The organism is Undibacterium sp. Di26W (assembly GCF_049340265.1).
Classification (GTDB): domain Bacteria; phylum Pseudomonadota; class Gammaproteobacteria; order Burkholderiales; family Burkholderiaceae_D; genus Undibacterium.
This window is the reverse complement of sequence record NZ_JBMPOR010000014.1, coordinates 57,672-115,342: the sequence shown is the minus strand read 5'-3', so window position 1 is coordinate 115,342 and position 57,671 is coordinate 57,672. Positions and strand designations below refer to the sequence as shown.

The 57,671-nt window shown below is 52.1% G+C and carries 43 protein-coding genes (2 of these 43 cut by a window edge); 22 read left to right on the top strand and 21 right to left on the bottom strand.

Going from position 1 to position 57,671, the window contains the following annotated elements; genetic code table 11:
- The 3 genes from ACO0LM_RS17060 to ACO0LM_RS17050 all read left to right on the top strand — a co-directional run.
- Positions 1-764: the 3' end of an alkyl/aryl-sulfatase gene (locus ACO0LM_RS17060; protein WP_423038444.1), read on the top strand. It extends 1,249 nt beyond the left edge of the window; only the last 764 of its 2,013 coding nucleotides appear in the window; its start codon lies off the left edge, out of view; its stop codon occupies positions 762-764.
- Positions 765-903: 139 nt separating this feature from the next.
- Entirely contained in the window at positions 904-1,335 is a 432-nt protein-coding gene (locus ACO0LM_RS17055) for an Ig-like domain-containing protein (protein ID WP_423038443.1), read from the top strand.
- A gap of 346 nt (positions 1,336-1,681) precedes the next feature.
- A complete protein-coding gene (locus ACO0LM_RS17050) occupies positions 1,682-2,839 on the top strand; it encodes an MFS transporter (RefSeq protein ID WP_423038442.1) in 1,158 nt (385 codons plus the stop codon).
- 225 nt (positions 2,840-3,064) lie between these two features.
- On the opposite strand, the gene ACO0LM_RS17045 is transcribed toward ACO0LM_RS17050, so the two are convergent.
- The 3 genes from ACO0LM_RS17045 to ACO0LM_RS17035 all read right to left on the bottom strand — a co-directional run bounded on the left by ACO0LM_RS17045 (position 3,065) and on the right by ACO0LM_RS17035 (position 7,902).
- Positions 3,065-3,940 carry a DNA adenine methylase gene (locus ACO0LM_RS17045; protein WP_423038475.1) on the bottom strand — a complete coding sequence of 292 codons (876 nt, stop codon included), beginning with the start codon at positions 3,938-3,940 and terminating at the stop codon, positions 3,065-3,067.
- A 38-nt stretch (positions 3,941-3,978) separates the two neighbouring features.
- On the bottom strand, positions 3,979-5,712 hold the full coding sequence (locus ACO0LM_RS17040; RefSeq protein WP_423038441.1) for an ATP-binding protein: 1,734 nt from the start codon (positions 5,710-5,712) through the stop codon (positions 3,979-3,981).
- A gap of 216 nt (positions 5,713-5,928) precedes the next feature.
- Entirely contained in the window at positions 5,929-7,902 is a 1,974-nt protein-coding gene (locus ACO0LM_RS17035) for a peptidase U32 family protein (protein ID WP_423038440.1), read from the bottom strand.
- Between the two features lie 256 nt (positions 7,903-8,158).
- Here ACO0LM_RS17035 and dacB point away from each other — a divergent pair, with 256 nt between their 5' ends.
- A complete protein-coding gene (gene dacB, locus ACO0LM_RS17030; protein ID WP_423038439.1) occupies positions 8,159-9,697 on the top strand; it encodes a D-alanyl-D-alanine carboxypeptidase/D-alanyl-D-alanine endopeptidase in 1,539 nt (512 codons plus the stop codon).
- A gap of 33 nt (positions 9,698-9,730) precedes the next feature.
- Here dacB and ACO0LM_RS17025 read toward each other — a convergent pair whose 3' ends face one another.
- The 6 genes from ACO0LM_RS17025 to ACO0LM_RS17000 all read right to left on the bottom strand — a co-directional run bounded on the left by ACO0LM_RS17025 (position 9,731) and on the right by ACO0LM_RS17000 (position 17,996).
- Entirely contained in the window at positions 9,731-10,681 is a 951-nt protein-coding gene (locus tag ACO0LM_RS17025; RefSeq protein WP_423038438.1) for a hypothetical protein, read from the bottom strand.
- 146 nt (positions 10,682-10,827) lie between these two features.
- On the bottom strand, positions 10,828-11,934 hold the full coding sequence (locus tag ACO0LM_RS17020; protein ID WP_423038437.1) for a tryptophan 7-halogenase: 1,107 nt from the start codon (positions 11,932-11,934) through the stop codon (positions 10,828-10,830).
- 53 nt (positions 11,935-11,987) lie between these two features.
- Positions 11,988-14,951: a LodA/GoxA family CTQ-dependent oxidase gene (locus ACO0LM_RS17015; protein ID WP_423038436.1), complete on the bottom strand. Its 2,964-nt coding sequence runs from the start codon at positions 14,949-14,951 to the stop codon at positions 11,988-11,990.
- 171 nt (positions 14,952-15,122) lie between these two features.
- Positions 15,123-16,238, bottom strand: a complete 1,116-nt coding sequence (locus tag ACO0LM_RS17010) for a hypothetical protein (protein ID WP_423038435.1) — start codon at positions 16,236-16,238, stop codon at positions 15,123-15,125.
- A gap of 80 nt (positions 16,239-16,318) precedes the next feature.
- Complete coding sequence (locus tag ACO0LM_RS17005) at positions 16,319-17,146, bottom strand: sugar phosphate isomerase/epimerase family protein (protein WP_423038434.1); 828 nt, start codon at positions 17,144-17,146, stop codon at positions 16,319-16,321.
- A gap of 10 nt (positions 17,147-17,156) precedes the next feature.
- The gene (locus tag ACO0LM_RS17000) at positions 17,157-17,996 is read right to left on the bottom strand and encodes a phytanoyl-CoA dioxygenase family protein (RefSeq protein WP_423038433.1); all 840 of its coding nucleotides are present in this window, start codon (positions 17,994-17,996) and stop codon (positions 17,157-17,159) included.
- A gap of 155 nt (positions 17,997-18,151) precedes the next feature.
- Between ACO0LM_RS17000 and ACO0LM_RS16995 the strand changes: the two genes are divergently transcribed.
- Entirely contained in the window at positions 18,152-19,081 is a 930-nt protein-coding gene (locus ACO0LM_RS16995; protein WP_423038432.1) for a LysR substrate-binding domain-containing protein, read from the top strand.
- Positions 19,082-19,240: 159 nt separating this feature from the next.
- On the opposite strand, the gene ACO0LM_RS16990 is transcribed toward ACO0LM_RS16995, so the two are convergent.
- Positions 19,241-20,683: a PLP-dependent aminotransferase family protein gene (locus ACO0LM_RS16990; protein ID WP_423038431.1), complete on the bottom strand. Its 1,443-nt coding sequence runs from the start codon at positions 20,681-20,683 to the stop codon at positions 19,241-19,243.
- Between the two features lie 119 nt (positions 20,684-20,802).
- Between ACO0LM_RS16990 and ACO0LM_RS16985 the strand changes: the two genes are divergently transcribed.
- Complete coding sequence (locus ACO0LM_RS16985) at positions 20,803-22,131, top strand: benzoate/H(+) symporter BenE family transporter (protein WP_423038430.1); 1,329 nt, start codon at positions 20,803-20,805, stop codon at positions 22,129-22,131.
- 1 nt (position 22,132) lies between these two features.
- On the opposite strand, the gene ACO0LM_RS16980 is transcribed toward ACO0LM_RS16985, so the two are convergent.
- Genes ACO0LM_RS16980 through ACO0LM_RS16970 form a run of 3 tightly spaced genes read right to left on the bottom strand, consistent with a single transcriptional unit; the run spans position 22,133 to position 27,029 of the window.
- The gene (locus ACO0LM_RS16980) at positions 22,133-24,397 is read right to left on the bottom strand and encodes a CHASE2 domain-containing protein (RefSeq protein ID WP_423038429.1); all 2,265 of its coding nucleotides are present in this window, start codon (positions 24,395-24,397) and stop codon (positions 22,133-22,135) included.
- A gap of 38 nt (positions 24,398-24,435) precedes the next feature.
- Positions 24,436-26,076, bottom strand: coding sequence for a GAF and HD-GYP domain-containing protein (locus ACO0LM_RS16975; protein ID WP_423038428.1), 1,641 nt, complete (start codon positions 26,074-26,076; stop codon positions 24,436-24,438).
- A gap of 53 nt (positions 26,077-26,129) precedes the next feature.
- Positions 26,130-27,029 carry a 3',5'-cyclic-nucleotide phosphodiesterase gene (locus ACO0LM_RS16970; RefSeq protein WP_423038427.1) on the bottom strand — a complete coding sequence of 300 codons (900 nt, stop codon included), beginning with the start codon at positions 27,027-27,029 and terminating at the stop codon, positions 26,130-26,132.
- A 473-nt stretch (positions 27,030-27,502) separates the two neighbouring features.
- On the opposite strand from ACO0LM_RS16970, the gene ACO0LM_RS16965 reads away from it, so the two are divergent.
- A complete protein-coding gene (locus tag ACO0LM_RS16965; RefSeq protein ID WP_422988603.1) occupies positions 27,503-29,878 on the top strand; it encodes an ATPase, T2SS/T4P/T4SS family in 2,376 nt (791 codons plus the stop codon).
- A gap of 130 nt (positions 29,879-30,008) precedes the next feature.
- Positions 30,009-30,428: a VOC family protein gene (locus tag ACO0LM_RS16960; protein ID WP_423038426.1), complete on the top strand. Its 420-nt coding sequence runs from the start codon at positions 30,009-30,011 to the stop codon at positions 30,426-30,428.
- Positions 30,429-30,760: 332 nt separating this feature from the next.
- Here the strand turns inward: ACO0LM_RS16960 and pgi are convergent, their stop codons facing one another.
- Positions 30,761-32,407, bottom strand: a complete 1,647-nt coding sequence (pgi, locus tag ACO0LM_RS16955; protein WP_423038425.1) for a glucose-6-phosphate isomerase — start codon at positions 32,405-32,407, stop codon at positions 30,761-30,763.
- Between the two features lie 242 nt (positions 32,408-32,649).
- On the opposite strand from pgi, the gene ACO0LM_RS16950 reads away from it, so the two are divergent.
- Positions 32,650-33,087 carry a response regulator gene (locus tag ACO0LM_RS16950; RefSeq protein ID WP_422988609.1) on the top strand — a complete coding sequence of 146 codons (438 nt, stop codon included), beginning with the start codon at positions 32,650-32,652 and terminating at the stop codon, positions 33,085-33,087.
- 58 nt (positions 33,088-33,145) lie between these two features.
- On the opposite strand, the gene rsmA is transcribed toward ACO0LM_RS16950, so the two are convergent.
- The 4 genes from rsmA to ACO0LM_RS16930 all read right to left on the bottom strand — a co-directional run bounded on the left by rsmA (position 33,146) and on the right by ACO0LM_RS16930 (position 38,849).
- Positions 33,146-33,925 carry a 16S rRNA (adenine(1518)-N(6)/adenine(1519)-N(6))-dimethyltransferase RsmA gene (gene rsmA, locus ACO0LM_RS16945; RefSeq protein WP_423038424.1) on the bottom strand — a complete coding sequence of 260 codons (780 nt, stop codon included), beginning with the start codon at positions 33,923-33,925 and terminating at the stop codon, positions 33,146-33,148.
- A gap of 68 nt (positions 33,926-33,993) precedes the next feature.
- Positions 33,994-35,028 carry a 4-hydroxythreonine-4-phosphate dehydrogenase PdxA gene (gene pdxA / locus ACO0LM_RS16940; protein WP_423038423.1) on the bottom strand — a complete coding sequence of 345 codons (1,035 nt, stop codon included), beginning with the start codon at positions 35,026-35,028 and terminating at the stop codon, positions 33,994-33,996.
- Positions 35,028-36,407, bottom strand: coding sequence for a peptidylprolyl isomerase (locus ACO0LM_RS16935; RefSeq protein WP_423038422.1), 1,380 nt, complete (start codon positions 36,405-36,407; stop codon positions 35,028-35,030). Before ACO0LM_RS16935 ends, pdxA begins: the two co-directional genes overlap by 1 nt.
- Positions 36,408-36,578: 171 nt before the next feature.
- On the bottom strand, positions 36,579-38,849 hold the full coding sequence (locus tag ACO0LM_RS16930; RefSeq protein ID WP_423038421.1) for an LPS-assembly protein LptD: 2,271 nt from the start codon (positions 38,847-38,849) through the stop codon (positions 36,579-36,581).
- A 147-nt stretch (positions 38,850-38,996) separates the two neighbouring features.
- Between ACO0LM_RS16930 and ACO0LM_RS16925 the strand changes: the two genes are divergently transcribed.
- The 7 genes from ACO0LM_RS16925 (at position 38,997) to ACO0LM_RS16895 (ending at position 47,241) form a co-directional block, all read left to right on the top strand.
- The gene (locus tag ACO0LM_RS16925; protein ID WP_423038420.1) at positions 38,997-40,061 is read left to right on the top strand and encodes an aminoglycoside phosphotransferase family protein; all 1,065 of its coding nucleotides are present in this window, start codon (positions 38,997-38,999) and stop codon (positions 40,059-40,061) included.
- Positions 40,062-40,070: 9 nt separating this feature from the next.
- Entirely contained in the window at positions 40,071-40,790 is a 720-nt protein-coding gene (gene murU, locus ACO0LM_RS16920) for an N-acetylmuramate alpha-1-phosphate uridylyltransferase MurU (RefSeq protein ID WP_423038419.1), read from the top strand.
- On the top strand, positions 40,787-42,145 hold the full coding sequence (locus ACO0LM_RS16915) for an aminopeptidase P N-terminal domain-containing protein (protein ID WP_423038418.1): 1,359 nt from the start codon (positions 40,787-40,789) through the stop codon (positions 42,143-42,145). The genes murU and ACO0LM_RS16915 overlap by 4 nt, the downstream gene beginning before the upstream one ends.
- 5 nt (positions 42,146-42,150) lie before the next feature.
- Complete coding sequence (locus ACO0LM_RS16910; RefSeq protein WP_423038417.1) at positions 42,151-43,323, top strand: FAD-dependent monooxygenase; 1,173 nt, start codon at positions 42,151-42,153, stop codon at positions 43,321-43,323.
- A 96-nt stretch (positions 43,324-43,419) separates the two neighbouring features.
- Complete coding sequence (locus tag ACO0LM_RS16905; RefSeq protein ID WP_422988627.1) at positions 43,420-43,632, top strand: hypothetical protein; 213 nt, start codon at positions 43,420-43,422, stop codon at positions 43,630-43,632.
- A gap of 359 nt (positions 43,633-43,991) precedes the next feature.
- Positions 43,992-45,638, top strand: a complete 1,647-nt coding sequence (locus ACO0LM_RS16900; RefSeq protein WP_423038416.1) for an S-layer protein — start codon at positions 43,992-43,994, stop codon at positions 45,636-45,638.
- A 490-nt stretch (positions 45,639-46,128) separates the two neighbouring features.
- Complete coding sequence (locus ACO0LM_RS16895; protein ID WP_423038415.1) at positions 46,129-47,241, top strand: HD-GYP domain-containing protein; 1,113 nt, start codon at positions 46,129-46,131, stop codon at positions 47,239-47,241.
- A 43-nt stretch (positions 47,242-47,284) separates the two neighbouring features.
- Here ACO0LM_RS16895 and ACO0LM_RS16890 read toward each other — a convergent pair whose 3' ends face one another.
- A complete protein-coding gene (locus ACO0LM_RS16890; RefSeq protein ID WP_422988633.1) occupies positions 47,285-47,740 on the bottom strand; it encodes an Lrp/AsnC family transcriptional regulator in 456 nt (151 codons plus the stop codon).
- A gap of 425 nt (positions 47,741-48,165) precedes the next feature.
- Here ACO0LM_RS16890 and ACO0LM_RS16885 point away from each other — a divergent pair, with 425 nt between their 5' ends.
- The 6 genes from ACO0LM_RS16885 (at position 48,166) to ACO0LM_RS16860 (ending at position 56,817) form a co-directional block, all read left to right on the top strand.
- The gene (locus tag ACO0LM_RS16885; protein WP_423038414.1) at positions 48,166-49,239 is read left to right on the top strand and encodes an ornithine cyclodeaminase; all 1,074 of its coding nucleotides are present in this window, start codon (positions 48,166-48,168) and stop codon (positions 49,237-49,239) included.
- Between the two features lie 32 nt (positions 49,240-49,271).
- Entirely contained in the window at positions 49,272-50,183 is a 912-nt protein-coding gene (gene rocF, locus ACO0LM_RS16880; protein ID WP_422988637.1) for an arginase, read from the top strand.
- Between the two features lie 120 nt (positions 50,184-50,303).
- Positions 50,304-50,717, top strand: a complete 414-nt coding sequence (locus ACO0LM_RS16875; RefSeq protein WP_423038413.1) for a hypothetical protein — start codon at positions 50,304-50,306, stop codon at positions 50,715-50,717.
- A gap of 72 nt (positions 50,718-50,789) precedes the next feature.
- Positions 50,790-52,094, top strand: a complete 1,305-nt coding sequence (locus ACO0LM_RS16870) for a TolC family protein (protein ID WP_423038412.1) — start codon at positions 50,790-50,792, stop codon at positions 52,092-52,094.
- Positions 52,091-53,647 carry an efflux RND transporter periplasmic adaptor subunit gene (locus tag ACO0LM_RS16865; RefSeq protein WP_423038411.1) on the top strand — a complete coding sequence of 519 codons (1,557 nt, stop codon included), beginning with the start codon at positions 52,091-52,093 and terminating at the stop codon, positions 53,645-53,647. The genes ACO0LM_RS16870 and ACO0LM_RS16865 overlap by 4 nt, the downstream gene beginning before the upstream one ends.
- Positions 53,644-56,817: an efflux RND transporter permease subunit gene (locus ACO0LM_RS16860; RefSeq protein ID WP_423038410.1), complete on the top strand. Its 3,174-nt coding sequence runs from the start codon at positions 53,644-53,646 to the stop codon at positions 56,815-56,817. Before ACO0LM_RS16865 ends, ACO0LM_RS16860 begins: the two co-directional genes overlap by 4 nt.
- 163 nt (positions 56,818-56,980) lie before the next feature.
- Here the strand turns inward: ACO0LM_RS16860 and ACO0LM_RS16855 are convergent, their stop codons facing one another.
- Both ACO0LM_RS16855 and ACO0LM_RS16850 read right to left on the bottom strand, forming a co-directional pair.
- Positions 56,981-57,289: an AtuA-related protein gene (locus ACO0LM_RS16855; RefSeq protein WP_423038409.1), complete on the bottom strand. Its 309-nt coding sequence runs from the start codon at positions 57,287-57,289 to the stop codon at positions 56,981-56,983.
- Position 57,290: 1 nt separating this feature from the next.
- On the bottom strand, positions 57,291-57,671 hold the 3' end of the coding sequence (locus ACO0LM_RS16850) for an acyclic terpene utilization AtuA family protein (protein WP_423038408.1). The gene runs 960 nt beyond the window's last position; the window shows 381 of its 1,341 coding nt (coding positions 961-1,341); the start codon falls outside the window, past its right edge — the gene reads right to left on this strand; its stop codon occupies positions 57,291-57,293.

Below are 57,671 nucleotides of genomic sequence, written 5' to 3'. Positions count from 1 at the left end.
ATTTCGGTGCACGCGGCTACTATGGCGACCTGCGCCATAACGTCAAGGCCGTGTATCAGTTTTATATCGGCGCGTATGACGGCAACCCGGCCAACCTGAACCGCCTGCCACCACAAGAATCGGCCAAGCACTATGTTGAACTGGCAGGCGGTGCAGACAAAGCCACTGCAGCAGCCCAAACCGCCTTCGACAAGGGCGACTATCGCTGGGCGGCAGAACTGCTGAACCATATCGTTTTCGCCGATAGCAATAACAAGACCGCCAAGGAATTGCTGGCCCGTACCTACGAACAAATGGGCTACATGGCCGAAGCATCCACCTGGCGCAACAGCTACCTGACTGCAGCCAATGAATTGCGCAATGGCCCACCCGCCAAAGGCGTGAACCGCGCCGCCATGATAGACATGCTGGCCCACACCCCGATAGAACGCTTCCTGGATGCCATGGCCGCCGGCCTGAATGGCCCGGATGCCGAAGGCAAAGACTTCAAAGTCAACCTGGTGCTGACCGACACCAAAGAGTCTTATGTACTATGGATAGAAAACGCCGTCCTGCATCACAAGAAGACCGAACCGGCCAAAGACGCGAATGCCACCCTGACCCTGACCAAACCCATCTTCATCAAGATGATGGCAGGCACAGCAGGTGTCAAAGACACGCTGTTCAGCGATGATTTGAAAGTCGACGGCAGCAAGATAGATCTGGTGCGCTTCTTCGGGCTGATAGACAAGGCGCCGGGGACGTTTGCGATTGTGACGAAGTAAAATCTTTCACCTAACTTGAAAGCTATCTCTCAAGTAGCTTTTGGGAGGATATTGTTATTCCAAAGTACAACGTACTCGCAACTATGCAGGGAGAATCGTACCTCTGTGTGTTAAATTTCCGAATCCAAGGAGAGAAAAAATGATCTTAGTCGACATGCAATATGATCCAATTCAGCAATTCCAAAGATCAGAAATAGTTGCAAGTGTCAAAGAAAGTAGCAAAGTTAAAAAAACTTTATGGACTGGAGGTTACGTTCTCCTAGATTCAATGGAAAAAAGCATTAAGTGGAATCCTGCGACGGAAGCTTGCGACGAGCTGCGCTCTATGGGTTGGTTTCGTGAAGAGAGATTTAAATTACAGATACCAAACTGCAAAGTAATCAGAGTAGAGAAATTACCCAAACACGGGAAAATTGAGCAACTTCCCGATGGTAGCTTCAAATATATTCCTAACGATGGTTATCTTGGTAGGGATGAGATGCAACTTATTGTAGATGCAGAAGGAAAAAAAATCCGCATTATGTGGTCAACTTCAGTACTTGGCAATGAACCTAAAAACGAAAATTCGTAGGTCTGATTATCCCCTTTTTGCAATTGCATTTATATTAGTTACCGAAATTTAGGCAGTTGAAAATCAATATTGTATCGCCAAAGATCATGCGGGTTAATGACCAGGAGATGTGTCGAGCGTAATTTTGAGATAACTAGACCAAATAAATAACACGTCAAATTTCAGAATGTAACGACCGCACCCCTAACCATGTCTTCTGCGATAGCATAGCGCTATCCTGTTGAGGCAGCAGGAGTACCCTTAGTTATGAAGACATGGAAACAACGCACTCAGAAGCAACTCATTTTTCGGCATCCTTTGCCCTGTTAAAAACGCGGCGCTTTGGTACTTTCTGTTTGCCAGTTTATTGTCCAATATAGGTACGTGGGCGCAACAGGTAGCACAGCCATGGCTCTTGCTAAGTCTTGGCGCTTCCTCATTCATGATAGGGTTGGATGCTTTTGCACTGGGTGCTCCGGCATTTTTTCTGACCCTGTTTGGTGGTGTACTGGCTGATCGTGCAGACCGGCGTCGCATCACCAGCATCTTCCAGTCGATACAGATGCTGTGCCCGACCCTGCTGGTCGTGTTGCTGCTCACTGGCATGGTGCATCCCTGGATCATCATCTGCCTGTCGCTGGTGGTGGGCGTGACGGATGCGCTGTCCATGCCATCCTTCCAGTCCATTGTACCGAGTCTGGTCGAACGTTCACAAATCGCTCAGGGACTGGCACTGAATTCGATACAGTTCAACCTGTCGCGCATTTTGGGTCCATCTATCGCAGGCGTCCTGCTGGTGAGCATGGGTGCAGCCGGATGCTTTGCCAGCAGTGCCGTATCGTATCTTCCATTCATTGCAGTAGCCTTGTGGATACTTCCACGCGGAAAAGCTACGGCAGATGCCGGTGCTGCGACAAATAGCCAGGGTCTGTTTTCCGGTGCACGCGATATCGTCGCAGACCCCAATTTACGCGGTGCCCTGATCACGGTACTGACCACCAGTTTTTTATGTAGCCCCCTGATCACCTTCACGCCGGTTCTGGTCAAAGAATCGTTGCATGGCGATGCCAGCCATTTCAGTATAGGCATGGCTTCATTTGGCGTTGGTGGCATGTTGGGCGCATTCAGCTTGCTCTTGATAAGCAGACATATTGATTTGCGCAGCTTTAGTTCAAAACTGGCCGCGCTGTATGGTTTAACGCTGGAGCTCGCCGGATTGAATACGTGGAATTGGGGCCTGCCTGTCTTGCTGGTCTTTGCCGGACTATGCATGACAGCCAGTAACACCGCAGCCAATTCGCTGTTACAGGCCAGCGCCAGTCCACAACTGCGCGGCCAGACAGTCAGCCTCTACATGCTGGCCATGCGCGGCGGCCTGTCCGCAGGCAGCCTGCTCACCGGCATATCGGTGCATCTCACAGGCGTTCGCACCGCGTTGATCATCAATGGATGCCTGGCTGTGGCTATACATCTGTACACCGGTTGGGTATGGCAACGGGCGAACAAGGTAGTCATAACTTCGTGAAAATTCAAGATGTGTCACAGAAACTGTAACCGTATCAGGTACTATGCTCATGCATACATCGTATTTTCCTTACGACGCTGCAGTCTCAAATGATTTCACCAGCTATCAATATGAATTTTCGCTCTCAGATCAATTTGGTCATCTTGTTGCCTGCAGTTTCTGGGCACCAAAGATCAAAAATTGTAACCAAAGCTACCAGTGTATCTGTTAGTGGAAATTTACTTGCTAAGCTACTAAAGCTGTCTTCGGCAAACCATCTTCAGGCATTTGCAAACCACGACTAATAAACATAACCTCCGAACCAACATAGCGTGTTTGCGCGGTATAGTTAAGGCCATAGTGCAACGAATGAGCAACAATATACATTTCTTTAATCTCGTCTACATTATCATAAGAGACGAGCCAATTCCGAGCAAATTTTCGACTCTGCAGTAATTTCGCAATATTTTCATGGTCTCTTTTTTCATAAAAATTTCGGTATAACCCTTGTCCTTTGATGAAATATGGAGGATCTAAATAGATTAATGATTGTGCCGGTAAAAATGCAGAACAACGCGTCAAAAGAGACAATGCATCTTCACAATAGACAGAAATACCACTAGTGTTCAACGCGATTTTTTCGATTCGACTAGATAACACTTTTTTGTTAAATCTCGCGTCCAACTTGTAATCGCCCGACTGCGATTTCCCACCTATGACACCCGCTTTCAGAATACCTGATCGATTAGTTCTATTTAAAAATAAGGTGGCAAAACCTCTTTCAACCTGACCGACGTCTAGCTCTTCCCTCAATACATCACGCCAGTAAAACCACTGTTCCATTGTGACAGGGGTATCGCGTAAGAGCTTCAAAAAAGGCTCTGGATGCTGCGTGACACTAATCCAAAAATCATAAATTGCAGAATCGTAGTCATTGATATGCACATGCTTAGCTATACCGTGGAAAAGCAGTTCCAAGGCAACAGCGGCACCGCCGGCATAAGGCTCTAGGTAATGCCCGCCAACCAGATCATTTTTTTCCATTAAGTTGGCTACAAAAGGTGCAAATGCCGATTTGCCTCCTGGATAACGTAATGGTGAATACAGTCTATTTGAATACATGATAAACAATTAAATAACGACTTCTAACGATGACTAGCCTAGCTTTGTAAGTTCGTTTCATTCTTAACGAATTCAACTGCCTCAATTACTTTAGCAATAAATACATTTACAGCCTCTTCATTGTCAACCACCCAACCTTCAATCAACTTTAATTCCTGAATTTGAGTAAGCCTTCGATTAAACCAATTTTTTGCATGTTCTCGATCATCCGCAACACTCTTAGACGGTGTTGATTCATCTCCTTGAAGATCCAAAATATGTGATTGAATATAGTCTGTTGAATACCCAGCTTTTTTTAATAACTTACGTGTTTCAGGATACTCATCGTCACTGTCGACAAGGAGTTTACTCATTGCTTCAATTATTGGCTCTGGTGCTTGCTTGACATGAATTCGCGAATCAGTAGGCAGGCGAATAATGTTTTTGACCTTTGGAATTCCTCGTGCAGAAGTATCCCCATCTACGATGACAATGACCGTTTTAAAATAATTGTCTGCTTTATGAAGTGCCATTAAATTTGTACACCCGAGGTGACATGTCAGTACTTCAATTTTCTTACCGGTCTCCTCTTCAATTAATTTACTATGCTTTCTTGAAATAATTCTTTTTAAAAAAAGTGCAGCTTCAGCATCCTCAACGTACACCTTTATGGTATTTTGAATTCGTTTATTCTTTAAATTCAAAAACATATCGTCATGAATTGCTTCAAAGTTCGATGCATCCATTAGCTGTACAGGATTACCACCTTGCAGATAAACAATAGAATCCTGCTGCACGTTATTGGCGGGGATTTTTGCGATTTCTTGGTGGGCTTCGGATAACATCGTTAGCGAATGTGTTGTTGCAATTATTTGCAAGCGCAGTCTTCGTGCTTCACTTTTTAACTCTTGAAATAATTTCTTTTGAGCCTGAGGGTGAAAACCTGCATCAATCTCGTCAATAACGAGCAAGCCACCTGGATATTCCGTGCCCATCGTTTCTTTGATTTTTTGAAATGAAGCCAAAGCAGTCGCGATGGAACTTAGCGAATCTTGCCCTAACGATACGGCTTTACTGTCATAGCCCTTATAAGGGGGATGCAACGACCTCTTCTTTGTGTCTTTAACTGCTTGGTATGTAATGTTCGGTTGCTGTTTTAAAGCTGAAGAAACACCTGTAGAGATTATCCTATTTGTAAATTCCTCTATGAAGACAGCATCACTATGGCTTGCAATAGTATAACTATTGCTTTCAAGTGTCCCCGGCTCCACTTCACCAATTGGCATCATACGAATCATGCCTAAATAGATAGTCGGCAAAGGTATTTTGCCGTCAGCTTTAATAGTAATATTTCCAACAGATACAGGTTCCTTTGGTTCGTTCCTTGGAACCACTCTTAAACCAAATCCTTTACGAAGGGTAATATTGCATTTTTTTAATATTTCCTTGCTATTTACGTTGTAAGACAAGTAAACATTTGGTTTTTCTGTTTCGGACTCAACGAAATCCTTATCCATCGAAAGTTGAATTATCTCGTGAATATTACCTTGGGGCAGCCGTCCAAAATAGGTTAAATTTTTACCTCGAGTGATTCCAGAAGCGTTGGCAATAAGACCCAATAAAGTGGATTTCCCAACTCCATTGCGACCAGCAATCAACGTAAAGCGAGGAGCAATGTTAATTATTATATTACCGAGCCTTCTAAAGGGTATCTCGGAAAATTTAACAGAAGTAATTTGAATTCGACTTGGTTCATGAGACTCAATTGACTCAGCCATATTATTTTTACCCATTTTGACTATGTCTCAATATTCAAGTTTTGCTCAAATAAAATTGCAAAATAAACATCCCCGCCACTTGCAGGATAAGTCTATCGGGTAAAGCGAGTCAAGTATTTCTCTTACAGAAATCAAATTCAAAGACTTTATGCTGTCGAAATTTTTTGTATAACTAGTATCAAATACCATTTATCTATGTTCCGACTACATAGTCAGAAAAGTTAATCGTGCTTAGCTCATCAGCGGTCTGGTCTTATGAAAGGTCACCGGGCTATACGGTACCGATGATGGCGGCGGTGCCTGCAGGATATGTTTTTTCATCGCGCCTATGATGTGCATTTCGCAGGGCTTGCAGTCGAATTTCAGCGTGTATTTTTCTTCGCCTGTGACCAGGGTCATGGGTTCGGCTTTTACCTGGCCTTGCACGCCTTGCACTCCCTTGGCTTGTTTGGGGCAGAGGTTGAAGGAAAAGCGCAGGCAGTGCTTGGTGATCATCAGCGATACTTCGCCCGCTTCTTCGTGGGATTCGTAGGCGGCGGCGATCAGTTGTACGGCGTGTCTTTCATAAAAGCTGCGGGCCTTGTGGTTGTACACATTGGCGAGGTAGCTGAGTGTGGTTTCCGGATACGCCACTGGTGGCTCGACTGCTGGCGTACGTTGCGGACGCCGCCATGCGGCCAGGCGGGCTAGCTCGTGCGCGGCAACGGCATCGCGGCGCAGGGCGTTGATGACGGAAGATGGCACGAACCATGGCTGCTGCAAATCAAGGTTGACCTGGACGGCTTCAAACATGGTGTTGCCGAGCTTGGCGAGGTTGTCGCGCAGGCCTGCTTCTGCCTTGTCGCGATTTTGCGCTGGTTCCAGCGCCAGTTGGGTGCTGACCGCAGATGTTACGCCGTCTTCATCCGTGATCTTCAGACGCAGGCCGTCTGCCTGTTCGCTGAGAGTCAGCCAGACCGGGATGCGGCGCTCGGCGGATTTTTTGGTCAGCGCATGTTCCCAGCGATGGTCACGGTTGCGGTTGACCAGGGTGCCTACTTTAAGACCTGTCAGCTCAGCCATTTTTTCATTCGGGAAGACGCGCCAGATTTCACCGTTGTCTGATGCGCCTACGCGCTCTACGGTGTTGGCTTGTATGCCAGCGACGTCGCGTTTGACCATGTAGTTGAGGCCATCGCCATTCGACATGGGTTCATTGGCTTCAATCTCAAAGAAATTGGCTGCCAGGCGGGTCACATAACCGAGGTGCAGGCCGACATATTTGGGTGAATCGAAAGCGCCTATGTCTTCAAGGCGGCCATTGGCAAAATAATCGGTATGGCCACGATGAAAGTTCTTATCCACATTGGGTGTAAATGCCACCTGGCTATGGCCACTGGAAGCACGGCTAAATTCTGGCCTGCGCTCTAAAATTTCATCCAGCAGCAAGCGGTAATGGGCGGTGATATTTTTGACATAGCCCATGTCCTTGTAGCGGCCTTCTATCTTCAATGACTGTACACCGGCATCGAGCAAGGCTTCAAGATTGCGGCTCTGGTCATTGTCTTTCATTGACAGCAGATGTTTTTCATAGGCGACTACCCGGCCCTCACCATCGCTCAATGTATAAGGCAGGCGACAGGCTTGCGAGCAATCGCCACGGTTAGCGCTGCGGCCATTGTCAGCATGCGAGATATAGCATTGGCCAGAGAAGGCCACGCACAGTGCACCGTGGACAAAATATTCCAGCGGTGTGGCGACTTCTGCCTTGATGGCCTGTATCTGTTTGATCGTCAGTTCACGCGCCAGCACCAATTGCGAAAAACCGACATCGCCAAGAAATTTGGCTTTTTCCACACCACGGATATCGCACTGGGTACTGGCATGCAGCTGGATGGGCGGGATATCCAGTTCCAAAATGCCCATGTCTTGCACGATCAGGGCATCGACGCCGGCATCGTACAGTTGATGTATCTGCTTGCGTGCCGGTTCCAGTTCTGAATCATGTAGGATGGTGTTCATAGTCACGAAGATGCGCGCATGGTAGCGGTGTGCAAATGCCACCAGGGCAGCAATCTCGCTGACTTCATTACTGGCATTGTGACGTGCGCCAAACGAAGGACCGCCGATATACACGGCATCTGCGCCATGCAAGATCGCTTCACGGCCAATTTCTACAGTTTTGGCAGGCGATAAAAGTTCAGTCTGGTTGGCAAGCAAGGTCATGGTGTACACCGGTGACATGGGAAGGCCGAAATTATAACGAAATCAAGGGCTTATGTCTTATTTGTATTCGCTATCAAGACATAAAACGATGCCATTTGATGAAAGTCTGGCCGATTCATTTACGGATAGTAAGTTTCAGGCAACATTTGCCGTAGCTGGCGGCTTTTGTTCATTGATTCATCCCACAGTGTAGCCAAGTCTGCACAGATAACCAGAAGATATGCCGTACTGACAAAATTTCATTGATAAAAGAAACATGCAGACGTTTCCAGGGTCTTGCCTGCTCTACAATGCCTGCTATACCGACTTGAGCCAAATACACGCACCTATGCGCCTATCTTACGCCCGCCCGCTGTTACCAAAGTCTTTGATCTTACTTGGCTTACTTGGCTCTTTACTGCCAGCACTGGCAAGTGCCGAGGGCAATCTGCCACCGGCGGTGGAAGCCGTGTTCAACCAGACCGGGGTGCCGCAACAGGCCATGAGTGCGATAGTGATACCTGCCAGTGGTGGCCAGCCGGTGCTGGCACATCTGTCGGAAAGGCCGATGAATCCTGCATCGACCATGAAGTTGCTGACGACCCTGATTGCGCTGGAAGAACTGGGGCCGACCTTTCGCTGGAAAACCCAGATACTGATCGATAAGACAGTCAAGAAGGATAGCTATACCGGTACCCTGTACCTGCGTGGCGGTGGCGACCCCAACCTGAATCTGGAAAAACTGGGCAGCATGCTGCGTGCCTTGCGTCAGCAGGGCTTTCGTAAAATCCGTGGCGATATCATTATCGACCGCAGCTACCTGCAACCAGAACGCCCGGATGTCGGTGCCCCACCTTTTGATGAATATCCGGATGCGTATTACAACGTGATACCGGATGCCATGCTGGTCAACAATAATTTGATAAGCCTGAGTATTGATGCCGGCACCGACAAAATTGGTGTGCGCCTGGGCACACCGCTGGATAAACTGAAAGTCACCAGCCACCTGCATTTCAATGAACTGCCCTGCTCCACCTGGGAAAAAGAATGGCTACCGCCCGTGATCGACTATGCGACCACACCGGCCGGCATGACCGAAGTGACGCTGAACGGTGGTTTCCCGCGTCGCTGCAAGATCAATAGCAGCATCAATGTGCTTGACCGCAATCACTACATCACGCATGTACTGCGGGCCTTGTGGCAAGAGATGGGTGGCAGTTGGCAAGGTGAAGTACATGACGGCAAAGTGCCGGCCAATGCTGTCGTAGTGGTAGAACGCACATCGGAAACGCTGGCAGACATTATCCGCATCATCAACAAGCAGTCTGACAATACCATGGCACGCATGTTGTTCATGACACTGGGCAGTGAATCAACCAACAAGCCCGTCGACAATAGCCTTGAAGCCGCGAATATCCGCGTAAGGCAATGGCTGGGCAAACAGAATATCAATGATGCTGGCCTGGTGCTGGAAAACGGTTCCGGTCTGTCACGCATAGAGCGCATCAGCCCGCAGCAAATGGCTGCTATTTTGCAAGTGGGTGCACGCAGCAACTGGAATGCAGAATTTTCCAGCAGCATGCCGGTGGCCTCGCTTGATGGCACCATGCGCCGCCGCCTGAAAGGCAGCCCGGCAGAATTACGTGCGCGCATCAAGACCGGTACGTTGAAAGATGTGGTTGCCATCGCTGGTTATGTCAGGGATATCAATGATCAGCAATGGATCGTCGTGGCCACCATCAATCATGAAGACAGCATCAAAGCCAAGCCTGCACTGGATGAATTGATTAGCTGGGTTGCTGCTGGCAGGCGCTGAAATGTAGTAATTGCGACCCGAACAGGCTGGCACTTATTTTTTCTGTTTTGGTTTGTCAGGAACGATCACATATTTTTGTTGCTCAGCATTGAAGCGAAACAGCTTCTTGCCTTTTTGCGCGCTGACCTGCAATTCATAGCTTGATGTGCGTTCACCGTCATTGTCCACGGTGTGGGCAATTTCCTGATAACGGTAGTGTTTATCCGCAAAATTAAGTGTGATGTCACCCGGCGTATTACCACCCATGGCGATGTCCCATTTGGCGAGATAATCGTAACAATGCGGCGGTTCTGCCTCAGTTTCACGCAAACGCAGGCGTATGTGCTTGCCCTTGGTATGGGCGCTGCTGGCATTACCGGTATTTCGTATGATGTTCACGCATTCCGGCCCGCTTTCTTCATGTACAGTCAAGTCCGGTTCACTCCCCTTTTCCAACAAGGGCACAAGGTTGTCGGCATCAAGACGAAACAACAGCAAACGGGTACGTGCTAACCCCTGCTTCAGTGGGCTGTGTTCCAGCGCCAGCGCGAACTGACCGGGGAACAATTCAACGATGCGGGTATTGCCTATGGCAGAATCGCGACCGGCACTATCCAGCCATTCAATCACATCCTGCCGGCTGACCAGTGACCAGGCTTCGCCACGGCGACGAAACCAGTAAGCCGCCAGCAGCGTTGGCATACCGGCGTCCAATGCATCGCCCTTGACCAGCAAGACGGCACTGTCTTCATTCAATCGCTGTACCTGCAAGGCATCCATGCGCAGACCAGTCTGTGAATCAGCGGGAACAGACACGGGAAATTCTGCCTTCAACTGCGGTGGCCTGACGATGGCATTTTGCTCGCCATCCCAACCCTTAAACACCAGGCGCATCAAATCCCGCCGTTCCAGCGTCTGCACGGATTCTGTCCGCCCACATGCCGCCAACACAAGCAGGCACAGCAGCGAACCCAGGGATTTGATGAAGGACAGACGAAATTGCACGAGGGAAATTTTCTTGATGGAGTAACAGAGATTTTAACTGATCGCTGTTGGTCCCCATGGTTTTGCTCATGGATATTCGTGCAGCTCACATTCAATTCTGCAACAGCTTTGAAGCGATTACTCCGTTTTTTCAACAGGGCAAGTGTTCAAGGGATGTGCCGCCGTTGCCAAAAAACCCGATCCGGCCAGCGTTGTTCCTGTTGATACCAGACCTTGAGATGGTTCAGGTAGGCATTCTGAATGGAGGCCAGCTCGGCCACATAGGCGGCTTGTGCCACGTCGTCATAATTCGACACTGCTTCTGCTGCAGCCAGCCCGGTATAGAGTGCATTGAACATACCCTGCGAGGATAGTGGGTCAAAACTCAGTGCGGCATCACCGACTGCCAGCCAGTTTGGCCCGGCGACCGTATCAAGTATGGCGCTATGGGCAACACAATAGCCGTGATGGCTGCCAGGCGTAAAACTGCTTTCCTGCAAATGTGCAGATAACTGGGTATTGCTGGCAGCACGTTGCAGTAAGCCTGCTTGCTGGCTGCATGCTGTTGCTTCAGGCAAATCGGCATCGGTATAAAAAGCAATTATACGTCCGCCACCCGGCAAGGATGAGGTGTACCACCAGCCGCCAGCTTCGGCGATGATCAGACTGCTGGCTGCTGCATTGTGGTTCTGGCTGTGGCCATGGTCCTGTCCGACTGTCCAGCTACACACCAGTTTGTCCAGGGCTTTGCGGGCGATACCCTGGCGTTTGGCCAGCAGGGATTTTCTGCCACTGGCGTCGATCAGCATTTTTGCGTGTACCTGCAAGGGCTTGCCCTGCACATCAAGTTGTATATCCCAATGTCTGGGATAGTCCTGGGCTGGCTGGAAAGACTGTAGCCTGGTCTGCTTCAATAAGCCGGCACCGCGCTGTTGCGCCACGTCTTGCAGCCAGGTATCAAAACGATGCCGGTCCAGATACCAGCCATGACCGTCGAGATTGCGCATGGCATCCTGCTCAACCAGACTGGCATCACCCCAACTGCTGACATGCAAGTGAGCGGGCTGGTGTGGTTCTTGCAAAAAATCTTCATACAAGCCCATGTCAGCCAGCAATCTGCCCGCTGCTGCGGGCAGGGATTCGCCTATGCGCAGGCTTGCCTGCGGCTGCGCTTCTATCATCAGCACTTTTTGAAACGGTGCCAGGTTCAACGCAAAAGCAGAGCCTGCCGGCCCCGCCCCTGCCACGAGAACATCCACGTACAACTTGCGCATGCTGGTGGTTTCTATAAGCGATTCATATTAACAATGGATATTAACGATACCTATTAACGATGCAGCCCGCGCGGGAAGCGTCGTACTTTTTCTATCGTCATCAAATCCAAAGAATCGGCATTCACCACTTCAGCCGCACCTACCCTGGCATGCTGGCCATCATGATGTGCCTCATGTTGGGCATTCGGCGCTGGCATGTTGGCTATTGGTATATGCTGGTCTTCTACTTCAAACTCTGCCGGGAAGTGGGTATCATCCGTCGGGCCGGGATGCACTTCCACCACGCCCAGATGATCAAAATGGTGAATCATGTTGTTGATCTGGTCGGTGTAGCTGGTACTACCCAAAGGGTTGATCCAGGAAGCGCGGTTGGCAAATGCCGCCAGCCTTTCACCCAGCGGCTTTTTATCATCCATGACGACGGCATAGTTTTGCTTGGTCATGACCTGATTCGGCACACGTGCTGGCCAGAAACTGGGTACATAGGGGTCGTAGGATTTGTCATAGCCAGAGCGGCAGCTTGCAGTATCGGTTTGCCATGGCACCGCCATCCAGCGCGTAATACCACCTGCCTGCTGGCCATACAAGGGGCCATTCGGTATGGTGACGCCATCGCTGGTCAGCACTTCACCCAGGCCAGGGGCAATCCAGCCATCCAGTGCATGGGCGAAGCGGAAAGGGGCCATATACATGGTGCTGGCACGTACCGGCCAGGTCATTTCGCAACCGGGGTGGAAGGCATCGGCCAGACAAAAATCCAGCGCAGCTTGCGTCAGGGTATCGCCCTGCTGTTCCAGCGGCACCTGGTCTATGCTGCTTGCATGCTTGCGTTCCGGGTCATAATCTTCCACAAAATTACCTTCGGCCCATTCCATCAGCATGGCCAACTGTGTCGCCGTCAATGAGGCATTTTGCCTGGGTGTCTGCGCAGCCGGTATGGCCATGGCATCGCCATACAACCAGGGCCAGGGCTTGGGTGACCATGAATCAACTTTATAATTACGGAATTGATTGGCGATAGTACGGCGCAATTCCACATAGGCGGTGTTATTGCTGGCCAGGCGCGACAAGGCATCGGCACTGGTCAGATCAATTGCCCCTTTCCAGCCAAAACCGGCAAAGAAACCGGCATTCACCCATTGCAGGCCATTCAGGCGTTCAAACAGGGGCAAGATATCGAAGGTGAAACTGGGGCGCCTGGGTCTGGGTAAGGTGCCAGCCGTAATGGCGACATCGCGCATCAAATCCCACATGGTGCGCACGGATTTTCTTTGTGGCGCATAGTTGGGTGGTGCGACGACCACCCAGGCCGGTTCCACCATCAGTTCCAGCCCTTCATAAACGACCTTGGCATTGATGGGGCCGTCTGAGGTGTCATCATACCAGCCTTCATTGTTGGCAAAGGTGATGGCGCGGCTATTGTCATAAGAAGCAGACACGCCATGCCCACCCAGCACGATAAGGTGCCCTTGCTCATCGGTGAAAGCCTCACCCAGGTACACAGGCTTGCCCATGAACTTGCCGTCATCAAAGCGCTGGGCTTTGGCTTTTTTACCGCTGACTTTTCTTTGCTTGGGCGTGATCGATAGCATGTCCCGGTCTGAGACGACGGCATTACGCAAGGTGGTCGGTGGTGCTGACGCCGCTTCGGGAATATCCAGCGCCAGTTGGAAGCCGTACCAGGCTGATTTGGTGTTGGCCAGTTGCACCTGCCATTCTATCTTGGCATTGTCGGCATTCAGTTCCTTGACGATATTCCCCTTGGCGTTGACACCATACACGCGGAACCTGGCACCCTGACGTTTGAGTTTTTTGTGGGCATCGCGGTAATAGCCTGGTGCTTCCGGTTTGGGGTAAGGCACTTCCGGCCCCAGAAGCCATTCTTTCTCACTGGTGCCGACACGTGCCACGCCTATGGCCGGATAAATCACGGCCTTGACGATGCAGGTGTCTTTGACGGGTTTTTCTGCTTCAGCTTTTGCTACCCCTGCTGCATGAAAGGGACAGCCCGCAGGTGCCGGGCGCGGCGCACGCGGGTCTTGCAGGCCCTGGCCATTCGCTTCATGCCTGGCATCAGCGCCAGCGGCATACACGATCTTGCGGGCTTCAGCGATGGAACCTGCCGGTGCCTGCGCTGGCGGTACGCGCCAGATATTGAAGGCCAGACCCTGGCCATAGTCAGACTGGCCGCGCACGCTGATGTCTTGTTGCGGCAAGATCAAAGTTGCTACATGGACGAAGGGGCTTTCTGTTTCTGGCCATTCCACCGTTGCCTCATCCAGTGGCATGGTCTTAGGATTGGTCCTTAATTGCACCATGAAGCGGAACTGGTATTCACGCCTGGCCAGGCGGTTACACATGTCCACGGCCAGATAATCCCTTTCATTATTCGGCACGTTTTCTGGCGGTGTCACTGGTTCCAGGCGATATTTGACATAGTTCTTTTCGCCGGCATGAAAAGGCAGGATGGCCCAGTATGTCGTGGTCAATGTGCTGCCTTCGACCTTTTCCATCTGGTCGAGTATTTTTGCCGTCTTGGGATGTTTTTTCAGATAGCCGGGATAATCCTGCGCGACCACGCCTGCATAGGTAAATTCCACCATCTCCTTGGCATTATCGACAAAGAAGACCGGGAAGTTTTGCATGATGAAGTCGGCGGTATCACCGTCGTCACCCAGTGCCTTGGGCCCAGGTACACCAAACAGTTTGATACCTATACCCAAAGTGGAATACAGGTCGGGTGAAGTCGGTGTGGTGTCGCTGGAAAACCTGACCCAGGCATCCAGGCTGTCATGACTGAAGACGCCCACTTTGAGTTTGGCCGGGATATTCTTTTCCATCACCAGCCTGGCGCTGGCCACCCCATGCAATTTGCGGAAGACTGCCCGTTCGGCGGGACGTTGACCCAGTTTGATGCGGCCTTCCTGGGCGATGCCGACAAACATCTCGGTCAAACGTTCGGGTGCCTGGTTGGCCTGGTCAAAACAGGGTGGTATCGGGTCGGTGTCTTTGCTCATACTATCTCCCTTTGATTATTCTTGGACTGACAAATTGCATAGGCAAGGATTTGCCGTGCCCGGCCAAAAGGCGGAAGCAGGCAAATATGAAAATTCAGGAATGCAGAATGATTATTTGACAATATTAAACTTTAGTCAAGTTTAATATTGTCAAATTGCGCTGAGAAACGTCTAATGAAGTTGACGGTAGTCGCGAATGGCGTTGCGCTGTTCCCTGAGATCAACCTGGTACAAGCCAAACAAACCTTTACGCACTTTGACGATCACTACGTCATCAACAGTCTTGCTGCACCAGTAGGCTCTGGCGAGATTGGTGTATTCAATGACGGGCAGGCTTTTGTCTTCAGGCACCAAGGCACTGCAGGGTATGTTCCTGTGATAGTGGGCTTCCAGCATGGGGCCGCCCAGCGCCTGGTTAATGCGTATGCCTCCGACATAACTGGTGGCGGCAAACATTGCCCCACCCAGGACGGCCAGGCCTAAAATAATACGCACAGGCACAACGGGGTCACGTCCGGCCTGGTACAAACCAAAAGCCAGCAACAGACTGGCAAAGACGCCTGCCAGCACATGCGGCATGCCATAGTCCGGGTTAATGAAAACCCAGGATTCATTTTGCAGCATAAAGTCCACAAAACTATAGGTAAGCAACAGCGCCATGCCTATCAGGGCGGTCTTGGTGGCAGGATGCTTCGTCAAATCAAACATTGCCGCATCCAGTTTACTGTCCGTGGGGAAGCTGTCGAACACACCGTGTTCGCGGAATAAGCGTATCAGCACATGTTCGGCATCGTTGTCTGCTGCAGGCACAGCATCGGCATTTTGCAACTGCCAGTCTTTAATGCGTATGCCCCATGGCAGCCACTGCTTATGCGAGCGCAGTTGCAACACGCCAAACCGTGGAATGAAAGATACATTCTTCAGATCAACCCAGCGCATTTCTCTTTCATAGAAAGTCAGATGGGCCAGCAAAGAGGTGGAAGTTTGTTCCAGACGTAAGCCATCAGCATTAACGATGAGTCTGGCGGAACGGTAAGACCATTGCATCACCAATTGCACCAGCACAAACGCCATACCAAAAACCAGGCTCACCCACCGGTCTACATTGCGGAGCGAAAACAGACCCTTCAACTTTTCCAGACTCAGCACGCTCAGCATGTTCAAATGCATGAACCAGAAAAAGGTTCCCACCACACTGATGGCCAGCGCCAGATAAGCCAGCTTTTCTATCATGAGCAGCTGGCGTTTTATCCGTGTAAACACATAACTTGTACGCATATCCTGCATAAGGCCTTTCCATCTGCGCGGCAGTAGTCGAAGTAGTCGATATTGCAATCAATGTGCATGATGTCATGAAAAACCTTGCGCTACAATTTTTCCTTCTGGTAGCGTGCACGCAGCAACTGCATCATTGCCACATTCAGTTCCCATGCATCTGAAACCATCTGATTGGTATAAGGCAAGGTCTGGGTGTAGGGCGAAGGACCGAATTCTGGCGTCAGTGTAATTTGCTTTTTGCCGGACGCACGCTGCTGGTTGATGATGGCATCCCACCACGACAAATGCTGTTGCAGCGCTGCCGCATGTTCAGGCGCACGGAAATCATTCACCTGTGGCCCCTGGCTGTGGCCGACACGCGCATGGATATGCTGTACATGCGGGTATACCTTTTGCAGTATATGGGCTTGATCTTCCAGTAGCGATTCGCAGGCGCAGCACCAGTGTGACAGATCGGCATTCAATGCCAGTTGCGGACGCTGTTCCAGGTAAGGCAACAAGAGCATGGGGTGGCCGCTGAAGCGGCTGCGATGAATTTCATGCACGATGGCGATGCCGGTTTCGGCAGCAATGGCATCGGCCAGATCCAGCAGTTCTGAATTTTGCGCGTGGCTGTAAAAGTCTTTGCCGGTATGGGTATTCACAAACAAGGGCTTGGCGGCACAGGCATTGCGCAACAAGTCTGCCAGCGCCTGTCTGTGGGCAACGAAGTCACTATGGAATACGGTTTCCCACTGCTGGGCGATCAAGTGCAAGCCGGCATCAGCGATGGCCCGCGTCCAGGCATCTCGTTCATTGGTATCCAGTGGTAGGGACATTTCCACGCCATCAAAACCGGCTTCCTGCACACGGGCGATAAAGCTGTCACGGCTCAGGTGGGCGCTGCCCCAGTGTGGCGCAAAAATCAATATGCTCATTACTGGCCTTTCAGACAAAGCCACGCACAGGGAAACTGGCGTCACGCTGTATCCAGTTGAGTGGTGAATAATGCGTACTGCCATCAGTCACGTGCAGGGTATACGCATGGCGCGAAATCGGCGAGCGATTGGGTGCACTGTAATGCGGCAACAGACCATGGAAGCACACCAGGCTACCGGCTTTCACTTCCAGCGGAATGGCCGTACTGTCGTCGGGCCAGGGCATGGCATCGAGTTTTTCTACGCGTACCTGATCACCTTCACGCACAAAGCGTTCACGCATGGGGCTGCGATGCCCGCCTGGTTCAGCCCACATGCAGCCGTTTTCCAGCGTGGCATCTTCGAGCGCAAACCAGAAAGTAGTGACACTGACCGGATCGGTTTCAAAGTATGTCGCATCCTGATGCCAGCGTACTTCCCCGCCTATCCCAGGCTGTTTGAAGATGTACATGGATTGCCATATCTGTGGCTGCTGCAAGCCCAGTTGCTCTGCCACTTTGGCTAAGGCCGGGCCGCGAGAAAAAGCGCTGAATACCGGATCATGGTCATGCATGGCATGGCCTATCTTGTTGATGGACAGGGCTTTGGCCTGGCGCAGCTTGCCTTGTTCATCAAAGGCTTCTTCTTCAAAGAAACAACTGATGTTATTGGCCGAATTCAGGAAATAATGATCAATCTTCTTTTCCTGTTCTTTGGTCGTGAAGATGGACCGGGATGATGCAGGATCAAAATCATCCACAATTTTGGCGGCGCGTTCACGCAGGGCAGCGATGTCGGCCTTGTTTTTAAAATCTGGCACGACGATATAACCGTCCTGATGAAACTGCTTGATCTGTTCGGCATTCAGCATGGTAACTCCTGTGGGTGTATGGCTGGATTGGGTGCTGCAGACTGACCGGTATTGACGCAGCACCTTGACATGTATCAAGTGTAGCGAATATCGCTTGTCTCTTACAACATCAACAATGGTTGACAGATTGTCTCCAATATATAGACAATCACTGCATGGACCAATTAAAAGCAATGGAAATCTTTGTCGAGGTGGCGCGCCAGCGCAGCTTCAGTGCGGCTGGACGCCATCTGGGCATCAGCCGCGCCATGGTCAGCAAGCACATCATGCAGCTGGAAGCAGAGCTGTGCGCACGCCTGCTGCACCGCTCCACCCGTGAAGTCAGCCTGACCGAACTGGGCCAGGCCTATCTGGAGCCATGCAGCGCCAGCGTCGAACAGGCGCGCCAGGCACGTCTGGTGATCAGCCAGGCCGGTCATGAACTGGCGGGTGGCCTGCGCATACAGGCACCCAGCAGTTTTGGCAGTGAATGGCTGGCCGATGCCCTGGCCCGCTTTGCCTTGTTGCACCCCAGGCTGCAGCCCACCTTGCATGTAGATGACAATTTGCTGGACCCGTTCAAGCACGGCTTTGACCTGAGCATCCGGGTCGGCGGCATACCGGACAGCCGTGGCCTGCATATGCGCCGGCTGGCACCTTGCCGTGGCATTCTGTGCGCCAGCCCGGCTTATCTGGCAGACCATGGCATGCCAGCGCATCCAGAACAATTGCTGCAACACCGTTGCCTGCATTTCAGCCACCTTACCCAGGGCAATACCTGGCATTTTGAACAGGCAGGCCAGCATCTGGCCATCGACATCACGCCGGGCTTTTCGTCCAATAATGGCAAGGTTTTACATCAGGCTGCGCTGCGTGGCCTGGGCATCGTCTACGACACGACCTTCCTGTCATGGCGTGATTTGCTGGAAGGTCGTCTGGTCCCCGTGTTGGCAGACTGGGCATTACCGCTGAACGACTTTACCGCCCTGTATCCGGCTACCCACAAAGTGGCACCGAAAGTCAGGGCCCTGATCGATTTTTTGGTGGAAGAATACCAGCCGGTACCGGAATGGGATAAGGAGCTGATAGACGCCGGGCTGATCTGAGAACCTTTGTTTACGATCTTACTGCGCGTGCGCAATCGGAGTCCACGCGGGGCTCATGCGCTGCTCAAAATGCTCATGTACTAGAGTACATTCCGCTTTTTGTGCTGCTCTTCACTCCCGCTGACGCTCGCTCGCTACAGATCGTAAACAGGTTCTGAATCAGGTGACATCCTGCGCCAGCCTGCCCAGCGTTTTCATCCCCTGTTCCATCTCGCGCCCCCAGGGGCGACCTATATTCAGGCGCAGGAAATTCGCATATTTACCCGAGCCGGAAAACAGGCTGCCCGGGGTAAACGCAATACCGACGCCGACTGCCTGGCGTAACAGCACCAGGGTATCAATATGATCAGGCAATTCCAGCCACAACCACCATCCGCCTGCGGGGCTGATAACCTGCGTCCCGGTCGGAAAATAGCGATGTATCGCCGCCGTCGCCAGCGGTATGGTTGCCGCCAGTCGTTCACGCAATTTGCGCAAATGTGAGGGCAAGGCACCCGACTGTATGAATTCTGCCAGTACCGCCTGTTCAAACAGCGGTGTGATGAGGGAGGTACTGAGTTTCAGCGAATTGATGCGGGACTGGTAACGTCCTCCAGCGATCCAGCCGATGCGGAAAGCCGGTGCCAGGCTCTTGCTGCATGAACCGCAATAGATCACTCTGCCCTGCTTGTCCCAGGCTTTGATGGCTTGTGGCCTATGCTGCAAATGCGACAGGTCACCAAATACATCATCTTCTATCAAAGCCAGGTCGTGCTGTTCTATCAGTCGCAGCAGGCGCTTCTTGTTTTTTTCGGACATGCTGCAACCGAGCGGGTTCTGGAAGCTGGGCATGGCCACCACAGCGCGCACGCCGGTCTGGTGTTCCAGTGCATATTCCAGGGCTTCCAGGCTGATACCCTGGCCAGGAACACAGGGTATTTCTATCGCCTTGATGCCAAGGTTTTCCAGCATTTGCAGCAAGCCAAAATATACCGGCGATTCAACAATCACGGCATCGCCCGCCTGCGCCACTGCCCGCAGGGCCACGCTCAGGGCTTCGGTACTGCCATTGGTGATCAACAGGTCTGGCGCTTCCAGGTCAACGCCAGCAATTTTCAGCCATTGTATCAATGCTGTTTTCAATGCGGGCAAGCCGGTGCCGCCTGGGTATACGCCGATGAGCATGGGGTCTTGCCTGAGCAGGCGCTGGGCGATTTTTGACAAGGCGTCGCAGGGATACCATTCAGGCGCGGCACTGGCCAGATGCAAGCCCAGTTGCAGGGGTTGCGCCGTCAGCGAATACAGTTCTGTCATTCGGTGCTGCAGCGACACCAGTTTGTCATATTCAACCGCTGGCGGTGCCTGTTTTGCCTTTGACGTGACTGTCCTGGCCTGGTCCCCGGCACGTATTTTCCAGTCGGCCACATACATGCCAGACTTGTTGCGCGCCTCTACCAGCCCCTGGGTTTCAAGATAGCGATAACAGCGTATCACGGTGGAAACGCTAAGCTGCTTCAAGCTGGCAAATTCACGTACTGAAGGCAAACGTTCACCCACCTGATAGCGGCCAGCCCGGATATCGCTGCCTAAAGCCTGGGCAAGTTGCATATAACTGTGCTGCATAACAGATACCTTTATAGTGAATCTGTACAGCATAAATCAGTCTGCCACTGTAAGCAAATGCCAGTCACTGCTGCATTAGACTGTAACTCACTTCATCAATAGAGATAAGTTTCAGGCATATGACTACATCACATACCGCCCCCGTTATCCGCCCTGCAGTCAGGGTAAAGCCGGGTATTGCCCAGATTGCTGCCGATCTGTTTCCAGCAGTGCTGGCTGGCCTGATTGCCGTATTGATCTCCTATGCTGGCCCCATGCTGCTGATGTTGCAGGCAGCACAGGCAGCCCATTTGACTGCGGGCCAAACCAGTTCATGGATATGGGCGGTTTCCATCGGGTCTGGCCTGTCTGGTGCGTGGATGAGCTGGCGTTATAAAATCCCGGTCATCTGTGCCTGGAACACACCAGGTGCAGCCCTGCTGGTGACGGCACTGGCGACACTACCGTACAGTCAGGCGATTGCTGCCTATCTGTTTGCGGCGGCCATCATCTTCATCATCGGCGCTACCGGGATATTTGAAAAGCTGATGGCACATATCCCGAAAAGCCTGTGTGCCGCCATGCTGGCCGGCATCCTGATGCGCTTTGGGGTCGACGTATTTGCCAGCGCCCGCAGCGAAGCCCACGGTGCGCCTTACCTGGTAGGCCTGATGTTCATTGCCTATTTACTGTACAAGAAACGTTCTGCCCGTTATGCCATCGTGCTGACCCTGCTGACCGGCGTACTGCTGTGGGGCTTGCTGGGCTGGGGTGATGCCGCCAATACAGCAACCAATACAGCAACCAATACAGCAACCAATACAGCAACCAATACTGCAGCCAATGCAGCCGCCATTACCTGGCAGGCAGGTCTGACCTTGCCGGTCTGGACTACGCCAGAATTTTCTGTCAGCGCGCTCATCAGCCTGGGTTTGCCATTGGCCCTGCTGTGCCTGACTGGCCAGCAGGTACCTGGTGTGGCCGTCCTGCGTGCCGCTGGCTACGAACATGCACCCAATAGCAAACTGGTCAGCGCTACCGGTCTGGCCAGCCTGTTGCTGGCACCATTCGGCGCGCATGGTGTCAACCTGGCAGCAATTACTGCCGCCATCTGCACCGGGCCGGAAGCCCATCAGCAACCAGAAAAACGCTGGGTCGCCGGTCTGTCCTGCGGTGTGTTTTATCTGCTGATAGGTAGTTTTGCCGGCTCACTGACCACACTGTTCCTGCATCTGCCGCATGCGCTGGTGACCACGGTGGCTGGCCTGGCCTTGCTGGGGGCGATACAAAATGGCCTGGTGAATGCCATGCAGGAAACCTCGGAACGCGAGGCGGCACTGATCACCTTTATCGTCACTGCCTCAAATATCAGCCTGCTGGGCCTGGGTTCGGCCTGTTGGGGGATAGCGCTGGGTGTGTTGAGTTATTACCTGTTGCGTGTCAAGGCCACCTCACATGCCGGTAAATAAATTACTCACTGAACTTGCTGACAAAGGTGGCAACGCCATCCCAGTCAGCAGGGGGTGGATTGTCACGATAATACGCAATACGTTCCAGGAAAACCTGGGCTGAAACATCAGCGGAACGCATTTTCAGATAGTCCTGAAATAGTGCCTCAGCTTCATCCCATTGTTGGGCACGGAAAATGTTGAGCGCACGATGCCACAGGTCCAGTATTGCTGTCGTGTCTGCATCGAGGTTTGTCAATTCCGTGACAGGTTCAAAAATGGAAATGGGTTGTGTCTTGCCTTTCACCCTGACTCTGTCCAACTCTCTGTAGGCAAATTCCGGCGCAGCCTTTTTTGTCGCTTCACCGACGATAATACCCACGCCGTACAGCTTGGTCACACCTTCGAGTCTGGATGACAAGTTGACGGCGTCACCCATCACGGTATAAGCCAGGCGGATTTTAGAGCCCATATCGCCCACCCGCACTTCACCGGTATTCAGGCCTATGCCTATTTTCAGGGCAGGCCAGCCACGCTGGACAAATTCCTGGCTCAGGCGGTGTGCTGTCACCTGCATTTTCAAGGCGCTTTCTACCGATCGTCTGGCATGATCAGTGAGCCGGACTGGCGCGCCCCAAAACGCCATTACGGCATCACCTATGTACTTATCCAGCGTACCCCGGTTACCCCGAATCTCTTCCGACATGGCGGTCAGGTAGATGTTGATATATTCGCGCAAATCAACCGCACTCAGCGTTTCAGAGATGGTGGTAAAACCCCGCACGTCCGAGAACATGACGGTCAGTTCACGGCTTTCACCTTCCATGGTATAGCTGTCAGGTTCATCAGCCATGACGGCCACCAGCTCAGGTGCCACATATTCGCCAAAACGCCTGACCACGCCACGCAAGCGGCGCGATTCAACCACATAATTCCAGCCGAAGACAAAAAGGAAAAGTAAAAAAATCAACAACAGCGGCGTCGCCAGCGGCAGCACCTTGTCAAAGCTTTCATACATCCAGTAATTAAAGGCGACAGCTGTCAGTAAACTCGATAAGGTAAATAAAATTGCCGCCACAGGTTTAAGACGGATCAGCGCAAAGGTCAGGACAATACCCAGCAAAATAACCTGTATCAATTCTATGCTGCGGCTATCACTGGGTCTGATCTTGAAATCATTGTCGAGGATTGAAGCGATGACGTTGGCATGCATCTCAACGCCGGGGTAATCGATACCCACGGGGGCGGTACGCAAATCCTTCAGTCCTACCGCGGTGGTACCAATCAGGATGATTTTGTCTGCCAGCACTGGTTCAGGCAATTGCTTTTTTAAAACGTCGACGGCAGATATATAGGTAAAACGCCCACCATCCGGACCACCCTTGCCTTTGTACTGAATCAGGCTTCTTAGCAGCGGTTCCAGGGGAATGGTCTTGCGCGGTGACGAGTTCAGTACGATGGCCTCGATTTCATCGTCCTTGCTGGTATCTTCCTGTAAATTTGCAGCGTCTTTGGAAAATTTTGGTTTCAGCCTGGTCGCATTCAGCGCAACTCTGGCAGTTGCCAGCGATAATGCCTCATAATAATTTGATTTGTATTTCGCCAGCAAGGGTATGCTGCGTATGACGCCATCAGAATCTGGCGTAGGGGTTAAAAAACCACCGGCTATGGCAGCATCCTGTAGCTGCTGCATATTGGCGATAAAACTGAAATATTCTGCCGACTCGACATCACGGCCACCCAACTCTGCCTGCAACAAGGCAGGTTTAGGCAAAGCTCCCTTGCTGACAGCTTTTTTATCGTCGGAAAAAAAATAGCCGAGCACCACTGGCCGGCTTTCAAATGCTTTCGTCAGGCGGTCATCAAAATCCAGTTGATGCTTCAGGCCTGCAACCTGCTCGACGAAACCCTTGCTGTCTTTTAATTCTTTCTTTGCCAATCCCTCCAGTATCTGGAAACCGGAACTACCATCAGGCTCGGGAAAAACGACGTCGACACCCACAGCCCGCACATGGTAATCATCCGTCAGTCTTTTGATGAGATCGGCCACCACAGAGCGCTTCCATGGCCATTGGCCAACCTCGGTCAGGCTTTTTTCATCGATGTTGACGATGATGATATCTTTATTGCGTTGCGGGACTTCCAGCCGCATCCTGACGTCATAGGCAAAAAAATCGATCAGGTTGACCAGTCTTACCGGAAAAATGGCATTGGCCTGCAGGGCAACCAGCACCGTCACCACCAGGCCGATGATCCAGGGAACCTGTTTTCTGATATTTTTTAGCAAACCGCCTCCGCATCAAAAACCATCTGTCTCATCAAGTCTCACGGTCTGTAACCAGGTATTCCACTTTCATCCACATTGTCGATCTGCGTCCGGTCCATGAATTTTTCGGCATACGTCAGGTAGACTTTTTTCCTGACGAAGATATCAAACAGGTCTGGGTCAATATGGCCGTTCAGGGCAAAGCTACCCAGAATGCGCAGGGATTCGGTCAGGGTCTTGCCGTCCTTGTAGGGTCTGTCTTTAGCGGTCAGGGCTTCAAAGATATCGGCAATTGCCATGATCTTGGCCTGTACCGACATCTGTTCGCCATGCAAGCCGCGCGGATACCCTTTGCCATCCATGCGTTCATGATGTCCCCCTGCGTATTCAGGTACGTTCTGCAAATGCTTGGGCCAGGGCAAAGCTTCCAGCATCTTGATGGTGGTGACGATATGGTTATTGATGATGGCCCGTTCTGCGGCATTCAGGGTGCCGCCACGGACGGACAGGTTCTCCATTTCATCGGCACTGAGGAAGGTGCTGCTGGTGCCATCCGGGCTGGTCCATTGCCAGTTGGCGATTTCAGCAACTCTGTCCAGATCTTCCTGACTGGTTCTTTCCGAACCAAGATTCAACTTTTTTAAAAATTGCCGCGCCTCTTCTATCCTGGTCAGTTCGGTCTGTAAATCATGCTCCAGTTCTGTCGCCAGGACTTCATTCTTGACATCGGCCTGATACAGCAAGCATTTGCTCTTCAACATCCGTATTTCGGCATCACGTTTCAATATTTCAAAACGGGTATCCAGCAAGTGGATGCGGTCAAAAATGGTTTCCAGCTTGGTCGATTTTTCAACCACATGTACCGGGGTGGAAATCTTGCCACAATCGTGCAGGATGCCAGCCATCCATAGTTCCTTGCGGTCCTTGTCTGTCATGACAAAATGGGCCAGCGGACCAGACCGGGTTTCATGCACGGCACTGGCCAGCATCATGGTCAGTTCAGGTACATGCTGGCAATGCCTGCCTGTATGCGGCGATTTTTCATCAATACCGATATTGATCAGGTGCACCAGGGATACGAACAGATTTTCCAGTTGCGAAATAAGTTGCTGGTTGGTCAGGGCAATCGCTGCCTGGGATGCCAGGGCTTCAATAAAACGCTGGTCGGTTTCGGTAAACAGGCATGGTTCACCGGTTTCGGGATCTGTCGCATTGATCAGTTGCAGCACACCGATCAATTCGCCCTCGTGATCATGCATGGGTACGGTCAGCAGGGATTTGGTGTGGTAATTGAATTGCTGGTCAAAATTGCGGGTGCCTGAGAAATTGAACACGCCAACGGTGTACACGTCCTGGATATTCACTGACAGTTTATAGTTGGCCGCGTAGGCTGCCACAGCACTCAGGTTTTTGACGCCGTTGTCATCGACCAGGGGGATATTTGGAATATCCACCGCCTGCCCTTTGACACCGCCCTGATACATGTTAAGTGTGTCATTCAAGGAGATATTGAAGCACAGGCTCTTCTTGTCCTTGCTGGTGCGATACAGAGTACCGCCGTCAGCATAGGTCATGCTTTTCGCTGAACGCAATATATTTTCAAGCAATAAAGGTGTGTCGTGATTATTGCTCAATTCCAGACTCAACTCGGTGAGTTTTTCCAGACGTTGTGCAATCTCACTACTGCTCAATGCAGTCATGTTCACTTTCTCCAAATCAAAAACTGTAAGCGACTATCGGCTGACCTGTCGCATCAAAATAGAAAACTGTCGCCCGCTCTCAATGCGGTAAATTTGCCTGGACGTGTCGCTTCCAGTTCGGACATGATCTGTGTTTCCTGTCCTGGCTTGAGGTGGTAAATCAAAAAATCCACGGCTTCAGGCATGCCCTGAATATCCTGCAACAATGCACTCGGGCAAAAATGTCTGGATATGTGCGCCAGTTCTGCTTCTGCATCCGGGAAAGAACAATCCACGATCACCTGGCGCAAGGCTGTTTCATTTTTCATTACGTCCCATAAATCGGGGGTGGTCGCCATGTCACCGGTGAACAGGAAGCCGGCATCACTGTTTCTGATCCAATACCCTACCGAACCCGGGGTATGGTTGACCGGATGCGAGCTGATAATGCGGTCGCCCAGAGTCAGCGTACTGCCAGCCGGCATTTCTTCAAACCGCATGGATGGCTGTTCTGCATTGGGCAAACTGGCAAAATCAGGCCAGATCACCCAATTAAAGATATGGGTTTTCAATGCCAGCACCACCTCTGGACTGGCGTGAATGATGACTGGTGCGCTTCTTTTGCCAAACACGGCATCCATCAACAGCGCCAGCCCGGCAACGTGATCAAGATGGCAGTGGCTGATGAACACATGGTCAATGGCAACCAGTTGCTCTATGCTCAAGTTAGCCAGGCCGGTGCCGGCATCCACCAGCAGATCGTCGTCCACCAGCATACAGGTTGTATTTGGCTCTTTTCCGCCGATACCGCCCGCGCAGCCAAGAATTTTTAATTTCATAGACACAGAAATAGTGAGCCATTGTTTTGGCAGTGAATTAAAACCACCAGGACTTACACAAAACCGCCCCAGTTGCGGTGTAGTCGGGGTTTCAGACAACACGTTGTCTGCCGACTTAACAAATATCCCCTTCAAGGGATGTTTCCTAAAGCGATAAGCTTGCCGGGACGATTTTGCGTAAGTACTGACCACTCTATTTACAACAGGCAGCCTCAAGAAAAAGACGGGTGGTCTGTAACAGTTCTCTACTGCGTGTTGACCTGTCTTTTAAGCAAACTGCACTAACCTAGCTTAACACTTTCTTTGGGGACAACGAAATTTAGTGGCGGTCAAACCACGGACTTGCCGCATTTCCCATCATGCCAGAACAATAAGAGGCAAGGAATAGGCCTGTATTCTGGAAAAAACCACCTCAACCGGCAAAATTATGTCTTCAGCGCTGGGGAAATCTTTTGCATTCTGGTCATACATGCACTTCCATGATACATTTTTGTACAAACTGGCACTCAGGTGTAGCACTTGTAAGCAACAGTAGCTGGATTGTTGGTCAGACAATCGCTCTCTGCTTCATAATTTAGCTGACGAATTAGTCAAATCAAGGAAAAAGAATGGCGGTTACCGGCAACATCGCACATGCACCCAAAGAAGGCGTCGATCATCGCCTGCTGTTCTTTAAAAAACTCCAGGCGCTGACCAATAAAATTCATGGTGCGGATGCGCTTGACCAGATCATGCTGGACGTGTCCCAGGATATCTGCGACCTCTTTGACTGTGATCGCCTGACCATTTATGTGGTGGCACAAGACAAAACCACGCTGATTTCCAAGATCAAGACTGGCCTGAATTCCTTCAAGGACCTGCGCCTGTCGATTTCTGAACAAAGTATTGCCGGCCATGTTGCCCTGACCCGCAGCATGATCAGCCTGCGCGATGTGTATGACGAAAACGAGTTGCGCTCGCATTCGCCAACGCTGAAATTCCAGCGTGCGGTTGACCAGCGCACTGGCTACCGCACCAAGCAAATGCTGGTGGCACCCATAGTCGACGGGCAAAGCAAGGAATTGCTGGGCGTGGTGCAATTCATCAATCACCGCTTTGGCGACGCGTTTACCGATATTGCGGCGGAAGGTGTACAAGCCCTGTGCGAAACCCTGGCTGTTGCGTTTTCGCAAAAAAGCAAGGCCCTGCCGACCAACACCCCGCGCACCAAATTTGATTTTCTGGTATCCGAGGCAATCATTGCGGCACCAGAACTGGAACTGGCCGTCAGTTCTGCCCGCAGGAATTTGCTGGATCTGGAAGACGTGCTGACCGACGAGTTTGATATCCCTATTGCCAGCCTTGGCCAGGCACTGGCAAAATATTTCAATGTGCCTTACGAACCTTTCAAGCCTGAACGCCTGGTACCGGTCGACCTGGTCAAGCGGCTCAAGCGCCAGTACGTGGAACAAAATTCCTGGTTACCCATCACGGAAGACCAGAATGGCCTGACCGTCCTGGCAATTGATCCCGAGCATATCAACACCACCCACGTGGTGAATCATGTCTTTGCCACCTCGAAGATCAATTACAAGGTCACCACCAAAAAAGAATTCCGCCAGACCATAGACCAGTTCTTTGGTGGCGTGGCCGATACCGGCTCGGTTGATGATCTGCTGTCGGGCATGGAAGATGAGGACGACGAACACGGCGGTGGCCAATCCGCCGTGGAAATTTCGGCTGCGGTTGAAAACGAACTGGTCAAGCTGATCAACAAGATCATCATCGATGCCTATCAGCAAGGAGCGTCCGACATCCATATTGAACCTCGTCCCGGCAAAGAAAAAACCCTGATTCGCTTCCGCAAGGATGGTTCGCTGTCACCCTATATCGAGATACCTGCCAGTTACCGCAATTCACTGCTGGCACGTATCAAGATCATGTGTGATCTTGATATCTCTGAACGCCGCAAGCCACAGGATGGCAAGATCAAGTTCAAAAAATACGGCCCTTACGATATCGAATTGCGGGTAGCCACCATTCCGTCTTCAGGCGGTATGGAAGACGTGGTCATGCGTATCCTGGCAGCCGGTGAACCTATTCCGCTGGATAAACTGGGCATCTTGCCGTACAACCTCGAACGCCTGAAACAGGTGGTCAGCAAACCCTATGGCCTGTTCTTTGTCTGCGGCCCCACCGGCTCGGGTAAAACAACTACCCTGCATTCTGTATTGAGCCACCTGAATACGCCTGAAACCAAAATCTGGACGGCAGAAGACCCGGTAGAAATTACCCAGAAAGGTTTGCGCCAGGTGCAGGTCAACCGCAAGGCCGGCATGGATTTCGCCACCGTCATGCGGGCCTTCTTGCGGGCAGATCCGGACATCATCATGGTCGGCGAAATGCGTGACAAGGAAACCGTCGCCATCGGCCTGGAAGCGTCTCTGACTGGCCATATGGTGCTGGCGACCCTGCATACCAACAGCGCGCCGGAATCCATCGTGCGCCTGCTGGACATGGGCATGGACCCCTTCAATTTTGCCGATGCCCTGCTGGGCATCCTGGCGCAAAGGCTGACCAAGCGGCTGTGCGGCAAATGCAAAGTGGCGTACAACCCGGGCAAGGAAGAAATGAAGGACCTGCTCGATGAATACTGTGTAGAGTTGCTCAACACCGAGGCATTTACCAAGAACGCGCTGGAAGCCAAGAAAAAGGTGTTTACCACCTGGCAATCACTGTATGCCGACAAGCAGGGTAAATTCACCCTGTACAAGGCAGTTGGTTGCGAGCATTGCTCCAACGGCTATAAAGGCCGGCTGGGCCTGCATGAACTGATGGTGGCAAATGACATCGTCAAAAAGCTGATACAGGACCATGCGCGTGTTTCAGAATTGCTGACAGCAGCGCTGGCAGATGGCATGCTGACGCTGAAAATGGATGGCATAGAAAAAGTCTTGTCCGGCCTGACTGACATGAAGCAGGTCAGGATAGTGTGCATCAAATAATTTTTTGCGCATAGGCTACAATTTCTGATTTGAGATCGCAGCCATTCTCATTTTCAGAACTTATTTTCAAACTCATTTTTTAAACTTATTTTCAACACCTATTACGAGAATTTATTTCCAGAAAGCACACATGAAATACCTGCACACCATGGTCCGTGTTACCGACCTCGACGCCTCGATGCGGTTTTACCGCGATGCGCTGGGGCTGGAACTGGTGCATCAAAAAGAATATCCAAAAGGCCGGTTTACCCTGGCGTACCTGGCAGCGCCGGGCGACCATGATGCACAGGTGGAACTGACCTATAACTGGGACCCGGAAGTATATACCGGCGGCCGCAACTTCGGCCACCTGGCTTACCGCGTGGATAACATCTACCAGGCTTGCCAGCGTCTGACGGACCATGGCGTTGTGATCAACCGCCCACCGCGCGACGGTCACATGGCCTTTGTCCGCTCACCAGACAATATTTCGATAGAACTGTTGCAGGCGGGCGAGCCATTGGCCCCGGCTGAACCATGGGCATCAATGCAAAACACTGGTAACTGGTAACTAGTAACACTGGCTGCTGGCGCTCAAACAAAAAACGCAGACCCTGGTCTGCGTTTTTTAATTCTTCATCAATCAAAGATTCAGTTTTTATAGTCAGGACGACGTGCTTCCTTATTCATGGCGCGAATCAGGACTACCATGCTAACAACGATAACCGCAGAGATGACACTCAAAATACCGGTCCACATAAGCCCACCTCCGAATTGATTAATGATGTTTCTTTATATCAATCGAGATGCCGTGCGTCAACATTACAAACTGGCTTTCGAGGAGTTTTAACTTAATCTTGCATTCTGTCTGTGCTGTTCATAAACGGATATCCACACATTACTCTACACGTGCCCATGCCGGCGGAAATAGGCAATCAGGCCGCTGGTAGATGTATCAAGATTGGAATCGTATTCCTGGTTCCCCAAGATCGCCGGTAACAGCTTATTGGCCAATTGTTTGCCCAGTTCCACACCCCACTGGTCGAAAGAATTGATTCCCCAGATCACGCCCTGCACGAATACTTTATGTTCGTACAAGGCCAGCAGCATGCCTAACTGAAAAGGGTCGAGGCTGGGCATCAGGATGGTAGTAGATGGCTGGTTGCCGGCAAACACCTTGTGCGGCAAGAGCTTGGCGATATGTGCGTCACTGAGGCCGGCCTGTGACAACTCTTCCCGTGCCTGGCTTTCGGTCTTGCCAAATGCCAGCGCAGCGCTCTGCGCCAGGCAGTTTGCCAGCAAGGGTGCCTGGTGACCCGGCAAAGGGTAATCACTGGAAGCTGCCACCACAAAATCGCAAGGGATCAGCCAGCCGCCCTGGTGCAGTAACTGGAAGAAGGCATGCTGGCCATTGACGCCAATCTCACCCCAGACGATGGGGTTGGCACGGCAAGTCAGGGCTTCGCCATCACGGCTGACGGTCTTGCCATTTGATTCCATTTCCAGTTGCTGCAAAAAGGCAGGCAAATGGCGAATCGATTCGTTATACGGCAGGATGGCAGTGGTCTCAGCCCCGAGGAAATTGGTGTTCCAGATCGAAATCAGGGCCAGCAGCACCGGCAGATTGTTTTCCAGCGGTGCCTGGCGGAAGTGCTTGTCCATGGTTTCGGCACCTGCGAGCATGCGCTCGAAACCACTCATGCCTATGGCCAGCGCCACCGACAGGCCGACCGCAGACCACAGGGAATAACGCCCCCCCACCCAATCCCAGATTTGCAAGATATTACTGTCAGGGATGCCGAATTCATGCGCCTTATCGGGACTGGATGTTACCGCAATGAAATGCTTGGCCACCGCCCATTCTTCCATCGCTGCCGCCATCAGCCAGGTGCGGGCGGTCTGGGCATTGATGCTGGTTTCCTGCGTGGTGAAGGTCTTGGAGGCGACGATAAACAGGGTCGTGCGCGGGTCCAGTTTTTCCAGCAAGGGGGCAAGATGAGCACTGTCCAGATTCGACACATAGTAAAAAGTCAGCCCCGGATGCTGCATGGCAGATAGCGCACGGGTGGCCAGCTTGGGCCCGAGGTCAGAGCCGCCTATGCCTATGTTCACGATATTCTGTATGGCATCGCCCTTGAAACCGCGCCACAGGCCGCTGCGTACACGCTCGACGATATCGCGCATCTGCTTGCGCACGGCCCTGACTTGCGGCATGACATCATGTTCAGCATTCGGGAAAGGTGTGAAATCGGAATGGCGCAGGGCCGTATGCAACACGGCCCGGTCTTCGCTGATATTGATTTTTTCACCGGCAAACATACGGTCACGCCAGCTTTCTACATTCGACAGGCGTGCCAGCGACATCAGACTATCGAGTGCGGGCTGGTCTATGCGTTGCTTGGAATAATCCACCAGCAAGCCATCCAGCTCCGCCGAGAAATGGGCAAACCTGCCGGCGTCGGCAGCAAACAGCTCGCGCAAATGCTTATGCTCCAGACGCTGTTGATGCGCCAGCAATGCCTGCCATTCGGGCGTGTGGGTAATGTTCATATTTTTCCTGGGCCTGTAAAGGTGAGCTTTCTACGCACTTTAACTAGATTAGCATGGTCTGGAGGAAGCCTGGGCTGTGACAGCATCAGCACGATTCAAGACAATTATGCATGCGGCGAGGCTAATTATTGTTAAAATAAACATTAGGCTGTGTTAACCTATGTTACATCGCGGTAGTTCTGTAGCGAAAATGACATAGGGCAAGAATGTCAACAAGATTAGCCTGACAGAAAAGGATGGTCATGCTGAGTAAACAGGATATCGGTATCTTGATTGTGGATGACAATGACATCAGTCGCTCGATGCTGCGTCATATCCTTGAGAGCGAACAATTCAATGTCGTAGGTGAAGCCAACAATGGCCTCACTGCCATTGAGTGGATAGAAAAAACCATTCCCGAAGTGGTGTGCCTGGATGTCATGATGCCCGACATTGACGGGCTGGTTATCCTCGACCACATCAAGAGAATATCACCGGAAACCGTGGTACTGATGGTTACAGGCAGCAACAAAAAAGAAACCGTGATCAAAGCCATCAAGAGTGGTGCCAGCGGTTTCATCGTCAAGCCTTTTAACCCGGCAACGGTGTTGGAGAATATGAACAACCTGCTGACGAAGTCATACAGACCGCTAAAGTACTTGATTGATCGCCGCAAGAACTGGAAACAACCGGGGTTTTAAGGTGCGTCAGGAATTGGCATAATACAAAAAGCTGAGTCAAACGCCATGCCAGATTGCGCTATCCGCGTGCGCTGAGCAGATTCGCCATGGCAACATAAGCTTCCAGCGACAAGGTCTCTGGACGGCCCTGAGGATCCACCCCGCAGGCGACCAGATCCGCTTCCGTCAGCAAGCCGGCGACGCAATTGCGTACCACCTTGCGTCTTTGGGAAAACGCCTTGGTGACGACTTCTTCCAGTTTTTTGATATCGCAAGGAAAGGCACCCGGCTTGGGTATCATGCGCACAATGGCAGATTCGACCCGTGGCGGCGGATCAAACGCTTCCGGCGGCACGATAAACATCAACTCCATGTGGTAGCGCACCTGCAGCATGACCGACAGGCGGCCATAGGTCTTGCTGCCCGGGTCTGCCACCATGCGCTCCACGACCTCCTTTTGCAGCATGAAATGCTGGTCTTGTACCAGATGGGCAAATTCGGCCAGATGGAACAAGAGCGGGCTGGAAATGTTATACGGTAAATTGCCGACCACGCGCAGCTTCTGCCCGGCTGGCACGGTAATGCTGGAAAAATCAAATGCCAGGGCGTCGCCCTCATGCACAGTCAGTTTTTCTGCGGAAAAATTCTTCTTCAGGCGCGCCACCAGGTCACGATCCAGTTCCACCACATGCAGGTGATCCAGGTCCGCCAGCAACAGGCGTGTCATGGCCGCCAGGCCGGGGCCGATTTCGACCATGCTCTGGCCGGGCTGCGGATGGATGGCGCGAATGATCTGGCTCAATACCAGATCGTCAGTCAAAAAATTCTGACCAAAACGTTTACGTGGGATATGTTTCATATTATTTCTTTGAGGCTGGAACCTGCTTGTCCCTGCCGAATCGACAAGGCAAGATCGTGCCAATTCTGCTAATGCGTTTTTACCATGCTGGCCGCAACACGTATGGCCACCATCATACTACTGATATCTGCGAGCCCAACGCCCTGCGCCGCCAAGTCCAGCGCCGTACCATGATCGACCGAGGTGCGTATCAGGGGTAAGCCCAGGGTGATATTCACGCCCAGTCCAAAGCTGGCATGTTTCAATACCGGCAAACCCTGGTCGTGATACATGGCCAGCACGCAGTCGGCCTGCTCCAGGTATTTTTGCTGGAACAGGGTATCGGCCGGATACGGGCCACTGACTTGCATGCCTGCTTGCTGCGCCTGCCTGATGACGGGCGTGATAACGTCAATTTCTTCCCGCCCCAGATAGCCATTCTCACCCGCATGCGGGTTCAGCCCGGCCACCAGTATGCGTGGTGCCGCGATACCGAATTTGTCGCGCAGATCAGCATGGATAATTTCCAGCGTACGCAGCAAATCATCAAACTGGATAGCGTCTGCCACCTGTCGCAAGGGCAGATGCGTGGTTGCCAGGGCGACCCGCAAGGGCTGCGGCAACTGGGCATTGGCTTGACTCGCCAGCATCATGACTACGCGACCAGTATTGGTTTTTTCGGCGAAATATTCGGTATGTCCGCTAAAAGGAACACCGGCATCATTGATGGTACTTTTTTGCAGCGGTGCGGTGACAATGGCATCACACCAGTGCTGCTGCACACTTTCAATTGCCACATCCAGGGTTTGCAAGACAGAACGGCCATTGCGCGCATCCAGATGGCCGGCAATCACATGGGCATTCAGAGGGCAGTCAATCACTGTCAGCCTGTCTGTGCCACAGGCGGGCAGGCCCTGATTGCGCAAAGCCTGCAAAGACACCCCCATGAGATTGATATCAGGATTGATCTCCGCTGCCAGCATGGCCAGATAAGCGGCGTCGCCTATCAAGACCGGTCTTACTTCTTGCCGCAACTGCCAGGCTGCGGCAATGGATATTTCAGGCCCGATGCCGGCTGGTTCCCCTACGGTCACCGCGATCACCGGCAAACTGGGCTGTGGCATTATTTGTCTTCCAGGCGATATTCCACGTATGCGCGATCGCGAATTTCGCGTAACCAATCCTGTAAGGCTTCATCAGCCTTGCGTTCACGCACAGCCTGACGAGCAGCAATACGCTGGCGGTCTTTCGACAGCTCGTCAGTTTTTCGTTCCAGTACTTGAATGATGTGAACGCCAAACTGTGAGGTGACTGGGTCGCTGATCTGGTTGATGGCCAGCTTATCCATAACCTGTTCAAATTCAGGCACGGTGACACCTGGAAAAATCCAACCCAGATCACCGCCTTTGGAAGCAGAACCGTCGACGGAATTGGCTTTGGCCAGGTCTTCAAAAGTCGCCTCTTTGGCTTCTATCTTTCTTTTGAATTCCATCAGTTTCTGACGTGCTTCAGCCTCCGTCACGATCTGGCTGACTTTCAGCAGGATGTGGCGGGCACGGGTTTGTTGCTCAACGGCGGCAGCCTTGCTGTCATTCATGGCACGCTTGCCATTGACTTTGACAATATGAAAACCATTCGGGCTGCGCACGATATCGGATACTTCGCCAACCTTCACTTTGCTGATGGCATCAACAAACAATTGTGGCAAACGGTCTTGCTCACGCCAGCCGATATCGCCACCCTTGAGTGCTTCGGAACTGTCAGAATAAGTCACCGCAAGCTTGGCAAAGTCTGCACCGCCACGCAGTTTTTCCAGCACTTCTTCAGCGCGTTTGCGACGCAGGGCAATTTGTTCAGAAGAGGCGTTTTCCGGAATGCTGACCAGGATGTGTGCCAGATTCAACTCTTGTTTGCCTGACTTGGAACTGGCTTCTGCAGCCAGGTAATTGTCGATCTCTGTTTCAGATACCTGGATCTTGCTGTCAACTTCACGGTCGCGGATACGCTGCATCAGGATATCGTCACGCATTTCTTCACGGAACTTGGCGTAGGACGTACCTTCGCGTTCGATCTGGTTGCGGAACTCGGTCATGGACATCTTGTTTTGTTCCGCCAGGCGCAACATGGTGCGGTCCAGCATCACATCGTCAACACGCATGCCATTTTCTTTTGCCAGCTGCATTTGCGCACGATTAACAATCATGCGTTCAAGTAATTGCTTTTGCAGATCAGCACGGTCAGGCAAGGGTGTGCCCTGCTTTTTCAGGTTTGCTTCTACGGCCAGCAAGCGCTCATTCAATTCCTGACGGGTAATCACTTCATCATTCACCACTACCACGATGGTATTGATGACTTGCGACTTGCCGTTCGTCTGTGCTGGCTTGGGCTTGACGGCAGGTGCAGGCGGGACGACTGGATTGATTTTAACTTGCGACCATGCCACCGGGCTGACAAGCAAGCCGGCAGAAACCGCGAATACTGAGAGAAATTTACATTGTTTCATTTGCAATAAATGTCGCATATCGATCCAAAATCCTGTTACGCCTGGTCACGTGTCTGAACATCGACACCGGGCAAAAGTTGCAATATACACGTTAGCACCCGTTTCATAAACAGCGCAGGCCATTCAATCGCCGGTGACGGCTACTACAATTGTTATTACAGCAAAAAATATCTACCGTTCATTGATCGGCTGATAACCCGAAATATTTTTCCTCAAGGCATCAATTGGATTGCCACCAAAGCCCAGACGAGCCAGGCCATTCAATTCCAGCTGAATCGAGAAGCCCGACGTGTTATTGACACTGTTCGTGGCAAAACGTTGCGCAAGGAAACGCAAAGACCAGCAATCTGCCTTGTATTCAAAGCCCAGCAAACCATCCACCATGCGTTTATCCATGATCGAATAATTGCTGCGACCTACCATATACCAGCGGTCTGCCATCGGCCACTGCGCCGACAGATCCACCTGCTCCAGCGAGTTGCGCTGGTAACGATACGCCAGGTTCAACACTTTTTTAGGCGATGGCTGCCAGCGGATACCATAGTTGGAGCGCACCGACTGGCGGTCAGTCTGGCTCAGTTGCAAGGCCATCTCGCCACTCAGGGTGGATGATAACTTGCCTATGGCTGCCAGCAACAGATCAGAACGACTTGGGCTGACGGTATTGTCCAGCGTGACTTTCTGGGTATTGAAATAAAAGCGCTGGCCTATCGCCAGTTTCAGACTTTCATCGCCATTGCCTTCAATAAAGCGCGAAATCAGGGCCGCCGTGATCTGGTTGGAATCCCCTATGCGGTCCTGACCGGTGAAGCGGTTTTCACTGAAAATCTGGGCAAAATTGAAATCGGCGACCGCACTGTCAAAATTTGGCATGTTCGACTGGTCGCGGTAAGGCGTATTCACATAGAACAGGCGCGGTTCCAGCGTCTGCGTCAGGTCGGTATCAAACATCCGTGTCTTGCGTTCAAATACCAGGCCGCTATCGACAGAAAAAGTTGGTACGGCACGATGGAAATCAGATTCCTGTCCCGGTGCCGGATTCACCAGATGGTAATTGGTCGCATGGAAGGAAATTTTCGGGATAATGAAAGCACCCGCCTGCACCATGGGCAAAGACACGCTGGGATTGATCACCGTGCGGTCGCCACGCACCAGGGTCGGATGCCAGAAACGCGTCACAATGGTGTCCATCGACCAGTCCAGACCCGCCACATCATGCTGCTCTGCATGCAGTTGCAACTGTGGTAAACGGTCATAAGGACGATCAATCGGCGAGGCCAGATCCTGCAGGACCTGGTAGTTCGAGGTCCTGAGTGCCAGACTCCAGAACGAACCGAAATAGGTCAGATTGGCTTCACGCAGCAACAGGCGCTGGGCGGTCTTGGTGATAGTGCGGGAAAAATCGGTGGGATAGTTATCATCCGACGCTGTATTGATATTCCATGAAAAATCCAGTTGCGGCAGCAACTTTTGCTGATGCACGGAAGCCACTGCATAGCGGTTGGTGCCCGTCACGCGGTCATTCAGCAAACCTTCAACACTGGTTTCACCGGAATAAGTTTCGCCCAGATAGCGCCCTTCCAGCCCCAGTTGCAGACCGCGTCTGGCGATCATCTTAGGGTAGACCGTCAAATCACGGTTGGGGGCGATATTGAAATAATACGGCATCGTCAGTTCTGGCCCGCCCTTGGATGACGCCCCCATGATAGGCGGCAGCAAACCGGAATGGCGTGCGCCCGACAAAGGGAAAGTCAGCGAAGGGGTTGCCAGGATAGGCATGCCGAGGAAATACACCACTGATTTGCCTGCCACACCACGGTCAAGGCCGGTATCCAGGTTCAGCGTGTCTGACTTCAAATACCAGTCCGGATTCAGGCCTTCACAGGTACTGTAAGTACCGCTGGTAATGAGAGAGCGCTCTTCATCCTGAAAATCGATGCGTTTGGCATTGCCCTGGGCATTATTGCGCAACAGCCGGTAAATCGGATTGCTGACAAAACCGGCACCAGAATCAAGTTGCAGGCGCATATTGTCACCGCTGTAGCAGTCACCATAGCGATTCATGCGGACATTGCCAGATGCATCTACCTCATCATCGAGGTTGCTGTAAGTGGCCTCATCCGCATTTAACTTCGTGCCGCCTTTGATGACTTCCACATCGCGATCAAACTTGATAAAGCGTTCTGGCCGGCCATTGAAGGATTCGGCGCGTATCGTCACAGGCGCGTTTTTATCGTCCTGTTTTGCTTTGGCAAGTTGCAGTTTCTCTTTCTGCGATTTTTCGTCCTGCCGATTTTGCTCCTGCGCCTCGGCAGTCATGCCTGAAACCTGGGTCTGCGCCATGGCCTGGGAAAAATAGGCAGGCACAAGAACCGACACCAGAATCGCCGGGATAGTAGGAAACAACAGCGGTGAATGAGATAATACGGGTTTCCTGCGCATGAATTCAGTGGTCAGTAAGCGTTTTGCCAAGTATGCTGGACGATGTCATACAGACAATCCGCCAGAAATCAGTCGCCTATTATAGGTGAAATGCTGGCAAAACCACTTGAAGTATGCAGACAAACTAAACTCTATTACTATTTATACATGTCCCCCACAGCAATCCCAGTGAATTCTGCAGCATCTGCAGCGATCTCCCCCGAAAAAGAACAGCGCAAGCAGGCGCTGCAAACCTGGCTTGCTGGTGTCAACGGACATGCCATGAAGCTGGCCAGTATGCGTGCGGCCTCTGCCGACGCCAGCTTTCGCCAATATTATAGAATTGATACCGAAGACGGTGACAGCCTGATCGCTGTTGATGCGCCACCCGCGACCGAAAATAGCGCTGCCTTCATCAAGATGGCGAATCTGTTGAAAAGCATCAACCTGACTGTGCCTGAAGTGCTGGCCCATGATATAGCACAGGGCTTTATGCTGGTCACCGACATGGGCATGCATACGTATGGCCAGGTCTTGAATAGCGACAATGCCCACAAGCTGTATCTGGATGCCATAGACAGCCTGATCCTGTTCCAGGCGCAAAGCCAGCCGGATGTCTTGCCTGAATACGACAGAGCTTTCCTGCTGCGTGAATTGAATATTTTCAAGGAATGGTATGTCGCCAAACACCTGGGCGTGACCCTGACTGATGCGCAAAACGCCACACTGGACAAGGTATTTGACCACTTGCTGGCCAGTGCACTGGCACAGCCGCAAGTGTACGTGCACCGCGATTACCATTCACGCAACCTGATGTGGATGGACAAGGGCAATCCCGGCATTATCGATTTCCAGGATGCCGTATACGGCCCCATCACCTATGACTTGGTATCGCTGTTACGCGACGCCTACGTGCAGTGGGATGAAGAAATCGTGCTGGACTGGGCCATACGCTATTGGGAAAAAGCCAGACGCGCCGGCTTGCCCGTGGCACCCGACATCGACAGCTTCTACCGTGACTTTGAATGGATGGGCTTGCAGCGTCATTTGAAAATTCTTGGCATCTTCGCCCGCCTGTCACACCGTGATGGCAAACATCATTACATAGGCGATATCCCTACTGTCATGGAATATGTACGCAAAACTTCACACCGCTACAAGGAACTGATCCCGCTGTTGCGCCTGCTGGATGAACTGCAAGACAATACGCCACAAGTTGGCTATACCTTCTGAGGCAGCGCCATGAAAGCCATGTTACTTGCCGCCGGGCGCGGCGAACGTATGCGCCCCTTGACAGATACCTGCCCCAAGCCCTTGCTGAAAGTGCGTGGCAGGCCGCTGATCGTCTGGCATATCCTGAATCTGGTAAAAGTCGGTATCACCGACCTGGTCATCAACCATGCGCACCTGGGTCACATGATAGAAGATACCCTCGGTGATGGTTCACGTTTCGGTGCAAAAATTCAGTACTCCGCCGAAGAACAGGCGCTGGAAACAGCAGGCGGTATAGCCAAGGCCCTGCACTTGCTGGGCGACGATCCCTTCATCGTGGTATCGGGCGATATTTATATCCCGCATTTCAATTTTTCCGAATGCCTGAATACGCTGGAAGAACATGACCCATGGGGCAATCCGCACCCGACAGACAAGCGCGATATTGCCTGGCTGTATCTGGTCAAGAACCCCAGCTTCCATCCTGGTGGTGACTTTGCGCTGACCCTGATGGGTCTGGAAAACGAAGGGTCACCGCGCCATACCTTTGGCAATATCGGCGTGTACCGCCCAGAGATGTTCAATGCCATACGCCCCGGTGACCATGCCAAGCTGGGCCCCTTGCTGCGCGAATATATCGATGCCGGCCGCGTTGGTGGTGAACTGTATCGCGGCGAGTGGCATAATCTGGGTACGCCTGATCAACTGGAAGCGCTGAATGCGCCCCTGAACTTCAAAGGATCTGCATGAGCATCCTTGCTCTGCCTGCCTATATTAGCCGCCGCCAGCAACTGCAATCACACATGCTGGCGCAAGGTGGTGGTGTGGCCGTCATCCCCACTGCACGTGAATTGATACGCAACAACGACAACACTTTCCCTTTCCGGCACGATAGCCATTTTTATTACCTGTCCGGTTTCAATGAACCGGAAGCCATCATCGTGCTCGTCGCCAATGCAGATCAACAGCAAGCTATTTTGTTTTGCCGCGAAAAAAATCCCGAACGTGAAATCTGGGATGGTTTTCGCTATGGCCCGCAGGCGGCAGAAAAAGAATTTGGTTTCGACATCGCCTACCCCATAGACAGCCTGGCAGAAAAATTGCCAGGGCTGTTGGCCGATGCCCACAAGCTGTTTTACAGCAGCGCCATGGAACCGCATATCGATGAACAGTTGCAGCAAAGCCTGCAAGCCGTGCGTGCGAAAAGCCGCAGCGGCATCCGCGCACCAGCCATCACGGTGGATGTGCGAGAGCTGATTGATGAAATGCGCCTGTTCAAGGATGCCACTGAAATCGCGTTGATGCAGCGTGCCGCCAATATTTCCGGCATGGCCCATGCACGTGCCATGCGCAGTGTCCAGCCCGGTAAATATGAATATGAACTGGAAGCCGAGCTGCTGCATGAATTCCGTCGTCAGGGTGCGCAATCACCTGCCTATGGTTCCATCGTTGCCACCGGTGGCAATGCCTGCATATTGCATTACCAAAGCAACCAGGCGCTGATACAGGATGGCGATCTGGTGCTGATCGACGCTGGCTGCGAATACGATAGCTATGCATCCGACATCACCCGCACTTTTCCGGCCAATGGCAAGTTCAGCACGGCACAGCAACGCCTGTATGAGATCGTGCTGGCTGCGCAGCAGGCTGCCATGGATTGCGCCCGCCCTGGCTCGCGTTATATGAATGGGCATCATGCCGCCGTGCGCGTATTGACCCAGGGTATGCTCGATACTGGCCTGCTGGATAAAAACAAGACTGGCAGTATTGATGATGCCATCAGCAGTGCTGCTTACCGTCAGTTCTACATGCATGGTACCGGCCACTGGCTGGGGCTGGACGTGCATGATGTCGGTAACTATCGTGAAGTCGAGAAAGTCGGTGACGAAAAGCCTTACCGCCTGTTGCAGGCCGGTATGGTTATCACCATAGAACCCGGCATTTATGTGCGGCCTGCCGAAGGCGTACCGCAAGAATACTGGAACATAGGCATACGCATAGAAGACGATATCCTGATCACCGCAGACGGTCACCTGAACCTGAGTCGTGACACGCCCAAGACCGTGGCAGAAATTGAAGCAGAAATGCGCAAGCATCAGGCATAAAAACTATGGATCAAATCATCAATGATGTGGATATCGCCATTTGCGGTGCCGGCCCGGTAGGCCAGGCACTGGCCCTGCTGCTATACCAACAGGGCTATAAAGCGGACCGCATTGCCCTGTTCGATGGCAAAACCGCTGAGCAGGCCGGGCATGATGCGCGTTCCATCGCCCTGTCGTATGGCAGCCGGCAAATTTTGCAGGCTGCTGGTGCCTGGCCCATCAAAGCGACGAGTATCAGCGAAATCCATGTCTCACGCCGTGGCCATTTTGGCCGCAGCCTGATGCGCGCCAGCGACTATGATTTACCGGCACTGGGTTATGTGGCACGTTATGGCGACATCATCCGCCCGCTGCAACAGGCAATCATGCAATCTGGCATGACCATCACGCGACCACACACCATTACCGCCATTGATGAAATGCCCGACCATGTGCGTCTTAGCCTGCACCGCGCTGATGCCATGAATACGCAAACCATCAGCCATGTCAGCGCTGGCATCGTGATACAGGCTGAAGGCGGCACCTTTGGTGACCAGCAGCAAAGAACACAGCACCACGATTATCAGCAGACAGCCATCATTGCCCACGTGAATACCGACGCCCAGATCGCCGGGCGTGCATTTGAACGTTTTACTGAACAAGGCCCGCTGGCCCTGTTGCCACAGGAAGATGGCTATGCCCTGGTATGGTGTGTCAGGCCGGACCAGGCCAGTCACTTGCTGGCGCTGGATGAAGCCGCATTCAGGCAAGCCCTGCAAACAGCATTTGGCAATCGTCTTGGCAATTTCATCAAGACCTCTGCCCGCCTGTCCTACCCGCTGGGACTGAATGCCCAGGCACAGGCCACGGCCCGCACGGTTACCATCGGCAATGCCGCCCAGACCCTGCATCCGGTAGCGGGCCAAGGCCTGAACCTGGGTTTGCGCGACAGTGTTGTACTGGCACGCACGCTGGCTGCCATGACTGATCCCGCTACCGCCTTGCAAGCTTATCTGGCTGAACGCCAGGCCGACAGAAAACTGACCATACGCATCACCGACAGCATGGCTCGCGCCTTTGCCAGCGCCCCGGACGGCGCTTTCAGCCAAACCCTGCTGGGCATGGGATTAGGTGCACTGGATCTGGTCAAACCAGCAAAAAAAATGCTGGCCGAGCAGATGATGTATGGCTGGCGCTGAACATTTTCAGCCATCCATATCCGCTGCGGCAAGAACAGAAATGAAGCATAGGCAGGGATTACTCTATAATCCGCCCTTCACCTGAAAGGAAACACCATGAAATTACGCATCAAGAGACGTCATCTGAATTATGGCCGTTTGTACAACCACCAACTGGCTGTCGTGCTGGAAGCGGCATTTGAAGAATTCAAAAGCAACTTCAGCGAACAAGGTGCCTCCATTGCCGAATCCCTCGATTCACTGAAAGACCTGGGCGCCAGCTATCGCAACTTCAAGAAATTTGCCCTGCGCTTCGCCAAGGCTCACTAAGTTATACCTTTGACGAGTCGTGGCTCATGGCTGATGGTTTATGCCGACAAGCACGACTCGTATTTCATCACTGGCCCCATCGTCAGTATTGGCATAAAGTCCAGCCTGCTCAAGTATCCTCCCACGCAATAGACGCTTGTCCGTCATGATCATGACGCATTAATTCGTGTATCGCGCACCAAGTCAAAACGCATCCCCCCCCAAAAAAAAACGCACTCGAAATCCAGCGATGCTTATTCCTGAATGAAATCGATTGTAATTGTGGCGTCACAGTCAACTTTTACAATGCACTCATATACGGTAAATATATTTAATTTCCGTGTATGAAAATTTCAATGCATCAGAGAAAAGGATTTCCCATGCGCCCCCGTTTTTTGAGTTTGATTGCTGTTTTTTGTGCTGTTCCTTCCGCCGTCTTTTTACTGCATGGCTGCGGTAGTTCGTCTGACAATCCTACGCAAGTACAAAACCCGAACCTGCCTGCCATTTCACAGGCTGGATGGACGACCGGTGACTTGCATGTGCACACCATACAGTCAGACGATGCCCGCACAACGCAAACACTGGATACGGTGCTGGATAAGGCATTTACCAGCTATGGCCTGGACTGGACCGCCATCACCAATCACTTGCGCTCTTCAAAATATGACAATAACGGCGCCCTGCTGGTAAACCCGGTGCCTTTTGCGTATGGCATGGAAGCCTATGAAATCCCCAGGATCAAAGCCCTGCAGGCCTCTGGTCGCTATGCAGACAAAACCATCTTCTCCGGTTTTGAATGGGATATGCCCACGCATGATCATTTGGGTGTCAGTATTTTTGATGTAGCTGATGGCAAATTGGTTTCGTCTACGTCGGCGGCCAAGGAATTTCAATATCTGTTCACCACACTGGAAGACAGCAAATTTGACGCTGCAGATATCAGCAAGTGGAAAACAAAATATCCGCAACGTTTCAACAGCACGGCAGCAGATGCCTTGCAAGCCATCTCGTGGTTGAAGAAAAATTATCCTGACAGCAGTTTTATCACCGTCAACCACCCTTCGCGCAATCCTGGCAAATACACGATTGCCGATTTCCGCACCATGAACGACATGGCACCCAACATCATGTTCTCGATAGAAGGCATGGTCGGCAACCAGATGGAACCTGATCGTGGCGGTTACACCTCCAGCTATATCGATGCCAATAAGCCCAATCGTGTCTACGGGGGTGTTGATGCCATCGTGGCCCAGGTGGGCGGCGTCTGGGATGCCTTGCTTGGTGAAGGTCGCCGTATCTGGAATATCGCCGATTCTGATTCTCATTTTAAAATCGACGATGCCGGCAATAGCAGCGGTTACTTCCCCGGTGAATATGCCAAAAACTATGTGTGGATGAACGACAAGAAAGCTGGCGTCAATGAATTGATCAAGAGTCTGCAGTCAGGAAGACTATTCAGCGTCTTTGGTGACCTTATCAATGCCATGGAATTCACCGTCAACAATGTCAGCAACACCAGTGATGTAAAAACCATGGGGCAAGAACTGAAGGTGACTAACGGCGGCATGGTCGATGTCACCATACGCTTCAAGAGCCCGGCAAAGAATAATTATGAGTTTCCGGTCGGTAGTGGCGTATCCGGCAACAAGGCACCAAAAGTGGATCATGTGGACTTGATCGTGGGCGATGTTGGCAGTAAGGCGGCACCGGATTCCAGTGCCTACAACGTGGCGGTCAATCCCAGCACCAAGGTCTTGAAACGCTTCACCAGCGCTGACTGGAAAACCGATGCCGATGGTTACAACGTCATCAAGTACCAGATGCTCGTGCAAAAAAACCAGTACCTGCGCCTGCGAGGCACCAACCTGGGTATCAACGTTGCCGACATGACGGACAATGGCGAGCCTTTGGCCGATGCAAAAATCACGACCACGGACAATCCTACGCGCCACAACCAGATCAACGACCGCAACTACGCCAGTTTATGGTTTTATTCCAACCCCATCTTTGTTAGCGTGAATTAAGGCTGCTCGTATCCATGGTGGGCAAAGGGCGACATGCAGGGAGGCGATTGTATGTCCCCTGCCCATCTCCCCCAACATACAAAATTGTCTCGACGATAAATTCCGTATCAGCGTCAGATCGTAAGCAGGTTCTTACAGCACACTGATCGTCCTGATACATAGCAGTTACGCCATTTTCGCAGGCAAGGCAAAAACCTGGCTGACTTCAGAAAAAGGAGGCGCGCACATGAATAAAATCGGTGCTGCCACCTTTGTATTCTTTGGCTGTGCTCTGGCGGGTGCAAAACGTAGCGTGTGAAGATAGCGTGTGAATATAGACTCTTAAATAAAAGACAGCGTTTATATTGCAATGCGGCAATAAAAAACTGCTTTATTGACATTTGATAATGTGCCAAGCAAGATTTTTCTGCTAGCATCATTCATCTGCCTTTTCTGCAAAGGCCACCATCTACCCCCACCTGAGGTACGTATGTCAACAAGGCGCATAGGAATGTCTGACATTATCATAGGGCAGCCCTTGCTTTGGGATGTCTATGGCAGTGACGGCAGTCTCTTGCTACGCAAGGGTTTTATTGTCAGTAACACTGGCCAGGTCGCCTCACTGATAGAACGTGGTCTGTTCGCCAATACCGAGCGTAGTGATGCTAGCCTGCGCGAGGGCAAACCAGTAGAAAAAGCCAGCGAATCTCCTTCTGTAGTGCGCATGGTCAATTCGGCCCGCACTGAATTGCGGCGCATCTTGTATAAGCTGGATACTGAAGCAAATGCCCAGGCGCAGATTCTCGCGCTGGCAAGACAGGTAGGTTCAGCCGTTTTCATGTCGCCCGACATCGCCCTCGGTGGCATCTTGCTGAATCAGGAAGACACTTACGGCATACGTCATTCTGTCGATACCGCCATGGTGGCACTATTGATCGCCCGCGCATTAAAAAAACCACAGGATGAAATGCTGGTGCTGGCAGCCGCAGCACTGACCATGAACCTGGGCATGCTGCGTCAACAAGAACGCCTGCAAGACAAGAGCGAGGCACTGACTGCAGGTGAGAAGGATTTGATCATGCAGCACCCCGAGGCTGCTGTCAGCATGTTGCGCGCAGCTGGCATAGACCACGAAGACTGGTTATCCTGGGTCTTGCATCATCACGAAAGTGAAGATGGCAGTGGTTACCCGGGTAAAAAAAATGGCGTCGATATTCCTCAAAATGCCAAGATTATTTCTGTTGCTGACCGCTACTGTGCCCGCATCTGCCCCCGCAGTTATCGCAAATCCATGCTGCCCAATGTCGCCCTGCGCGACATCCTGATAGAAGGAAAATCAAAAATCGATCCCACGCTGGTTGCGGTATTTATACGTGAGCTTGGTGCCTATCCCATAGGTACTTTCGTCAAGCTTGAGAATGGCGAAGTGGGCGTGGTAAGCGCCAAGGGAGCAACTACCACAACACCGTTTGTGCATGCCTTGTTGGGGCCGCGCGGGGTGGCGCTGACGGTGCCACTCAAGCGGGATACGCAAAAAATCGCCATTCGTGAAGTCATGTATCGTGAGCAGGTACCGGTTAAATTTACCATGCGTCATCTATGGGGTGATATCGCCCGCGTCTGAACGTGACCGGGATTACCTCAATCCCGCTGCAGCAGGTGCGTGCTTACTCTATGGGCAAACCACTGACCGGTTTGATTTCTTCCATGCAAATCATCGACCTTAAGGATGCCACACCCGGCACCTGCATCAGGGTGTCGGTCAAAAACTGCGACAAACTCTTCAAGTCACAGGCCACCACTTTCAGAATGTAATCAAAATCACCCGAAATGGTGTGACATTCTATGATTTCGGGGAAGGCCTTCAACTGACGCTCCACCTCGCGCACATTGCGAAACTGTTCACGGTCCAATGACAGGTTCACAAATGCCATGACCCCCAGGCCCAAGGCTTCAGGTGCCACCTGCGCAACATAGGCGCGTATCACGCCTTTTTCTTCCAGCGTCCTGACACGCCGCAATGTCTGTGGTGCCGACAGATGTATGCGCTCAGCCAGGCTCAGATTGCTCATGCGGCCATCTTGCTGAAGATGACGCAGGATGTTGCGGTCATACACGTCCATTTGCTTCCCCTTTTCATCCAGGATTCCAGGCACCGATTCTGCTGCGGTCAGAGCCTATCAGTCAATGCGTATTTTCAGGATATTTTATCAATTACTATAAATAAGAAATTTAAACACATAATTTTCATAAATAAGAAATTAAATTTCTATTTATATGAAATTATCATCCTATTTAGCAATCTAATTCTAGCTGTCGCTGGCTACAATGGATACAGAATACATAGCACAACAGGTGCACAAGAGCCTGATGCGAAATGGGTCTGGTGGATTTTCAGGGTATTTGCCTGCTTATATGTCTGCTTATTTGTCTACTTTCAAGCCGGCGCACATCTGAAATCTCGCAACATCAGGAAGACCAGGGTGATTTCGCAATAGCCTCTCAATATGTGTTCCGGTAAGTCCTTAGAAAATACACGGAGAACATCATGGTGACCTTCATCGGCACAAAAGAACTGCAAAACCACTTGAAGAAAACCCGGCTGGAAGATGCGATTGCGCGTCTGGCTGACATGATCAAGGAAGATTATTTGCGCTGGCAGGCGTTTGACAAATCAGCACGGGTGGCCAACCACTCTGAAGTTGGCGTCATCGAATTGATGCCGATTTCCGATGGGGTGCAGTATTCATTCAAATATGTGAACGGCCATCCCAAGAACACCCAGGCTGGCCTGCTGACGGTCACCGCCTTTGGCGTGCTGGCAGATGTCAATACCGGCTACCCTCGCTTGCTGTCTGAACTGACACTGACCACCGCCATCCGCACGGCAGCCACCTCGGCCCTGGCAGCCACCTATATGGCCAGACCAGACAGCCGCAGCATGGCCTTGATCGGCAATGGTGCCCAAAGTGAATTCCAGGCAATCGCCTTCCATGCCATGCTGGGCATCAAAGAGTTGCGTGTGTATGACATAGACCCTGCAGCAACCGACAAATTAATCCATAATTTGCGCATGTATCCTGAATTGCGGGTGATACGCGCCAGTTCCACTGCCGAAGCAGTCAAAGGTGCGGATATCGTGACCACAGTCACGGCAGACAAAACCAATGCCATCATACTGACACCAGAAATGATAGAACCTGGCATGCACATCAATGGCGTTGGTGGCGATTGCCCCGGCAAAACTGAATTGCATGCCGACATTTTGCATCGGGCCCATGTCGTGGTTGAATATGAACCACAATCCAGAATAGAAGGTGAATTGCAACAGATGCCGGCAGATTTCCAGGTGACAGAATTATGGACTATTCTGGCAGGCAAGGCATCTGGTCGCACGCACGCAGAACAGATCACGGTATTTGATTCTGTTGGTTTTGCGTTGGAAGATTTTTCTGCCATGCGGTATCTGGAAAAATATGTGATGCACGCCAATTCACCTGTACTGGATTTGATACCTGAAATGATGAATCCAAAAGATTTGTTTGGCATGGGAATGGCTGGTAATACAATGTCTAATCCGGCCCGCAGCACAACTGCATTTGCCGTACCGATAAACGCCTGATCCAGGCATTACAGCAAGAACGAAACCAGCGAATGAAAACCATTTCCTTGATAGGAGCGCCAACCGATGTAGGCGCAAGCGTCAGAGGCGCGGGCATGGGGCCCGACGCATTGCGTGTGGCCGGCCTGAACGAGGCACTGGCAGCGCGTCAATTAAAAGTCATCGACCATGGCAATCTGCATGGTCCTGCCAACCCCTGGGAACAAGCGGTCAATGGTCTGCGTCACCTGAAAGAAGCCATAGACTGGAATCAGGCGGTGTATGACGCCGTTGACCAGGCCTTGCGTGATGGCCACATGCCCATGATGCTGGGTGGTGATCATTGTCTGGCGATAGGTTCTATCAGCGCGGTGGCGGCCCACTGCCGCCGCGTTGGTAAAAAACTGCGCGTATTGTGGTTTGACGCTCATGCCGACAGCAATCTGTCCACCATCAGCCCCACCGGCAATATCCACGGCATGCCAGTCGCCTGCCTGATGGGCCACGGCCCGAAAGAATTGATCAACTATGGCGGCCATACACCGGCCATACAAGCTGCCGACATCCGCCTGATAGGCATACGCAGTGTGGATGATGGTGAACGACGCTTCATCCACGAAATGGGCATGCAGGTATTCGACATGCGCTATATCGATGAATATGGCATGCGCAATGTCATGTCCTCAGCCCTGGCGAATCTCGACAGCAATACCCATCTGCATGTGAGCTTCGACCTCGACTGCCTCGACCCCGGCATCGCCCCCGGCGTCGGCACCGCCGTATTGGGTGGCCCCAGCTATCGCGAAGCCCAGTTGTGCATGGAAATGGTGGCCGATACCGGCTTGCTGGCATCGCTGGACGTGGTAGAACTGAACCCGGCACTCGACATCCGCAACCAGACCGCCGTACTGGCCGTGGATTTGATCGAAAGCCTGTTTGGCAAATCTACGCTGGTCAGGATGTGACCGTCAGCAGCCTGTAAGGTTTTTCAGCGCAAGCATGACATAGCTCAAGTGCATACTGACTTAACTTGACGCAAAAAGCCTTCCTCCTTATGATGCATAGACTGAAAATATGACGTTTCCATGAAACTATCCCGTCCATCCCGCCTGGCAGCAGTGTTCATTGCCCTGTTCAGCATGCTGTTCATGCAGCTTGCCCTGGCTTCGTATGCCTGTCCGGGCATGACGACGGGAGGTGGTCAGGATAGCGCTCAGGTATCCCTGTCCACTGACAATGCACCGATGCCAGGCTGCGAAAGAATGGACAAGGAACAGCCCGGTCTTTGCCATGCCCATGCCCAGAACGAATGGAGCAAGCAGTCTCTCGACAAGCCATCCATACCTGACGTGCAGGCATTTACACCAGCAGGCATAGTGCTGGTGATAAGGACCGCAGATTTTACGGCGACCGTGCCGCAAACAGCACCTGCTTCCCGCTTGTTACGGCATCAGACAGCGCCCCCCATTTCCATACGCAACTGCTGTTTCCGTATTTAAATTTCCAGACAGGCTTTTCTGACTGCCACGCTTTCCAGCGTGCCCTGTTATTTATTGCTGTCTGGAGTTTCCATGTTATTTCCTGTCATCGCCCCACGTGGTGGGCGGCCACATCCTATTCGCGTTGCCGTACTTGCAGGCCTGCTGGCTTTATCTTCATTTACTGCTCTGGCGCTGGATTTTCCTCTGACGCTGGGGCAGGCGCAACAACTGGCGGTGGCACGCTCGCGCCAGCTCAGTGCGCAAGACCAGGCAGTCACTGCTGCGCGCGAAATGGCCGTCGCTGCTGGTCAGTTGCCAGATCCAATATTGAAAGTCGGCGTCGATAACCTGCCAGTCAGTGGCACTGACCGTGGCAGCCTCACCAGCGATTTCATGACCATGCGTCGTGTCGGCGTCATGCAGGAAATCACGCGGGCAGACAAACGACAACTGCGCACCGAACGCTATGATCGTGCCGCCGACAAGGCCCTGGCAGAGAAAACCACAACCATCGCCGCCATCCAGCGCGAGACAGCAATCGCCTGGCTGGATCGTTATTATGCCGAACAAATGCTGGCCGTGGCGGTTGAGCAGATCCAACAGGCAAAACTGGAAATCGAAGCCACACAAGCCGCTTATCGCGGAGGCCGCAGCAGCCAGGCTGATGTATTTAGTGCACGCAGCGCACTCGCCATGGCGGATGATCGCACCAGCGAATTTCAAAAAAAACTAAAAAATGCCAGGACCACATTAGCTCGCTGGACCGGTGACACATCCGATATCGCCTTAGCTGGAAAACCCGATATCGACAGTATCAGGCTGGACCAGATGTCGCTGGAGACTTCACTGGCACATCACCCACAGATCGCCATTTTGAACCGGCAAACAGAAATTGCCGAGCTTGATACCAGGCTGGCTGTAGCTAATAAAAAAACCGACTGGACAGTGGAGGTGGCATTCCAGCAGCGCGGGCCGGCCTATTCGAATATGGTATCCATAGGCCTGTCCCTGCCTTTTCAATGGGACCAAAAGAACCGGCAAGAACGTGAACTGTCGTCCAAACTGGCCATGCTGGAACAGTCCAGGGCTGAACGTGACGACATGCTGAGAGCCCATATTGCCGAAGCCCAAATCATGATTACCGAATGGCAAAGCAATCGCGAGCGCGCCACTCGCTACGAGCATGAACTGATCCCCTTGGCCAGGGAACGCAGTCAGGCTGTGATGGCCGCCTACCGCGGTGGCAAGTCCAGTCTCATTGATGTATTGGCAGCCCGTCGCAATGAACTCGACACCCGTCTGCAAACACTGCAATTGCAAGCCGATGCTGCGCGTCTGTGGGCGCAACTGAATTTCCTGACTCCTGCTGATGTCGTGAACAAGGATATGCCATGAAAAATAAAAGAGTCATCCTCACCCTTGCCCTTGCCAGTGCTTTCGCCATCAGTGGCTACGGGCTATATCAATTGGGTCTGCGGCAGGGAATACAAGCCTCACCCAAAACAGCAGGCGGCGCAGAAATGCCGAAAAACAGTAGCAGCGGCAAAAAGGTCTTGTACTGGCATGACCCCATGGCACCAGGTCAAAAATTTGACAAGCCAGGTAAATCACCCTTCATGGATATGCAACTGGTGCCGGTGTATGCCGACGGTGCTGATAGTGCCGATGGTGCCGACGGTACTAATAGTAGAAATGAAGGCAGCGTCAGCATCAGCCCGCGCGTACAACAGAATTTAGGCGTCCGTACCGCCGAGGTCAGCAAAGGCAATTTGTCTACTCCTGTGACCACTGTCGGTACCCTTGCCTACAATGAGCGTGATGTCGCCCTGGTGCAGGCCCGCAGCAATGGTTTTATCGAAAAACTCTATGTGCGTGCGCCCCTGGATACAGTCAGGAAGGGCCAGCCACTGGCAGAATTGTATGTCCCTGACTGGGTGGCAGCGCAGGAAGAATACCTGACCGCAAGCCGCATGCAAACTGCCGGTATCGCAGATTTGCAAGAGGCTGCCCAACAGCGCATGCGTCTCGCCGGCATGAATGATGAGCAGATCCGTCAGGTGACCAGTGGTGGTAAAGTGCGCCCGCGCATCACCATTACCGCACCAGTCAGAGGAGTGGTCTCGGAATTGACTGCGCGCGAAGGCATGACGGTGGCAACAGGTGCGCCTTTATTCCGTATCAACGGTCTGGCCACGATCTGGGTCAATGCTGACATACCCGAGAATATGGCCGCCCAGGTGCATCCGGGCAATAGCGTGGAAGCACGCACACCATCTCTGGCTGGCGTGACTTTCCAGGGCAAGGTCAGCGCCATCCTGCCACAAGTCGACACCGCTACCCGCACCCTGAAGGCACGCATAGAACTGACTAACCCCAATGGCGCATTGGTACCCGGCATGTTTGCCACGCTCAACTTTAATTCTGGACTACACAAGGATGTGTTGCTGGTACCGTCTGAAGCGGTGATTGCAACCGGAACACGCCATGTGGTGATGCTGGCCCAGGGCGATGGCCAATTCAAACCTGTTGATGTTGAAACCGGTGCAGAGGCAAGTGGTCAGACTGAAATCCGCAAGGGATTGGAAGCCGGACAAAAAGTGGTAATTTCCGGCCAGTTCCTGATCGATTCCGAGGCCAGCTTAAAAGCCAGCACCACGCGCATGGGTGTCGCACCGGCAACCAATACAGCAGACATGAGCAAAACTGCCGGCATCACGCATCATGGTAGTGGCAAAGTCGAAAAAATAGATAAGGATGAAATCACGCTATCGCACGGCCCTATCGCCAGCCTGCGATGGGATGCGATGACGATGAGCTTCAAGCTATCCGCCAGCGGTTTGCCACGGAATGTTGAAGTCGGTGACACGGTGAATTTTGAAATACGCCAGGTGCAGGACGGACGCTACCAGATTGTCTCCGTTTCACCAACGGCAGGAGCAAAAAAATGATCGCCAAACTGATACGCTGGTCGATTACCAATCGCTTCCTGGTCTTGCTGGCCACGCTCATTATCACAGCCTGGGGTAGCTGGTCACTTTCTCGCACGCCTTTGGATGCCATTCCGGATCTGTCGGACGTGCAGGTGATTATCCGCACCAGCTATCCTGGCCAGGCACCACAAATCGTCGAAAATCAAATCACTTATCCATTGACCACCACCATGCTGTCGGTACCCGGTGCCAAGACGGTACGCGGCTATTCTTTCTTTGGTGATTCCTTTGTCTATGTGTTGTTTGAAGATGGTACCGACCTCTACTGGGCCCGTTCTCGCGTGCTGGAATACCTGAATCAGGTGCAGTCACGCTTGCCACCACAAGCCAAAGCCTCGCTCGGCCCCGACGCAACCGGGGTCGGCTGGGTCTATGAATATGCACTGGTGGATCGCAGTGGCAAGATGGACTTGTCACAGTTACGGGCCTTGCAGGACTGGTTCTTGAAGTATGAATTGAAATCCGTCCCCAACGTGTCCGAAGTGGCCAGCATCGGTGGCATGGTGCGTCAATATCAGGTCCAGCTTGACCCCGAAAAAATGCGTGCCTACAACATACCGCACGGAAAAATCATCGAAGCAGTACAAAAAGCCAATCAGGAAAGTGGCGGTTCAGTACTGGAGCTGGGTGAAGCCGAATATATGGTGCGCGCCTCTGGCTATCTGAAGTCACTGGATGATTTTCGCAAGATACCTTTGATGACGACAGATGCCGGTGTATCTGTGCGTCTGGGCGATGTGGCACGTATCCAGGTCGGGCCTGAAATGCGACGCGGTATTGCAGACCTGAACGGTGAAGGCGAAGTGGCTGGTGGTGTCATCATCATGCGATCTGGCAAGAATGCACTGGAAACCATCACTGCCGTCAAAGCCCGGCTGGAGACACTGAAAGCCGGCCTGCCTCCAGGTGTGGAAGTCGTCACGACGTATGATCGCTCCAAACTCATCCATCGCGCGGTAAAAAACCTGGAAGAGAAATTGATAGAAGAATTCATTGTGGTGGCCATCGTATGCGCTGTCTTCTTGTTTCATTTCCGTTCAGCCGTAGTCGCCATCGTCACTCTGCCAATTGGTATCTTGATCGCCTTTATCATCATGTATTATCAGGGCGTGAATGCCAATATCATGTCATTGGGAGGCATCGCGATTGCCGTTGGAGCGATGGTTGATGCTGCCGTGGTAATGATAGAGAACGCGCACAAACACATTGAGGCATGGAATCATAGCCATCCAGATGAAAAACTTCAGGGAGAAGCGCATTGGCGGGTGGTCGGCGATGCTGCTGCCGAAGTAGGGCCAGCCCTGTTTTTCTCTTTGCTGATTATTGTCCTGTCCTTTATTCCCGTCTTTACGCTGGAAGCACAGGAAGGGCGACTATTCTCGCCCCTGGCTTTCACTAAAACCTATGCCATGGCGGCTGCCGCAGGTTTGGCCGTAACCTTGATTCCTGTGTTGATGGGTTATCTTATACGTGGAAAGATTCCTGATGAACACAAGAACCCCTTGAATCGATTCCTGATCGCTTTGTATCGTCCCCTGCTTGATGTCGTACTGCGTTTCCCTAAACGGACATTAGTGCTTGCAACGCTGATAGCCGTCTTTACGGTCTGGCCTCTGACACGTTTGGGTGGCGAATTCATGCCGCCACTTGATGAAGGTGACTTGCTCTACATGCCGTCCGCCTTACCAGGTGCTGGTGCGGGTAAAGTTGCAGAATTGCTCCAACAGACAGATCGCCTGATCAAGACTGTTCCGGAAGTCAAAAGCGTATTCGGCAAAGCTGGCCGCGCCGAAACAGCGACCGACCCTGCCCCCCTGGAAATGTTCGAGACGACAATTCAATTCCAGCCCAAAGACCAATGGCGTCCGGGCATGACTACCGATAAGCTGGTGAAAGAACTCGACCGCGTAGTCAAGGTTCCTGGCTTATCCAATATCTGGGTACCGCCCATCAGGAACCGTATAGACATGCTGGCGACGGGTATCAAGAGCCCTGTTGGTATTAAAGTGGCTGGAACCAGCCTGCAAGAAATAGACAGGATTACCAGCGATATTGAAGGTGTCATCAAAAACCTGCCCGGCGTGTCATCAGCCCTGGCCGAAAGACTGAACGGGGGGCGCTACATCGATATTGATATCAACCGGGACGCCGCAGCACGTTACGGTCTCAACATCGCCGATGTGCAGAGCATCGTTTCCGCCGCCATTGGTGGTGACAATATTGGTGAAACGACAGAAGGCTTGCAACGCTTTCCCATCAATGTCCGTTATCCAAGAGAGCTGCGTGATTCGGTCGAGAAGTTGCGCCAGTTACCGGTACTGACCGAACGTGGCGCGCAAATCCGTCTGGGTGATGTTGCTGATATTCGTATCAACGACGGACCGCCCATGTTAAAGAGCGAGAATGCGCGTTTGTCGGGGTGGGTATATGTCGACATCCGGGATCGCGACCTCAGCTCGGCAGTCCATGAAATGCAAGAAGTCGTGGCGAGGGAAGTGAAGTTACCAGCCGGCTATTCGATTGCCTGGTCTGGTCAGTTTGAGTACCTGGAACGTGCGGCAGCAAAACTGAAAATCGTCGTTCCAGCAACCTTGCTGATCATCTTTGTATTGTTGTACATGACCTTCAAACGTGTCGATGAAGCAGTACTGATCATGGCCACCTTGCCATTTGCCATGGCGGGCGGGATCTGGTTGCTATGGGCGCTGGGCCATAATCTGTCCGTCGCCAGCGGTGTCGGTTTCATCGCCCTGGCAGGTGTGTCTGCTGAATTCGGTGTCATCATGCTGCTGTACCTGAAACATGCCTGGGATGACAGACTCAAAGCAGGAAAAGTTGACGAGCAAAATCTACTGGATGCCATTCGTGAAGGTGCAGTACTACGGGTACGGCCAAAAGCGATGACTGTGACCGTCATTATCGCCGGCCTGGTTCCTATCATGCTCGGATCTGGTACCGGCTCAGAAGTGATGAAACGAATTGCTGCTCCCATGATTGGCGGTATGATCACCGCGCCACTGCTATCAATGTTTGTGGTGCCAGCAGTGTATTTTCTGTTACACCGAAGACAATTTCGCTGCAATCATTTGGAAAAAGAAGTGCATACGGTGATCCGTGAGCAGGTTTAAGCTATCCCTGACCATTATGCCTCCAGTTATCCCACCAGAAATTAACCAAGCTATAGAGTCCATAATCTGATGCCATCCTTGACACTCATTGACCAGAAATCCGTTGGCGAGTCGCATCATTTCAACATGGCGAACCCATGGACCGCGATGCGCCATCTCAACGTCAGGCATCTGGTATCGTGATGTTCAACAAAGCCGAGCCCAAACATTTTCCGTGTGCGTCGAGAGCAAGTGAACGTGTGACGCCCCCACCAAGCGCCTTTTGTAATACAAAATTCATCGCCCCGAGCCCGGGAAGCGTATGGCGCACCACATCCCCCAACACAACATCAGATAGGTGCGTCTTCACACATTCTGCTGTCAGGTATTTTTCCAGGTGCCTGTAGTCTTTGATGTCATATACTATAACGGAAAGATTTGAAATGTCTCCCTTATCACCAGCGCGAGAATGCGCGATCTCACGAATTAACATGTTAGATTTCCTCATAATGAACAGTAGTCGGCACCAAGGCGTGCGGCAATAAAGTCGACCGAACGGCGACCACATCTTTGGCCGATTTTGTCGCACCACCACCACCTGCAGGCCCACATGTGTAAAGCGTCTCGACTTCATTACCTATTCGTACAGCTTCTTTCATCGTGCTGGTCCGACCAGCAACGCGAATGCGAACTTCATAGGGTTCTGGATTCGAGGCACTCAATGCGGAGCCGTGGATTGCATTGACACCTATCAGATCGTAACGAATTTCCCCGACTTTCACGTCTGCAATTTTCAGACGTTCGGCAACAATGTCTAGTGCCAGCCGGGCACGCGCCAATGCACCCGGGCCGGCATATGACATTTGACCTTCGCC

What these genes read in the sequence shown, in the direction of transcription:
- ACO0LM_RS17055 (WP_423038443.1), top strand. Translation starts at nt 904, where the DNA reads ATGATCTTAGTCGACATGCAATATGATCCAATTCAGCAATTCCAAAGA.
- ACO0LM_RS17045 (WP_423038475.1), bottom strand. Translation starts at nt 3,940, where the DNA reads ATGTATTCAAATAGACTGTATTCACCATTACGTTATCCAGGAGGCAAA.
- ACO0LM_RS17040 (WP_423038441.1), bottom strand. Translation starts at nt 5,712, where the DNA reads ATGGGTAAAAATAATATGGCTGAGTCAATTGAGTCTCATGAACCAAGT.
- ACO0LM_RS17035 (WP_423038440.1), bottom strand. Translation starts at nt 7,902, where the DNA reads ATGACCTTGCTTGCCAACCAGACTGAACTTTTATCGCCTGCCAAAACT.
- dacB (WP_423038439.1), top strand. Translation starts at nt 8,159, where the DNA reads ATGCAGACGTTTCCAGGGTCTTGCCTGCTCTACAATGCCTGCTATACC.
- ACO0LM_RS17020 (WP_423038437.1), bottom strand. Translation starts at nt 11,934, where the DNA reads ATGCGCAAGTTGTACGTGGATGTTCTCGTGGCAGGGGCGGGGCCGGCA.
- ACO0LM_RS17015 (WP_423038436.1), bottom strand. Translation starts at nt 14,951, where the DNA reads ATGAGCAAAGACACCGACCCGATACCACCCTGTTTTGACCAGGCCAAC.
- ACO0LM_RS17010 (WP_423038435.1), bottom strand. Translation starts at nt 16,238, where the DNA reads ATGCAGGATATGCGTACAAGTTATGTGTTTACACGGATAAAACGCCAG.
- ACO0LM_RS17005 (WP_423038434.1), bottom strand. Translation starts at nt 17,146, where the DNA reads ATGAGCATATTGATTTTTGCGCCACACTGGGGCAGCGCCCACCTGAGC.
- ACO0LM_RS17000 (WP_423038433.1), bottom strand. Translation starts at nt 17,996, where the DNA reads ATGCTGAATGCCGAACAGATCAAGCAGTTTCATCAGGACGGTTATATC.
- ACO0LM_RS16995 (WP_423038432.1), top strand. Translation starts at nt 18,152, where the DNA reads ATGGACCAATTAAAAGCAATGGAAATCTTTGTCGAGGTGGCGCGCCAG.
- ACO0LM_RS16990 (WP_423038431.1), bottom strand. Translation starts at nt 20,683, where the DNA reads ATGCAGCACAGTTATATGCAACTTGCCCAGGCTTTAGGCAGCGATATC.
- ACO0LM_RS16985 (WP_423038430.1), top strand. Translation starts at nt 20,803, where the DNA reads ATGACTACATCACATACCGCCCCCGTTATCCGCCCTGCAGTCAGGGTA.
- ACO0LM_RS16975 (WP_423038428.1), bottom strand. Translation starts at nt 26,076, where the DNA reads ATGACTGCATTGAGCAGTAGTGAGATTGCACAACGTCTGGAAAAACTC.
- ACO0LM_RS16965 (WP_422988603.1), top strand. Translation starts at nt 27,503, where the DNA reads ATGGCGGTTACCGGCAACATCGCACATGCACCCAAAGAAGGCGTCGAT.
- ACO0LM_RS16960 (WP_423038426.1), top strand. Translation starts at nt 30,009, where the DNA reads ATGAAATACCTGCACACCATGGTCCGTGTTACCGACCTCGACGCCTCG.
- pgi (WP_423038425.1), bottom strand. Translation starts at nt 32,407, where the DNA reads ATGAACATTACCCACACGCCCGAATGGCAGGCATTGCTGGCGCATCAA.
- ACO0LM_RS16950 (WP_422988609.1), top strand. Translation starts at nt 32,650, where the DNA reads ATGCTGAGTAAACAGGATATCGGTATCTTGATTGTGGATGACAATGAC.
- rsmA (WP_423038424.1), bottom strand. Translation starts at nt 33,925, where the DNA reads ATGAAACATATCCCACGTAAACGTTTTGGTCAGAATTTTTTGACTGAC.
- pdxA (WP_423038423.1), bottom strand. Translation starts at nt 35,028, where the DNA reads ATGCCACAGCCCAGTTTGCCGGTGATCGCGGTGACCGTAGGGGAACCA.
- ACO0LM_RS16935 (WP_423038422.1), bottom strand. Translation starts at nt 36,407, where the DNA reads ATGAAACAATGTAAATTTCTCTCAGTATTCGCGGTTTCTGCCGGCTTG.
- ACO0LM_RS16930 (WP_423038421.1), bottom strand. Translation starts at nt 38,849, where the DNA reads ATGCGCAGGAAACCCGTATTATCTCATTCACCGCTGTTGTTTCCTACT.
- ACO0LM_RS16925 (WP_423038420.1), top strand. Translation starts at nt 38,997, where the DNA reads ATGTCCCCCACAGCAATCCCAGTGAATTCTGCAGCATCTGCAGCGATC.
- murU (WP_423038419.1), top strand. Translation starts at nt 40,071, where the DNA reads ATGAAAGCCATGTTACTTGCCGCCGGGCGCGGCGAACGTATGCGCCCC.
- ACO0LM_RS16915 (WP_423038418.1), top strand. Translation starts at nt 40,787, where the DNA reads ATGAGCATCCTTGCTCTGCCTGCCTATATTAGCCGCCGCCAGCAACTG.
- ACO0LM_RS16910 (WP_423038417.1), top strand. Translation starts at nt 42,151, where the DNA reads ATGGATCAAATCATCAATGATGTGGATATCGCCATTTGCGGTGCCGGC.
- ACO0LM_RS16905 (WP_422988627.1), top strand. Translation starts at nt 43,420, where the DNA reads ATGAAATTACGCATCAAGAGACGTCATCTGAATTATGGCCGTTTGTAC.
- ACO0LM_RS16900 (WP_423038416.1), top strand. Translation starts at nt 43,992, where the DNA reads ATGCGCCCCCGTTTTTTGAGTTTGATTGCTGTTTTTTGTGCTGTTCCT.
- ACO0LM_RS16895 (WP_423038415.1), top strand. Translation starts at nt 46,129, where the DNA reads ATGTCTGACATTATCATAGGGCAGCCCTTGCTTTGGGATGTCTATGGC.
- ACO0LM_RS16890 (WP_422988633.1), bottom strand. Translation starts at nt 47,740, where the DNA reads ATGGACGTGTATGACCGCAACATCCTGCGTCATCTTCAGCAAGATGGC.
- ACO0LM_RS16885 (WP_423038414.1), top strand. Translation starts at nt 48,166, where the DNA reads ATGGTGACCTTCATCGGCACAAAAGAACTGCAAAACCACTTGAAGAAA.
- rocF (WP_422988637.1), top strand. Translation starts at nt 49,272, where the DNA reads ATGAAAACCATTTCCTTGATAGGAGCGCCAACCGATGTAGGCGCAAGC.
- ACO0LM_RS16875 (WP_423038413.1), top strand. Translation starts at nt 50,304, where the DNA reads ATGAAACTATCCCGTCCATCCCGCCTGGCAGCAGTGTTCATTGCCCTG.
- ACO0LM_RS16870 (WP_423038412.1), top strand. Translation starts at nt 50,790, where the DNA reads ATGTTATTTCCTGTCATCGCCCCACGTGGTGGGCGGCCACATCCTATT.
- ACO0LM_RS16865 (WP_423038411.1), top strand. Translation starts at nt 52,091, where the DNA reads ATGAAAAATAAAAGAGTCATCCTCACCCTTGCCCTTGCCAGTGCTTTC.
- ACO0LM_RS16860 (WP_423038410.1), top strand. Translation starts at nt 53,644, where the DNA reads ATGATCGCCAAACTGATACGCTGGTCGATTACCAATCGCTTCCTGGTC.
- ACO0LM_RS16855 (WP_423038409.1), bottom strand. Translation starts at nt 57,289, where the DNA reads ATGTTAATTCGTGAGATCGCGCATTCTCGCGCTGGTGATAAGGGAGAC.